Origin of the sequence: Mesoflavibacter sp. CH_XMU1422-2 (assembly GCF_037029245.1) — a bacterium.
GTDB lineage: Bacteria > Bacteroidota > Bacteroidia > Flavobacteriales > Flavobacteriaceae > Mesoflavibacter > Mesoflavibacter zeaxanthinifaciens.
On the sequence record NZ_JAYMEE010000062.1, the window covers coordinates 467,522 to 525,192 of the forward strand.

Annotated in this window: 58 protein-coding genes and 1 other RNA gene (1 of these 59 cut by a window edge); 27 read left to right on the plus strand and 32 right to left on the minus strand. The window is 30.6% G+C overall.

The features are described from left to right. The 3 genes from WA340_RS11480 to WA340_RS11490 all read left to right on the plus strand — a co-directional run. A partial coding sequence (locus WA340_RS11480) for a gliding motility-associated C-terminal domain-containing protein (protein ID WP_336129162.1) occupies window positions 1-1,498 on the plus strand: 1,498 nt, incomplete at its 5' end. Window positions 1,499-1,509: 11 nt separating this feature from the next. Beyond that, entirely contained in the window at window positions 1,510-2,457 is a 948-nt protein-coding gene (locus WA340_RS11485) for a PorP/SprF family type IX secretion system membrane protein (protein WP_336129163.1), read from the plus strand. A 2-nt stretch (window positions 2,458-2,459) separates the two neighbouring features. After that, window positions 2,460-4,388, plus strand: coding sequence for an OmpA family protein (locus WA340_RS11490; RefSeq protein WP_336129164.1), 1,929 nt, complete (start codon window positions 2,460-2,462; stop codon window positions 4,386-4,388). Between the two features lie 46 nt (window positions 4,389-4,434). On the opposite strand, the gene WA340_RS11495 is transcribed toward WA340_RS11490, so the two are convergent. From WA340_RS11495 to rpsA, 7 genes are all read right to left on the minus strand, one after another. Continuing rightward, complete coding sequence (locus tag WA340_RS11495; RefSeq protein ID WP_336129165.1) at window positions 4,435-4,932, minus strand: CAP domain-containing protein; 498 nt, start codon at window positions 4,930-4,932, stop codon at window positions 4,435-4,437. Window positions 4,933-5,090: 158 nt separating this feature from the next. Then, entirely contained in the window at window positions 5,091-5,738 is a 648-nt protein-coding gene (pdxH, locus tag WA340_RS11500; RefSeq protein WP_336129166.1) for a pyridoxamine 5'-phosphate oxidase, read from the minus strand. 67 nt (window positions 5,739-5,805) lie between these two features. Beyond that, the gene (locus tag WA340_RS11505; RefSeq protein WP_336129167.1) at window positions 5,806-6,711 is read right to left on the minus strand and encodes a ribonuclease Z; all 906 of its coding nucleotides are present in this window, start codon (window positions 6,709-6,711) and stop codon (window positions 5,806-5,808) included. Between the two features lie 9 nt (window positions 6,712-6,720). Continuing rightward, on the minus strand, window positions 6,721-7,053 hold the full coding sequence (locus tag WA340_RS11510) for a ribonuclease Z (RefSeq protein ID WP_106678333.1): 333 nt from the start codon (window positions 7,051-7,053) through the stop codon (window positions 6,721-6,723). A gap of 3 nt (window positions 7,054-7,056) precedes the next feature. Continuing rightward, complete coding sequence (locus WA340_RS11515) at window positions 7,057-7,986, minus strand: aspartate carbamoyltransferase catalytic subunit (RefSeq protein WP_106678334.1); 930 nt, start codon at window positions 7,984-7,986, stop codon at window positions 7,057-7,059. A gap of 3 nt (window positions 7,987-7,989) precedes the next feature. After that, window positions 7,990-8,529, minus strand: coding sequence for a bifunctional pyr operon transcriptional regulator/uracil phosphoribosyltransferase PyrR (gene pyrR, locus WA340_RS11520; RefSeq protein WP_027879961.1), 540 nt, complete (start codon window positions 8,527-8,529; stop codon window positions 7,990-7,992). 126 nt (window positions 8,530-8,655) lie between these two features. After that, window positions 8,656-10,485 carry a 30S ribosomal protein S1 gene (gene rpsA, locus WA340_RS11525; RefSeq protein WP_027879960.1) on the minus strand — a complete coding sequence of 610 codons (1,830 nt, stop codon included), beginning with the start codon at window positions 10,483-10,485 and terminating at the stop codon, window positions 8,656-8,658. Window positions 10,486-10,864: 379 nt separating this feature from the next. Between rpsA and WA340_RS11530 the strand changes: the two genes are divergently transcribed. After that, window positions 10,865-11,248 carry a LysM peptidoglycan-binding domain-containing protein gene (locus WA340_RS11530; RefSeq protein ID WP_336129168.1) on the plus strand — a complete coding sequence of 128 codons (384 nt, stop codon included), beginning with the start codon at window positions 10,865-10,867 and terminating at the stop codon, window positions 11,246-11,248. A 62-nt stretch (window positions 11,249-11,310) separates the two neighbouring features. Here WA340_RS11530 and cmk read toward each other — a convergent pair whose 3' ends face one another. Continuing rightward, a complete protein-coding gene (gene cmk / locus WA340_RS11535) occupies window positions 11,311-12,000 on the minus strand; it encodes a (d)CMP kinase (RefSeq protein WP_336129169.1) in 690 nt (229 codons plus the stop codon). Between the two features lie 151 nt (window positions 12,001-12,151). On the opposite strand from cmk, the gene WA340_RS11540 reads away from it, so the two are divergent. Next, window positions 12,152-12,754, plus strand: a complete 603-nt coding sequence (locus tag WA340_RS11540; RefSeq protein ID WP_336129170.1) for an MCP four helix bundle domain-containing protein — start codon at window positions 12,152-12,154, stop codon at window positions 12,752-12,754. A 3-nt stretch (window positions 12,755-12,757) separates the two neighbouring features. On the opposite strand, the gene porQ is transcribed toward WA340_RS11540, so the two are convergent. After that, window positions 12,758-13,777, minus strand: coding sequence for a type IX secretion system protein PorQ (porQ, locus tag WA340_RS11545; protein WP_106678342.1), 1,020 nt, complete (start codon window positions 13,775-13,777; stop codon window positions 12,758-12,760). 159 nt (window positions 13,778-13,936) lie between these two features. After that, window positions 13,937-16,384, minus strand: a complete 2,448-nt coding sequence (lon, locus tag WA340_RS11550; protein ID WP_336129171.1) for an endopeptidase La — start codon at window positions 16,382-16,384, stop codon at window positions 13,937-13,939. A gap of 272 nt (window positions 16,385-16,656) precedes the next feature. Between lon and WA340_RS11555 the strand changes: the two genes are divergently transcribed. From WA340_RS11555 to WA340_RS11570, 4 genes are read left to right on the plus strand one after another with little or no spacing between them, the layout of a single operon-like run. Beyond that, a complete protein-coding gene (locus tag WA340_RS11555; RefSeq protein WP_223076637.1) occupies window positions 16,657-17,211 on the plus strand; it encodes an RNA polymerase sigma factor in 555 nt (184 codons plus the stop codon). A gap of 5 nt (window positions 17,212-17,216) precedes the next feature. Then, entirely contained in the window at window positions 17,217-17,774 is a 558-nt protein-coding gene (locus WA340_RS11560; RefSeq protein ID WP_336129172.1) for a hypothetical protein, read from the plus strand. Next, on the plus strand, window positions 17,758-18,846 hold the full coding sequence (locus WA340_RS11565; RefSeq protein ID WP_336129173.1) for a hypothetical protein: 1,089 nt from the start codon (window positions 17,758-17,760) through the stop codon (window positions 18,844-18,846). Before WA340_RS11560 ends, WA340_RS11565 begins: the two co-directional genes overlap by 17 nt. A gap of 26 nt (window positions 18,847-18,872) precedes the next feature. Continuing rightward, window positions 18,873-19,604, plus strand: a complete 732-nt coding sequence (locus tag WA340_RS11570; protein ID WP_336129174.1) for a head GIN domain-containing protein — start codon at window positions 18,873-18,875, stop codon at window positions 19,602-19,604. A 69-nt stretch (window positions 19,605-19,673) separates the two neighbouring features. Here the strand turns inward: WA340_RS11570 and WA340_RS11575 are convergent, their stop codons facing one another. From WA340_RS11575 to WA340_RS11585, 3 genes are all read right to left on the minus strand, one after another. Beyond that, on the minus strand, window positions 19,674-20,279 hold the full coding sequence (locus WA340_RS11575; RefSeq protein WP_106678355.1) for a hypothetical protein: 606 nt from the start codon (window positions 20,277-20,279) through the stop codon (window positions 19,674-19,676). A gap of 37 nt (window positions 20,280-20,316) precedes the next feature. Then, window positions 20,317-21,618, minus strand: a complete 1,302-nt coding sequence (locus WA340_RS11580) for an MFS transporter (protein WP_336129175.1) — start codon at window positions 21,616-21,618, stop codon at window positions 20,317-20,319. An 86-nt stretch (window positions 21,619-21,704) separates the two neighbouring features. Beyond that, complete coding sequence (locus WA340_RS11585; RefSeq protein WP_336129176.1) at window positions 21,705-22,538, minus strand: M48 family metallopeptidase; 834 nt, start codon at window positions 22,536-22,538, stop codon at window positions 21,705-21,707. A gap of 170 nt (window positions 22,539-22,708) precedes the next feature. On the opposite strand from WA340_RS11585, the gene msrB reads away from it, so the two are divergent. After that, window positions 22,709-23,185, plus strand: coding sequence for a peptide-methionine (R)-S-oxide reductase MsrB (gene msrB, locus WA340_RS11590; RefSeq protein WP_336129177.1), 477 nt, complete (start codon window positions 22,709-22,711; stop codon window positions 23,183-23,185). Between the two features lie 8 nt (window positions 23,186-23,193). Here the strand turns inward: msrB and WA340_RS11595 are convergent, their stop codons facing one another. Continuing rightward, window positions 23,194-24,477: an NAD(P)/FAD-dependent oxidoreductase gene (locus WA340_RS11595; RefSeq protein ID WP_223076629.1), complete on the minus strand. Its 1,284-nt coding sequence runs from the start codon at window positions 24,475-24,477 to the stop codon at window positions 23,194-23,196. Window positions 24,478-24,593: 116 nt separating this feature from the next. On the opposite strand from WA340_RS11595, the gene lpdA reads away from it, so the two are divergent. Further along, window positions 24,594-25,970, plus strand: a complete 1,377-nt coding sequence (gene lpdA / locus WA340_RS11600; protein WP_304142966.1) for a dihydrolipoyl dehydrogenase — start codon at window positions 24,594-24,596, stop codon at window positions 25,968-25,970. Window positions 25,971-26,045: 75 nt separating this feature from the next. On the opposite strand, the gene WA340_RS11605 is transcribed toward lpdA, so the two are convergent. From WA340_RS11605 to WA340_RS11620, 4 genes are all read right to left on the minus strand, one after another. Next, entirely contained in the window at window positions 26,046-26,678 is a 633-nt protein-coding gene (locus WA340_RS11605) for a porin family protein (RefSeq protein WP_336129178.1), read from the minus strand. 179 nt (window positions 26,679-26,857) lie between these two features. Next, window positions 26,858-27,274, minus strand: a complete 417-nt coding sequence (gene aroQ / locus WA340_RS11610) for a type II 3-dehydroquinate dehydratase (RefSeq protein ID WP_027879943.1) — start codon at window positions 27,272-27,274, stop codon at window positions 26,858-26,860. A gap of 90 nt (window positions 27,275-27,364) precedes the next feature. After that, the gene (locus tag WA340_RS11615) at window positions 27,365-27,946 is read right to left on the minus strand and encodes an outer membrane beta-barrel protein (protein WP_336070945.1); all 582 of its coding nucleotides are present in this window, start codon (window positions 27,944-27,946) and stop codon (window positions 27,365-27,367) included. A 215-nt stretch (window positions 27,947-28,161) separates the two neighbouring features. Beyond that, complete coding sequence (locus tag WA340_RS11620) at window positions 28,162-28,680, minus strand: hypothetical protein (RefSeq protein ID WP_336129179.1); 519 nt, start codon at window positions 28,678-28,680, stop codon at window positions 28,162-28,164. Between the two features lie 155 nt (window positions 28,681-28,835). Here WA340_RS11620 and xerD point away from each other — a divergent pair, with 155 nt between their 5' ends. Together xerD and WA340_RS11630 are read left to right on the plus strand one after the other, a co-directional pair. Beyond that, on the plus strand, window positions 28,836-29,732 hold the full coding sequence (gene xerD / locus WA340_RS11625; protein WP_336129180.1) for a site-specific tyrosine recombinase XerD: 897 nt from the start codon (window positions 28,836-28,838) through the stop codon (window positions 29,730-29,732). A 108-nt stretch (window positions 29,733-29,840) separates the two neighbouring features. Beyond that, entirely contained in the window at window positions 29,841-30,992 is a 1,152-nt protein-coding gene (locus WA340_RS11630) for a sensor histidine kinase (RefSeq protein ID WP_336129181.1), read from the plus strand. Between the two features lie 40 nt (window positions 30,993-31,032). On the opposite strand, the gene rny is transcribed toward WA340_RS11630, so the two are convergent. The 4 genes from rny to WA340_RS11650 all read right to left on the minus strand — a co-directional run bounded on the left by rny (window position 31,033) and on the right by WA340_RS11650 (window position 33,434). After that, on the minus strand, window positions 31,033-32,604 hold the full coding sequence (gene rny, locus WA340_RS11635) for a ribonuclease Y (RefSeq protein WP_336129182.1): 1,572 nt from the start codon (window positions 32,602-32,604) through the stop codon (window positions 31,033-31,035). Between the two features lie 50 nt (window positions 32,605-32,654). Beyond that, window positions 32,655-32,773, minus strand: a non-coding RNA gene (gene ssrS, locus WA340_RS11640) — 6S RNA. A gap of 63 nt (window positions 32,774-32,836) precedes the next feature. Then, window positions 32,837-33,130, minus strand: a complete 294-nt coding sequence (locus WA340_RS11645) for a cell division protein ZapA (RefSeq protein WP_304142948.1) — start codon at window positions 33,128-33,130, stop codon at window positions 32,837-32,839. A gap of 13 nt (window positions 33,131-33,143) precedes the next feature. Continuing rightward, window positions 33,144-33,434, minus strand: a complete 291-nt coding sequence (locus WA340_RS11650; RefSeq protein ID WP_027879936.1) for a hypothetical protein — start codon at window positions 33,432-33,434, stop codon at window positions 33,144-33,146. Window positions 33,435-33,667: 233 nt separating this feature from the next. Between WA340_RS11650 and WA340_RS11655 the strand changes: the two genes are divergently transcribed. Together WA340_RS11655 and WA340_RS11660 are read left to right on the plus strand one after the other, a co-directional pair. Beyond that, window positions 33,668-35,299: a M23 family metallopeptidase gene (locus WA340_RS11655; protein WP_336129183.1), complete on the plus strand. Its 1,632-nt coding sequence runs from the start codon at window positions 33,668-33,670 to the stop codon at window positions 35,297-35,299. 12 nt (window positions 35,300-35,311) lie between these two features. Further along, on the plus strand, window positions 35,312-37,777 hold the full coding sequence (locus WA340_RS11660; RefSeq protein ID WP_336129184.1) for a TonB-dependent receptor: 2,466 nt from the start codon (window positions 35,312-35,314) through the stop codon (window positions 37,775-37,777). On the opposite strand, the gene WA340_RS11665 is transcribed toward WA340_RS11660, so the two are convergent. The 3 genes from WA340_RS11665 to WA340_RS11675 all read right to left on the minus strand — a co-directional run bounded on the left by WA340_RS11665 (window position 37,774) and on the right by WA340_RS11675 (window position 41,400). Beyond that, a complete protein-coding gene (locus WA340_RS11665) occupies window positions 37,774-39,210 on the minus strand; it encodes a hypothetical protein (RefSeq protein ID WP_336129185.1) in 1,437 nt (478 codons plus the stop codon). The two genes, WA340_RS11660 and WA340_RS11665, sit on opposite strands and share 4 nt — an antisense overlap. A gap of 252 nt (window positions 39,211-39,462) precedes the next feature. Beyond that, complete coding sequence (locus WA340_RS11670) at window positions 39,463-40,245, minus strand: alpha/beta fold hydrolase (protein ID WP_336129186.1); 783 nt, start codon at window positions 40,243-40,245, stop codon at window positions 39,463-39,465. A 15-nt stretch (window positions 40,246-40,260) separates the two neighbouring features. Then, window positions 40,261-41,400, minus strand: a complete 1,140-nt coding sequence (locus WA340_RS11675) for a cysteine desulfurase family protein (RefSeq protein WP_336129187.1) — start codon at window positions 41,398-41,400, stop codon at window positions 40,261-40,263. A gap of 109 nt (window positions 41,401-41,509) precedes the next feature. Here WA340_RS11675 and WA340_RS11680 point away from each other — a divergent pair, with 109 nt between their 5' ends. Beyond that, complete coding sequence (locus tag WA340_RS11680) at window positions 41,510-42,457, plus strand: hypothetical protein (protein ID WP_336129188.1); 948 nt, start codon at window positions 41,510-41,512, stop codon at window positions 42,455-42,457. Here the strand turns inward: WA340_RS11680 and WA340_RS11685 are convergent, their stop codons facing one another. Next, entirely contained in the window at window positions 42,458-43,009 is a 552-nt protein-coding gene (locus tag WA340_RS11685; RefSeq protein WP_336129189.1) for a Smr/MutS family protein, read from the minus strand. A gap of 2 nt (window positions 43,010-43,011) precedes the next feature. Continuing rightward, the gene (locus WA340_RS11690; protein WP_336129190.1) at window positions 43,012-43,212 is read right to left on the minus strand and encodes a hypothetical protein; all 201 of its coding nucleotides are present in this window, start codon (window positions 43,210-43,212) and stop codon (window positions 43,012-43,014) included. 194 nt (window positions 43,213-43,406) lie between these two features. Here WA340_RS11690 and WA340_RS11695 point away from each other — a divergent pair, with 194 nt between their 5' ends. The 3 genes from WA340_RS11695 (at window position 43,407) to WA340_RS11705 (ending at window position 45,902) form a co-directional block, all read left to right on the plus strand. Then, a complete protein-coding gene (locus tag WA340_RS11695) occupies window positions 43,407-45,182 on the plus strand; it encodes a T9SS type A sorting domain-containing protein (protein ID WP_336129191.1) in 1,776 nt (591 codons plus the stop codon). A gap of 86 nt (window positions 45,183-45,268) precedes the next feature. Beyond that, window positions 45,269-45,559, plus strand: a complete 291-nt coding sequence (locus WA340_RS11700; RefSeq protein WP_336129192.1) for a DUF2752 domain-containing protein — start codon at window positions 45,269-45,271, stop codon at window positions 45,557-45,559. 1 nt (window position 45,560) lies between these two features. Continuing rightward, window positions 45,561-45,902, plus strand: a complete 342-nt coding sequence (locus tag WA340_RS11705) for a CCC motif membrane protein (protein ID WP_336129193.1) — start codon at window positions 45,561-45,563, stop codon at window positions 45,900-45,902. 63 nt (window positions 45,903-45,965) lie between these two features. Here the strand turns inward: WA340_RS11705 and rocD are convergent, their stop codons facing one another. Then, complete coding sequence (gene rocD, locus WA340_RS11710; RefSeq protein WP_336129194.1) at window positions 45,966-47,246, minus strand: ornithine--oxo-acid transaminase; 1,281 nt, start codon at window positions 47,244-47,246, stop codon at window positions 45,966-45,968. Window positions 47,247-47,487: 241 nt separating this feature from the next. Between rocD and rlmD the strand changes: the two genes are divergently transcribed. Genes rlmD through WA340_RS11725 form a run of 3 tightly spaced genes read left to right on the plus strand, consistent with a single transcriptional unit; the run spans window position 47,488 to window position 50,242 of the window. Continuing rightward, window positions 47,488-48,939 carry a 23S rRNA (uracil(1939)-C(5))-methyltransferase RlmD gene (gene rlmD / locus WA340_RS11715; RefSeq protein ID WP_336129195.1) on the plus strand — a complete coding sequence of 484 codons (1,452 nt, stop codon included), beginning with the start codon at window positions 47,488-47,490 and terminating at the stop codon, window positions 48,937-48,939. 3 nt (window positions 48,940-48,942) lie between these two features. Beyond that, a complete protein-coding gene (locus WA340_RS11720; protein WP_336129196.1) occupies window positions 48,943-49,512 on the plus strand; it encodes a DUF6452 family protein in 570 nt (189 codons plus the stop codon). Next, a complete protein-coding gene (locus WA340_RS11725) occupies window positions 49,478-50,242 on the plus strand; it encodes a DUF6048 family protein (RefSeq protein ID WP_336129197.1) in 765 nt (254 codons plus the stop codon). Before WA340_RS11720 ends, WA340_RS11725 begins: the two co-directional genes overlap by 35 nt. Before the next feature lie 2 nt (window positions 50,243-50,244). Here WA340_RS11725 and WA340_RS11730 read toward each other — a convergent pair whose 3' ends face one another. Genes WA340_RS11730 through WA340_RS11740 form a run of 3 tightly spaced genes read right to left on the minus strand, consistent with a single transcriptional unit; the run spans window position 50,245 to window position 53,734 of the window. Beyond that, on the minus strand, window positions 50,245-50,982 hold the full coding sequence (locus WA340_RS11730) for a hypothetical protein (protein WP_336129198.1): 738 nt from the start codon (window positions 50,980-50,982) through the stop codon (window positions 50,245-50,247). Beyond that, window positions 50,972-52,573 (minus strand): sulfatase-like hydrolase/transferase, encoded by a 1,602-nt coding sequence (locus WA340_RS11735; protein ID WP_336129199.1) that lies wholly within the window; start codon window positions 52,571-52,573, stop codon window positions 50,972-50,974. The genes WA340_RS11730 and WA340_RS11735 overlap by 11 nt, the downstream gene beginning before the upstream one ends. 3 nt (window positions 52,574-52,576) lie before the next feature. Continuing rightward, complete coding sequence (locus tag WA340_RS11740) at window positions 52,577-53,734, minus strand: THUMP domain-containing class I SAM-dependent RNA methyltransferase (protein ID WP_336129200.1); 1,158 nt, start codon at window positions 53,732-53,734, stop codon at window positions 52,577-52,579. Between the two features lie 170 nt (window positions 53,735-53,904). Here WA340_RS11740 and WA340_RS11745 point away from each other — a divergent pair, with 170 nt between their 5' ends. From WA340_RS11745 to WA340_RS11765, 5 genes are all read left to right on the plus strand, one after another. Continuing rightward, a complete protein-coding gene (locus WA340_RS11745) occupies window positions 53,905-54,636 on the plus strand; it encodes a class I SAM-dependent methyltransferase (RefSeq protein ID WP_336129201.1) in 732 nt (243 codons plus the stop codon). A gap of 27 nt (window positions 54,637-54,663) precedes the next feature. Next, the gene (locus WA340_RS11750; RefSeq protein WP_336129202.1) at window positions 54,664-55,338 is read left to right on the plus strand and encodes a ZIP family metal transporter; all 675 of its coding nucleotides are present in this window, start codon (window positions 54,664-54,666) and stop codon (window positions 55,336-55,338) included. Window positions 55,339-55,353: 15 nt separating this feature from the next. Further along, window positions 55,354-55,782 (plus strand): DUF4268 domain-containing protein, encoded by a 429-nt coding sequence (locus WA340_RS11755; RefSeq protein ID WP_336129203.1) that lies wholly within the window; start codon window positions 55,354-55,356, stop codon window positions 55,780-55,782. Between the two features lie 70 nt (window positions 55,783-55,852). Continuing rightward, window positions 55,853-56,227: a hypothetical protein gene (locus WA340_RS11760; protein ID WP_336129204.1), complete on the plus strand. Its 375-nt coding sequence runs from the start codon at window positions 55,853-55,855 to the stop codon at window positions 56,225-56,227. Between the two features lie 62 nt (window positions 56,228-56,289). Next, window positions 56,290-57,309, plus strand: a complete 1,020-nt coding sequence (locus WA340_RS11765) for a TQO small subunit DoxD (RefSeq protein ID WP_336129205.1) — start codon at window positions 56,290-56,292, stop codon at window positions 57,307-57,309. A gap of 47 nt (window positions 57,310-57,356) precedes the next feature. On the opposite strand, the gene trhA is transcribed toward WA340_RS11765, so the two are convergent. Continuing rightward, window positions 57,357-57,671: the 3' portion of a PAQR family membrane homeostasis protein TrhA gene (trhA, locus tag WA340_RS11770; protein WP_336129206.1), read on the minus strand. The gene runs 312 nt beyond the window's last position; the window shows 315 of its 627 coding nt (coding positions 313-627); the start codon falls outside the window, past its right edge; its stop codon occupies window positions 57,357-57,359.

Genomic DNA, 57,671 nt, shown 5'->3' on the forward strand with positions numbered 1-57,671 from the left:
TAATACTTGTGGTCTTGGTGGTACTATCACTGTAAACTATACAGTAGCTGATGATTGTGGAAACATAGCTTCTACTTCAGCAACGTTAACTATTGAAGATACAACTGCGCCTGACTTAGCGTTATGTTCAGATGTTTCAGATGAAACTATTGAATGTGATGGCGCTAACAACACTACTTTAGCATCTGATTGGAATGTTGCTAACATCGCGGCTTTACAAACGTGTCCTACGGATAGTTGTGATACGGATGCTAACTACACCGTAACGTCTGATTTCGACTTTAATAACTTTGTGAGTGCTTGTGGTCTTGGTGGTACTATCACTGTAAACTATACAGTAGCGGATGACTGTGGAAATATGGCCTCTACTTCAGCAACCTTAACTATAGAAGATACAACTGCGCCAGACTTAGCGTTATGCTCGGATGTGGCTGATGAAACTATTGAATGTGATGGTAACAATAATAGTACTTTAGCATCTGATTGGAATGCGGCTAATATTGCGGCTTTACAAACGTGTCCTACGGATAGTTGTGATGCAGATGCGAGTTATACCGTAACGTCTGACTTCAACTTTAATAACTTTGTTAGTGCTTGTGGTCTTGGTGGTACAATCACTGTAAACTATACAGTAGCGGATGACTGTGGAAACATAGCCTCTACTTCGGCAACCTTAACTATTGAAGATACGGTTGGTCCAACATTAGTAAGTCAATTAGATTTACCTTCAGATGTTGTTTGTTCTAACATTCCAGAAGTTCCTGAGTTAACTTTTGAAGACAACTGTTCGAACCAAGAAATTGAATTTACTTTTGAAGAAACTTCAACATACACTGGTGAAGAAGAAATGTACACTATTACTTGGATTTGGACTGCAACAGATGAATGTAACAACAGTACAGTAATTACACATAATATTAACGTAATCACTGAAAACTTTATAGAAGAATCATTTATTTCAAGATGTTATGAAGATGGTGAAATTGATCTATACAATGAGCTACCTCTTGGATATGACACTGATATGGAATGGACTGTTGAAACAGACGGAATTTCTATTGCAAATGGAATATTTGATCCTTTAGATGTAGATTTAGGAGACTATGTCTTTACTTATACAACAATTGATAATGGATGCTTAAAAACATTTAGATTAACTGTTAATATTAATGAAGACTGTGTTGTATTACCTTGTGGAAGCTTAGACAGAATCAAAATATCTAAAGCTGTAACACCAAATGGAGATGGTTATAACGAAACATTTAATGTTACAGGAGCTTCTGATTGCGGTTTTGTTGTAGAAGTAAAACTATTTAACAGATTTGGTGATGTGGTTTATGAATCTGATAATTACCAAAATGACTGGAGCGGAGTTTCACCTTCATCTTCAATTGGATCTGCAGGAAGATTACCAAATGGTACTTATTACTATGTAGTAGTACTTAAAGAAAGTGGATTAGACCCAATTGCTGGTCCTATATATTTAGGTTCTAAATAAAAATGCTATTAATGAAAAAACTATCAAAATATGGAATAATTGTATTGTTCTTTTTAGGTTGTTTAGAGATAACTGCTCAACAACTACCTCAATTTACTCAATACATGTTTAATACAATATCCATAAACCCTGCTTATGCAGGCAGTAGAGAAACACTAAGTATTGTTGGTCTACATAGAAGTCAATGGGTTGGTCTTGAAGGAGCTCCTACGACTTCTACTGTATCAATACATTCGCCTTTAAAAAATGAAAAAATTGGGCTAGGTGCTACAGCTATAAATGATGAATTAGGTTATGAAAATTTTGTGTACGTAAATGGAGCTTTTTCTTACACAATTCAAGTATCTGAAAAAACTAAATTAGCATTAGGTTTAAGCGCTGGTTTTATACACTATAGCTTAGATAGAGAAGGATTTTTGGATGATCAAAGTGTATCTCAAGATCCATTTTTTAGCAATTTTACAAACCGTTGGAATCCTAACTTTGGTGCAGGCGCATATTTACATCAAAATCGTTGGTATTTGGGTCTTTCTGCTCCTAGAATTATTAATACAAATTATAACGAGTCTGCTTTAGATCCTAACGTAGATTACATAGCATTAGAACGTGTTGGATATTATTTTACTGGTGGATACGTATTTGATTTAGGTGAAAACACAAAACTAAAGCCTTCTACAGTAGTTAAATTTACAAATGGTGCTCCAATAACTTTTGACTTAAGTGCCCACTTACTATTTAATGAAACGTTTTGGATTGGTGGAAGTTATAGATATAACCAAGATACTTCAACAATCGGAGGATTAGCAGATTTCCAAGTTTCGCCACAAATGAGAATTGGATACGCCTATGAACATTATATAACAGACTTAAGGCCTTACACTGGTGGTACACACGAAATATTATTAATGTTTGAGGTGTTTAAACCAACAAAACGTGTTAAATCTCCAAGATATTTCTAAAGATGAAATTAAATTTTACATACTTAATATTATTTTTTGTTTGTCAGTTTTCAATAGCACAAACAAAAGTTGCAGATAATTTTTTTAGAGACTTTAATTATGATAATGCTGCAGAGCTATACAAAGAAGCTTTAAAAAAAGAAGACAGTACAGAACATATTTTATCAAGACTAGGAGACTGCTACTTTAACATTAGTAAAGTAAAAGAAGCTGCTTTTTGGTATAAAAAAGCTATTGATAAATATCCAAACATTAACTCTGATTATGTATATAAATACATTCAAACTTTAAGAGCTCAAAAGAAATATGAAGAAGCTATTGAATTTGTCAAAATTTTTAACAAGAACAATAAAAAAGATAGACGAATAAAAGATATAGAAAAATTTAATCTAGATACATATTCAGAATTATCAAGCACAGAAAAGGTTTATGTAGAAATTGAAAATTTACCTCTAAATACAAAATATTCAGATTTTGGTAGCTTCGAAAAAGATAATAAATTATACTTCTACTCTACTTGGGTTAAAGATTCTATTACAAATGAAAAAGAATTATACGAACTTAATAATGAACCTTATTTAAATATTTTTGAATCTGAAATTACTATAGAAAACAATAAAAAAGTATTTAGTAATGCAGCAAAATTAAATTCTGAAATCAATACTAAAAATGATCACGAAGGTCTTGTTACCATTACAAATGATGGTAATACAATGTATTTTACCAGAAATAATGTAAATAAAAAGGAAAAAAGAAGATATAATAAAAGTGGATCCTCAAATTTAAAACTTTATAAAGCAACTAAAGTTGATAATACCTGGACAAATATTGAAGAATTACCATTTAATAATGAAAACTTTGACTTTACAGCTCCTACCCTTACTCCTGACAATAAGACTTTAATATTTTCATCAAATATGGATACTGGGTATGGTCAAACAGATTTGTATAAAGTAGCTATAAATGATGATGGTACATTTGGGGAACCAATTAATTTAGGCCCAAAAATAAACACAGAAGGAAACGAAAAATTCCCTTTTGTTGCAAAAGATTCTACTCTATACTTTTCTAGTGATGCTAATATTAACCTAGGTCTTTTAGATATTTTTGAATCTAATATTTTAAAAACAAGTACAAATATTGATGTTAAAAATTTAGGAGCTCCGTTTAATAGTTCTTTTGATGACTTTTGCTATTTCATAGATACAGAAACAAATACAGGTTATTTTTCTTCAAACAGAGAAGGAGGACAAGGCGGAGATGATATTTATGCATTTGGTAAACTTAAATGTGAGCAAATTGTAAAAGGTTTAATTAGAGATGAATTAACTAATGAACTGTTATCTAAAGCTACAGTCTCTTTAATTAATATAGATGGTAAAATCTTAGAAAGATATCAAACAAAAGAAGATGGTTACTACGAATTTAAAATAGATTGCGAGAAAACTTATACTATTTTGGCTGAGAAGCCTATTTACAGACCTGATAAAATAGAGTTTGAATCTACTGCAATTAACCAAGAAGAAACTGAAATTGATTTATCATTAAAACCACTTATCATCGATAATGAGATTGTAATTAATCCAATATTTTTTGACTTTGACAAATCTAATATTAGACCAGATGCTGCTTATGAGTTAGAAAACATAGTTGCTGTTATGAGAGAACATCCAAAAATGGTTATTAAAATCGAATCTCATACAGATAGTCGTGGTAATGATAATTATAATATGAAATTATCTGATAGAAGAGCTAAGTCTACTAGAGATTATTTATTTTCTAGAGGCATAGCAAAAGACCGAATACAAAGCGCTATTGGTTATGGGGAATCTCAAATATTAAATCGTTGCAAAAACGGCGTTAAATGTACAGATGAAGAACATGAAGAAAACAGACGATCAAAATTTATTATAACAAATAATTATAAATAAAAAAAGCCTTCCAAATTGGAAGGCTTTTTTTAACTATTATCCTTTATTATTTTTTTATAAAAATATTTGTAAAATACCATTTGTCGTTAGCATTTTTTTCTGCTGATATCTCAAAATGACTAAAGTCTCCTTCTATGGTTTGTCTATGTCCTTCACTGTTTAACCAAGCATTTACTACAGAATTTGCACTAGAATAACCATATGCAACATTCTCTGACACAGATTGGGCATCTGCATTAGCTTGTAAGTAAGCTTTTCTATTATAAAAGTAGTCATGGTTTACTTCATCAATTTCAATCATATAATCTGTATGAGAATATGCTTGACCTTTAATAACATCAATACTTTCTAAAGGATTTAGTCCTACACTAATTCTGTGCTGATTGATTAATTCTAAAATTTCAATCTCAATAGTTTTAGCTTCAGGGATAACAACATCTTTGTTGCTAACTACATTTTGTTCATCATCTAATGTATCTGTGCTACAAGAAAACAGTGAAATAGTTAAGAAAAAAACAGTAAGTAGGTTAAGTGTTAGTTTCATAGTTTTAGGGTTAAAAATTTAGGGCAACACTAAAATAGAAACTGAAAATCGTTTAATATGTTAAAAAAATGTTAAAATCGATGAAAAACACTCTTTTTAACCTTTTTTATTACACTTAATCGATAAAATTAATAATAAACATGTATTTCATCGGATATTTATGGAGATAATCTTTTCTTAACCCAATCGTAATTTTCTTCTAACGTATATAAAATTCTATCATGTAACCTATTAGGCCTACCTTGCCAAAACTCAATAGAAATTGGTTTAACAATATAACCACCCCAAAATTCTGGTCGTTCTACTTCTTTGTCTTTATATGCTAATTCTAAAGCTTTTAACTTATTTTCTAACACATCTCTACTTTCTACAACTTCACTTTGATTTGAAGCTAACGCACCAAGTTGACTTCCTTTTGGACGAGATTCGAAATAACCATCACTTAAATTTGCTGCTATCTTTTCTGCTTTACCTTTAATAATTATTTGTCTTTCGGCTCCATGCCAAAAAAAAGATAAACAAATATTAGGGTTATTCGCTATTGCTTTTCCTTTTTCGCTTTGATAATTGGTGTAAAATATAAAACCTTCGTAAGTAAATTTTTTAAGAAGTACTACCCTATTTTTTGGGTAACCGTCTAAACCAATAGTAGATACTGTCATGGCATTAGTTTCATCTTGCGGAAAATGTTGGTCTACTTCATTAAACCAAGTTCTGAAGAGTTCTAAAGGGTTTTCTGGTGTGTCTTTTAGGAGTAATTCGCCCTTTTCGTAGGACTTTCGGTAATTGCTTAAATCTTTTTCCATAAATTTAATTTGAATGTAAATTTACAAGATTTAAATTTTAAATGTTAGTAGGTAATTTGTATTTCGGCTAAAATTCGAAAACTTTTCCATCTTCAGCTAATTCTACATTGTTAAAAATAGTCTGAGCTTCTATTTTAAAATCTAGTAGATTATCATATCTAGTTGAATAGTGTCCTAATATCAACTGCTCTACGTTGGCTAATTTGGCTATTGTTGCGGCTTGTACAGCTGTACTGTGCTTTGTTGGAGCTGCTAGCTTTGCATGTTTTTCTAAAAATGTAGATTCATGATAAAGCGCTGTAGCATTTTTTATAATAGGCACTAAAGCTTCGTTATAAGCTGTATCACTACAAAATGCATAACTTTTTGGTTGTGGTGCTGGTAAAGTTACCGTTTGGTTTTTTACTATTTCTCCTTTTTTATTTGGTACATCTGCACCTTGTTTTAATTTACGATAATATGCTACGTCAATATCTTCATTAAGCACTGCATTCATATCCAACTTGCGTTCTCCCATTTTTTCTTTAAATAAAAAACCGTTGGTATATATGCGATGGTCTAATGGTATTGTATGTACTTCTACTTTTTCGTCTTCAAAAATAAGCTCTGATGATGTTGAAGTTAGCTCATGAAAGTATAAATTATAGTTAGTCCAAGACTGGGCTAACTTCATTTGTAATACAATGACTTCTTTTAATCCTTTTGGTGCGTGAATATGTAAATCTGCTTCACGACCTAATAATCTAAATGTAGATATTAAGCCTACTAAACCAAAAAAATGATCGCCGTGCAAATGAGAAATAAAGATATGCTTTATGCGGTTAAATTTTATTTTATGTTTACGCAATTGTACTTGTGTTCCTTCTCCACAATCAATTAAAAATAAATGATTTTTAATTTCTAAAACTTGAGATGTAGGATTTGTAAAAGTACGTGGTGTTGCGCTGTAACAGCCTAAAATATTTAACTTCATAAGTTGAATTTAAAATCCTAGATCGCGCTCCATTTCTTCCATTTCAATAATATCGTGTGCTTCTTGAAGTGTTGGCACTATTACTATTTCTTCTGGAGTTTTATCTACATCTATACCTTCATTTACAATCACAAAAGAATGTTTTGCTGCACGATGTTGATTAGAAACTCTTAAAAACTCTATAATTTGTTCTAAAGGAATAGGTTTTATTGTATTTAAATTAACAATGATGTTATTGTTTTTAAATTTTGGATAAAGAGCCTCTATTTTTTTTACTAATTCTATAACCGAAGCATTTTCTTGGGTTATGGTTGTTATGTTTTCGTTTTGATCTATAATCATAACTTAATTTTTAATTTTTGAAGCTAAAAGATAGATTACAGCCATTCTTACAGCTACACCATTTTGGACTTGGTCTAAAATTATAGCTTGCTTTGAGTCTGCAACATCACTAGTAATCTCTACACCACGATTTATTGGTCCTGGATGCATGATTGTTATTTCTTTATCTAAGCTGTCTAATAACTCTTTATTAACTCCAAACTGTTGGGTATATTCTCTTGTAGAAGGGAAATAACTAATATCCATACGCTCGTTTTGTACACGCAACATATTTGCTACATCACACCAATTTAAAGCTTTACGAAGGTTGGTTTCTACCTTTACTCCTAACTTATCAATATGTTTTGGCAATAATGTTTTAGGTCCACAAACCATTACGTTTGCGCCTTGAAGTTTTAAAGCAAAAATATTTGATAAAGCCACACGACTATGCAAAATATCTCCTACAATAACTACATTTTTTCCTTTTACACTACCTAATCTTTCTCTAATAGAATACGAATCTAAAAGCGCTTGTGTTGGATGCTCATGCGCACCATCTCCTGCATTTACAATTGCTGCGTCTACATGTTTTGACAAAAAAACACCTGCACCAGGATTAGGGTGACGCATTACTACCATATCTACTTTCATAGATAGGATATTATTTACTGTATCTATTAAGGTTTCTCCTTTTTTTACTGAAGATTGTCCTGCTGAAAAGTTAATGACATCTGCTGATAGTCTTTTTTCTGCTAACTCAAAAGACAGTTTTGTACGTGTTGAATTTTCAAAAAAAAGATTAGCTATAGTTATATCTCTTAGCGAAGGTACTTTTTTTATAGGCCTATTAATAACCTCTTTAAAATGATCTGCTGTTTTAAAAATAAGCTCTATATCTTCTTCTTTAAGATATTTAATACCTAGTAAGTGATTAACACTTAATTCGCTCATAGTTTAATTATTTATAAGATATACTGTGTCTTCTTCTTCGTTTTCTTTCCAATGCACTTTAACTTTTTCATTGTTAATGGCATCTACTTGTCTTCCTCTGTAATCTGGTTGTATTGGTAAATGTCTACTAAAACGTCTGTCTATGAGTGTTAACAACTCTATTTCTGTAGGTCTACCAAAACTTTGTATTGCTGTTAATGCAGCACGAATACTGCGTCCTGTATATAATACATCGTCAATAAAGACTACTTTTTTGTCTTCTACTACAAAGTTGATTTCTGTCTTATTTGCTTCTAAAGGTTTATCACTTCTTCTAAAATCATCTCTATAAAACGTAATATCTAAATGCCCTAATTGAAGATTTTTGACTTTATATTCTTTGGTTAAAATTTCAGCTAACCTATTTGCTAAAAATTTTCCTCTGGGCTGAATTCCTATTAAAACAGTATCTAAAAAGTCGTTATGATTTTCGATAAGTTGACAAGCCAATCTGTGAAGAATGATGTTTATTTCGGTTGCATTAAGTAGCACTCTTTGACTCATAGTGTTTTCCAAACGGGTTTGGTTAACAAAGGTAAAGTAAAATATGATAAGTTAAAAGGTGTTTTTTATATAAAAAAAGCCTCTCAAAAATTGAGAGGCTTTTAAATTATATAAAATTAAGTAAGATTACTTACCGTCCATTTTATCTTTTAATGCTTGTAAAGCTTCGTTTGCATCACCTAAAGTTGGTTTTGCTTCTGCAGCTTGAGCTTCTGCTTTTTTAGCAGCAGCTTTTACGTTAGCAATCTCTTCTTCTTTAAATACAGCAGTATGAGATGCTACAACACGCTTAAATTCTTTATTAAATTCAATAATTTTAAATTCAGCAGTGTCACCTTTCTTAAGCATTTTTCCGTCTTCTTTTTCCATGTGACGAGATGGTACAAATGCAACGATGTCTTCGTTAAACTCAATTGTAGCTCCTTTATCTACTACGTCTGCAATTTCTGCAGTATGAGTAGTACCTAAAGCAAATTCAGATTCGTATTTGTCCCAAGGGTTTTCTGTAGTTTGTTTGTGACCTAAAGATAATTTACGTCCTTCAACATCTAATTCTAATACAACTACATCTAACTTATCGCCAACGTTACAGAACTCTGATGGATGTTTTATTTTCTTAGTCCAAGATAAATCTGAGATATAAATTAATCCGTCAATACCTTCTTCTAATTCTACAAATACTCCAAAGTTAGTAAAGTTACGTACAGTACCAGTATGTCTAGAACCTACAGGATACTTTGTAGTAATATCTGTCCATGGATCTGGTGTTAATTGCTTAATACCAAGAGACATTTTACGGTCTTCTCTATCTAATGTTAAGATTACTGCTTCTACTTCGTCACCAACGTTAACAAAGTCGTTAGCAGAACGTAAGTGGGTAGACCAAGACATTTCAGATACGTGTACTAAACCTTCTACACCTTCTGCAACTTCGATAAATGCACCGTAATCTGCGATTACAACTACTTTACCTTTTACTTTGTCACCTACAGCAACTTCTTCTCCTAATGCATCCCAAGGATGTTTAGATAATTGCTTAAGACCTAATTGGATTCTTGACTTATCTTCATCAAAGTCTAAGATTACAACGTTTAATTTTTGGTCTAACTCAACGATTTCGTTTGGATGGTTGATACGAGACCATGATAAGTCTGTAATATGGATTAATCCATCTACACCACCAAGGTCAATAAATACACCGTAAGATGTGATGTTTTTAACAACACCTTCTAATACTTGGCCTTTTTCTAATTGACCAATAATTTCTTTCTTTTGCTCTTCAATATCTGCTTCGATAAGCGCTTTATGAGAAACAACAACGTTTTTAAATTCGTGGTTAATTTTTACCACTTTAAATTCCATTGTTTTATTTACGTACTGATCGTAATCTCTAATTGGCTTAACATCAATTTGAGAACCTGGTAAGAATGCTTCGATACCAAAAACATCTACAATCATACCTCCTTTAGTACGACACTTAACAAAACCGTTTACGATTTCGCCAGTTTCGTGAGCTTTGTTTACTCTATCCCAAGCTTTAATCACACGAGCTTTACGGTGAGATAATACTAATTGTCCTGTTGCGTCTTCACGAACATCAATTAATACTTCTACCTTGTCTCCTACTGCTAAATTTGGGTTGTATCTAAACTCGTTTAAAGAAATAACACCTTCTGACTTAGCGTTAATGTCAATAATAGCATCACGATCTGTAATGTGTACTACTTCACCTTCTACTACTTCGTCATCTAATGTGTCAACAAAGTTTTCTGATACTAATTTTTCAAATTCTTTTAATTGAGAATCTTCAACTTCATCAATACCTTCTTGGTAATTGTGCCAGTTAAACTCTTTTAAGAATTTTTCAGGGTTTTTTTGTGCTTCAGATACTTCTGGAGCGTTGTTTTGTTTTGCTTCAGTTGCTTCAACCTTTGCGTCTTGTGCTTTTTCAGCCATTTAATTAAAATTGCAATGTTTTTTCTCGCTTTCGCGGAAAGAAAACACTGTGTTTGTATTCTGTGATATTTTGGATTAATTAAGCGATATACCAACAGAAGCGTTAAATTTATTTTTCTTAATTTCCTTTTAAAAATCCAATTCTCGCTAAAAGGAGTGCAAAAATACTACATTTTAGCCATTTTGCCTAATTTTTTTAAAAATTAATTAACTGATTATCAATACACTTTAAATTTGTGTAAACAATAATAAAACAATGTTTTTAATCGGTAATTTTAAACACTTAGTCGATACAGTAAATTTACTTAACCTTTTGTTTAAAAGAACTATTGTTATATTTCATATCTTTATTTAAGAATTAACAATTAAAACTATTTATATGGCAGTTAAAGAAAAATATCAAAGCGTATTAGATTTAGGAGAAAAGTTAAATATCCAAAACGGAGATGTCTGGGTTGAAGACGGAATTTTAAAAGTAAAAGGTACTGCTAATACGCAATACGAAAAAAACTTAATTTGGGACGAAATTAAAGCTGTTTCTGGTGAAGAAGCTCCAACAGATATTAAGGCTAATATTACTGTTGCAGATGAAAGTATTTATGCAAAACATACTGTAAAAAGTGGTGATACATTAGGTAAAATAGCAAAGCATTATTACGGAAATGCTGGAAAATACACAGCAATTTTTGAGGCTAATAAGGACATTTTAAATAATCCTGATGTGATACATCCTGATCAAGAACTTAAAATTCCTAATTTATAAAATTATAAATTGAGAATAAAAAAGCGAACCTTTTGGTTCGCTTTTTTATTTAAAAGGATATCTTATTTATTTAAAGTTTCTTCCACTAGGTTTAGAATCTTTTTAAATTGTTCATCTAAAGTTAAGTTAGAATTATCTATTTCTATAGCATCTTCTGCTTTTACTAAAGGAGAATTTTCACGGTTAGAGTCTATATAATCACGCTCTCTAACATTTTTAAGCACATCTTCATACGTTATATCATCTCCTCTTTCTATTAATTCGTCATAACGTCTTTGTGCTCTAGTTTCGGCAGATGCAGTCATAAACAATTTTAGCTCTGCATTAGGAAAAACTACGGTTCCAATATCACGACCATCCATAACAACACCTTTATCTTTACCCATTTGATGTTGTTGTTTTACTAATTGGTAACGTACTTCTGGTATTGCTGCTACTTTACTTACATAGCTTGATACTTCAAGTGTGCGTATTTGCTTTTCAACATTTTTTCCATTTAAATATACTTCTGCAAAACCTAGATTTGGATTAAACTTAAAACTAATTTCTACGTTACTTAAGTTTGATACTAAAGCGACAACATCAAAATGATCTTTGTCAATCCATCCATTTTGCATAGTATACAACGTTACAGCTCTGTACATAGCGCCAGAGTCTACATATATATAACCTAAGTGTTTTGCTAATTGTTTTGCTACTGTACTTTTTCCTGTTGAAGAAAATCCGTCTATAGCGATTGTTATTTTTTGCACGTTTTAACTTTTAGGCTTCAAAAATAGGGATTAAAATTGATTAAAAAAGATTATGTTTTATTTAAACATCTTTGCATAATTGTTAAACTGAATAAGAAATAACACGCACTTCCTTAATTTGAATTATATTTATCCTTAAATATTAAAACTTATGACTTTTTTCAATAAAATAAAATGGACTCTTGGTATTTTAATGGTTTTTGTTTTAATCGTAACCACAAATCTTATTGACAGAAACAACTTTGTGCGCGTAAAAGACTCTGTAGTGTCTATTTACGAAGATAGACTTGTTGCTAAAAACTTAATTTTAGAGTTTTCAAATTCTATACATAAAAAAGAAGTTGCAGTTGCATTATCAGATTCTACTTTTTTTAAAGTTTCTAATAAAGAAGAAAATAAAAATATAGAAAACCTTATTTCTAAATTTGAAGCTACCAAACTTACTAAAGAAGAAAGTAAAACTTTTAGTAATCTAAAAGAAAACTTACAACAATTAAATAATACAGAATCTAAATATGTTACTTCTAACTTTTCTAGCAAAGAAGACATGTTTAAACAAATAGCTAAGATTAAGAAGAATTTAGATGATCTATCTAAAATTCAACTTTTAGAAGGAAGTAAACAATTGTCAATTAGTAAAAAAGCTATAGATTCGGTTGAATTATTTACACAAATAGAAATTTACTTATTAATATTTCTTGCTATAGTAATACAAATAATTGTGATGTATAATCCAAAAAAAGAAGACAATTAAACACTACTGTAAGTCTATATGCAAACCAAAAAAGTTTGCATCTGTAGCTGCTGTATATTTAGCATGTGTATAACTAAAACGAAGCTTGTTAATTTTTACTGCAAAACCAGCAGATAAACCAGAAAAGTTACGCTGATCAACAACACGAAGCTCTTCTGCTCTTCTAAAATTATATCCTAAACGAATATTAAAACCTTTATCAGGAAATAACTCTGCACCAATAATTGTGTGTCTTAGCACATTATTAAAAAAGCCTACATTTTCTTGCGTTTGATTACCTTCTAAATCTGTGGTTGCTCTTGCTGGATTAGAAACACCGATTGGCCACTCTTGAAGATTTTCAAAAGTAAGATGCCAACGTAACGGGATGTTTTCTAACGTTTGACTTAAGCCAATATTTACTTCTAATGGTAAAGACTCTTGTAAACCTGCGTAGGTTGTGATTTGTGTTCCTAAATTTCTTACTACAAGTGTTGCTTGAAATTCTAAATCTTCATCTATATAAAGTAAGCCTAAATCTGTAGCTATACCAAATGAATTATATTGTTCTAAACGAGACGTTATAAATTTTAAATTTCCTCCAAAATAAAAATCACTATACCCTATTTGTAAAGCATAACCTAAAGATAATGCGGCTTCGCTACCTGTAAAGGTTCCTGTAGGATTACCTTGCTCATCATAACCATCAAAATCTCCATAATTAATATATGTTACACCTGCATGAAAAGTTTGCGTACGCCTATCCCATGTGTAAGCGTATGCTGCTGTACCATAATTAATACCACCTAAATAACTGCTGTAATTAAGTGCAAATTGATTATCCATATTTACATTAATAGTAGACGGATTATAAAGTGCTTGTGTTACATCGTAATCTACATTAGTTAACACTTTACCTCCAAGAGCAGCTTGACGTGGTGATGCAATTAAATTTAAAAATTGGTAAGTAGATTGTCCACCTAATTGCGAAAAGCAATACGTGCTAAAAAGGCAAGCAGTAAACAGGACAACTTTTTTAAACATAAGGTTGCAAAGTAAATAAATCTCTTTTAAAACGTAGTTATAGTTGATTTATTTTTTAGCATAATTTTATTTAAAAATATCTATTATTAATTTCAATGTTTAAGCAATAAAAAAAGCTACCTAAAAAAGGTAGCCTTTACATTATTTTTCAATTTGAAATTATAGCGTTTTTGCGTTTTTGACTTTTTGATTTGTTATTGCTATATCTATAACGTCTCTCATATCTGTAACATAGTGAAATGTTAAACCTTTTAAGTATTCTGGTTTAATTTCTTCTATATCTCTTCTGTTGTCTTCGCATAATAAAATCTCTTTAATTCTAGCGCGTTTTGCTGCAAGAATTTTCTCTTTAATTCCACCAACAGGTAACACTTTGCCTCTAAGTGTAATTTCTCCTGTCATAGCTAAACTTTTCTTTACTTTTTTTTGCGTAAACAAAGACACTAAGGATGTAAGCATTGTTACACCTGCACTTGGTCCATCTTTTGGCGTTGCACCTTCTGGGACATGAATGTGAACGTTATATTTATCAAAAACATCTGAGTTGATGTTTAAATCTTCGGCATGAGATTTTATGTATTCCATTGCGATTGTTGCCGATTCTTTCATGACTTTACCTAAGTTACCAGTAATATTTAAAGCGCCTTTTCCTTTAGACAAGATAGATTCTATAAACAAAATATCACCACCAACTCTTGTCCAAGCTAATCCAGTAACAACACCTGCAACGTTGTTGTTTTCGTATTTATCACGTTCTAATTTTGGTCCACCAAGTACATCTATAACATCTTCGTTTGTAACTTTAATATTGTACTCTTCTTCCATAGCAATATTTTTTGCTGCGTGACGCACCATTTTTGCTATTTGTTTTTCTAGACCACGTACACCAGATTCGCGTGTGTAACCTTCAACAATTTTTTCTAATTGCGGCTTACCAATTTTTAAATCTTTATCAGTTAAACCGTGTTCTTTTAACTGTTTAGGTAGTAAGTGACGTTTTGCTATTTCAACTTTTTCTTCGATAGTATAACCTGTAACGTTAATAATTTCCATACGATCTCTTAACGCTGGCTGAATGGTATTTAAACTATTTGAAGTAGCTATAAACATTACTTTTGATAGATCGTAACCCATTTCTAAGAAGTTATCATGAAACTCGCTATTTTGTTCTGGATCCAAAACTTCTAACAATGCAGAAGATGGATCGCCTTGATGCGAATTTGATAGTTTATCAATTTCATCTAAAACAAACACAGGATTTGAAGTTCCTGCTTTTTTAAGACTTTGAATAATACGACCTGGCATTGCACCAATATACGTTTTACGATGACCTCTGATTTCTGCCTCGTCACGTAATCCTCCTAAACTCATACGCACGTATTCTCTACCTAAAGCTTCTGCAATAGATTTTCCTAAGGATGTTTTACCAACTCCTGGAGGACCGTAAAGACAGATGATTGGCGACTTCATATCATTACGTAGTTTTAAAACTGCTAGATGCTCTATGATACGTTTTTTAACATCGTCTAAGCCATAATGGTCACGATCTAATATTTTTTGTGCACGTTTTAAGTCAAATTTATCTTTGCTAAACTCATTCCAAGGTAAATCTAAAAACAGGTCTAAATAGTTACGTTGAATAGAATACTCGGCAACCTGCGGATTCATGCGTTGCATTTTTGATAATTCTTTTTCAAAATGCTTTGCTACTTTCTCGTCCCAGTTTTTAGATTTGGCACGAGTTTTCATTTCTTCTATTTCTTCAGCATTTCCGCCACCAAGTTCTTCTTGAATGGTTTTTAATTGCTGATTTAAGAAGTATTCACGCTGTTGCTGATTTAAATCGCTTTGTACTTTTGATTGAATATCGTTTTTTAACTCTAGTTTTTGAAGCTCGATATTCATATAACGTAACGTCTCTAAAGCTCGATCTTTTAAATCGTTTATCTCTAATAGTTTTTGCTTTTCTTCAACAGATAAATTCATATTTGAAGACACAAAATTGATTAAAAACGATTCGCTTTCTATATTTTTTATAGCAAAAGTCGCTTCAGTAGGAATATTTGGACTATCCTTTATAATTTGAACTGCTAAATCCTTAATGCTTTCAATAATTGCATTAAATTCTTCGTTTTTAACAGCTGGTGTAGCTTGTGCTACTTCTTTTACTGTTGCTTTAATATAAGGATCTTCGGTTAGAACTTGGTCTATCGCAAAACGCTTTTTACCTTGAATAATCACGGTTGTGTTTCCGTCAGGCATTTTAAGCACTTTTAAAATACGAGCTACAGTACCTGTTTGATGAATATCGGTAGTTTTTGGGTCTTCTACATCTTCGTCTTTTTGTGCCACAACACCTATTACTTTTCCGCCTTTATTAGCGTCGTTTATAAGTTTGATAGACTTGTCTCTTCCTGCTGTAATAGGAATAACGACACCTGGAAAAAGTACTGTATTACGCAAAGAAAGTATTGGTAAACTTTCTGGTAATTCTTCTTTATTAATTTTTTCTTCGTCTTCAGGAGTCATCAATGGAATTAATTCTGAGTTTTCATCAAAATCCTGCAATGACAAACTGTCAAGTGATATAAAATTAGATTTTTTCATAAGTATATTTTGAGTCAAAATGTCATTAAAAAGTAATGGTTTCGACTTTTATAGTTTTAAATTGAATTATTCAAATCCTATAAAACATTGATATACTAGCTATTAATGTTAAATTAGAATGCAATAACATTATATAAATTTCAATTAACGTGCCACTTCTTTATTCCTTTTAAAAAGTTGAAACTTTAAAATTGAAAAGAATTTTGAAAATTTTTTAAAGAAAGTGTAACAATGATTATTAAATTAACTCTTTATAATAAACCATCACATTTTTGACACTAACTAATCATAATACTGAACAACTTGTTATGCTTTGTGTATCTGGTAACCAAAAAGCCCAAATGGAGCTTTACAACAGGTATTACAAAGGATTGTATAACACGTCGTACAGAATTGTAAATGACAGTTTTGAAGCTGAAGATATTATGCAAGAATCATTTATCACGGCATTTTCAAAATTAGATAGTTTAAAAGATAAAAAGACCTTTGGTGGCTGGTTAAAGCGTATTGTAATTAATAACAGCATACAAGCTTATAATAAAAATAATAAGCAACACGATGTCGCTTTAGATGATGTGCTTTATAAAGTTGAAGACCATCAAGGTATTGATACAACTGTTGAAATAACAAACATAAAAGTGCAACAAGTATTAGAAGCTTTAAATCTTTTAAAATCTAATTACAAAGTGGTCTTAACCCTAAATTTAATTGAAGGTTACGATTATGAAGAAATTGGAGACGTAATGAATATTAGTTACGCTAATTGCAGAACTATGATATCTAGAGCCAAAGACAGTTTAAGAAAAAAATTAGAACAATTAAATTAATTGTTATGAGTAAAGATAATTTAGAACATTTATTTAAAAACTTAGAAGGACAATTTGATGTAGAAACACCAAAAAACGGTCATGAAGCACGTTTTTTAGAAAAATTAAATGCATTAGAAAACACCAAAACTATTGCACAAAAAGATTCTAAAACGTACTGGAAACCTTTATTAGCTGTAGCAGCTTCTATTGTTCTAATTATTTCTATAAGTTTTGGTGTGCAAGCTAAAGAACAACCTAAAGATTTAGCTAGTGTATCACCAGAAATGGCAGAAACACAACAGTTTTTTACCAATGCTATTGCTTTTGAAGTTAACAAATTAAAAGCAGAACAAACCCAAGAAACTAAAACAATTATTAACGACGCCTTAAAACGTCTAAACGAACTAGAAAAAGAATACGACAACCTTAAAATTAGCTTACAAGAAAGTGGCGAAGATCAACTAGTTATTTATGCTATGATCACCAACTTTCAAAACAGAATAGACATTTTAAAAACAACATTACAATATATTGAAGACCAAAAAGAACTTAAACAAAATAACTATGAAACTACTATATAAACTAACATTACTGCTACTCTTACCTGCAGCTATTTTTGCTAATAATGATAATGATTGGAAAGGTAAACACACCAAGAAAAAAACTATAAAAAAAGAATATAACGTCTCTAAAGACGCTACGTTAAAAATAGATAATCGTTATGGCAACCTTGATGTTGTTACTTGGAACGAAAACCGAATTGTTTTTGAAATCACTATTACTACTAACGGTAATGACGAGGACAAAGTACAAGATAAATTAGATGATATTGATGTAAATTTTTCTGCGACTTCAAACTATGTCTCTGCAGAAACACAAATTGGTAAATCTAAAAGCAAATCTTGGTGGAATTGGGGCAACAGCAACAATGTTAACATTCAAATTAACTACCTAGTAAAAATACCAATTACTAATAATGTAGATTTAAATAATGACTACGGAAGCATACTTCTTGGAACATTACAAGGTCACGCAACCATTAATTGTGACTACGGAAAAATTACCACAAAAGAGCTTTTAGCAGACAATAATAATATCTCTTTTGACTATACAAACAATTGCTATTTTGAATATATAAAAAGCGGAAAAATAAACGCAGATTATAGCGGGTTTACCGTTGCTAAAGCTAAAAAAATAGACATTGTTGCAGATTACACCAATTCGTTAGTAGAAATTGCTGAAGATGTCTCGTACAACTGTGATTACGGAAGTTTACGCGTTAATAACGTCAATAATTTTTCAGGAAATGGTGACTATTTAACCGTAGTTTTAGGTGATGTCTATAAAAACGTCAATATAGAAGCCGATTACGGTTCAATAAAAATTGGAAAAATGACTAAAAATGCTGGTAATGTATCTATAGACTCAGATTACGTAGGCATTAAAATAGGTATTGACAACGATTACAGTTTTGATTTTGAAATTGACTTAGATTATGGTGGATTAAACGGTGATGATGATAGTTTTGAATTCAATATGAAAAGTGAACGCTCTACAAGTAAATACTATAAAGGGTATAAAAACACTAAAAATTCTGGTAATTTAATTACTATAAAATCAGACTACGGAAGCGTATCTTTCGATAATAAATAATAACATTAATCATAAAACCATATACAATGAAATCTTTAAAAATCACATTATTATTAGCAATTGCGCTAGTTAGTATTAACACTGCATGTGCCCAATGGGGAAACAAAAAAGTAAGAGGTAACGGAGATGTTACTACCATTACCAGAACAACATCTAGCTATGACAACGTAAAATTAGCAGGTTGGATGGATTTTGAATTAGTTAAAGGTAAAGAAGGTAAAATAACCCTAGAAGGAGAAAGCAACTTATTAGATTATATCATTACAGAATCTGAAGGAAACAGCTTAATAATAAAAATAAAAAACAATATTAACCTTAAGCCTACTAGCAATAAAGGAATAAAAATTACTATACCTTTTACAGATATTAACAAAGTAACACTATCTGGTTCTGGAGATGTTACTTGTAATACTACAATAAAATCAAGTAATTTTGAAACACGTCTTTCTGGTTCTGGAGATATTACATTAGATATCAATGCAAATGACACCGAAGTAGTTGTAACTGGTTCTGGAGATATTAACCTATCCGGAAAAACAGAAAAATTAGAAGTGTCTGTAACAGGATCTGGAGATTTTGATGGAGGAAATTTAAGCGCAAATTACACAGAAGCTAAAGTAACAGGATCTGGAGATATCGTTGTTGTTGCCAATAAAGAGATTGAAGCAAGAGTCACAGGATCTGGAGATATAGAATATAAAGGCAATCCAGAAAAAGTATCAAAAAAAGTAACTGGTTCTGGTGATATTAGTAATTAAAAACTATAGTTAGTATAAATAAAAAAGCCACTATTTAAATAGTGGCTTTTTTATGTTTCTTATATATTACTAATTTACTTTTTGCCATATAGATTCTGCTACAATATCTATTTCTGTTTCAAATCCGTTATTAGACTGCAATGTTGTTTGATTTTGAGAAAATGTTAGCGTTTGCCCATCTGCACTAATGCTATAATTGCTAGTTTGATTATCCTCAAAAGCAGATTGATCTACACCTTCAAATGAAAAATCAAAAAAAGCACCTTCTGTAGTAATCTCATTACCGTCTGTTGTGTAAGATCCTGATCCTGTAACATCTGTTAATGTTAGATTATCTTGTTGAGAAATTCCTCCAGCCTCAATAAATGTATCATAACTATAACTACCTGTTGTAGTAAATTCAGTTTCAGTAAAAGTAACCTGATAATCTGTTGAAGTAGAACTTACTAATATTTCTGTTATCATATCTCCGGAAGGAAGAGTAGCAGAATTTAGCATATCTACATCAAAACTAACAAGATCCCAAGTTCCTACTAAATCTGTATTATTAGAACTGTTATTGCTATTATTTATACTATTAATAGACTCTTGGTCATAATCCAAAGGTTCATTTTCACAAGTAAAAGCAGACAATAAAATAAATAGTGACAGGAAAGGTAAAAGTGATTTTTTCATTATAAAAATTAGTTGATTGTTATACAAACATAAAAAATTATTCTAGTTTTTGTTGTTTTAACACCCTAAAAAGTAATATAATACCTATTAAAAAGAATATAAATAAGAATAAAATTGAATTACGCATACTTCCTGTAATCTGATCTATTGTTCCATAAATAATCATTCCTATAACGATACCTATTTTTTCTGCAACGTCAAAAAAGCTAAAATAGGATGTTGTATCTTTTGTTTCTGGTAAAAACTTAGAGTATGTAGATCTTGCTAAACTTTGTATACCACCCATAACAAATCCTACACAACTCGCTGCAATGTAAAATTGTATTGGTGTTTCCATAAAATAGGCATAAAAGCATAAACCCATCCAAATAAAATTAATTACTATAAGTGTTTTTATATTTCCAAATTTTGAGGATGCTCTTGAGGTTAAAACAGCTCCAACAATAGCTATGACTTGAATAATTAATATACTACTTATTAATCCCATTGTCTTAGCATCATCGCTTCCCCAATTAATTTCTTCTTCTCCAAAATATACAGCAACTAACATAATAGTTTGTACAGCCATACTAAACACAAAAAATGCTTGTAAATATTTTTTAAGCAATCTATTTTGTTTTAAAGCTTTCCAAACCACTTTTAGTTCTTTAAAACCATCTAAGACAACTTCTTTGGTTACTTTATGACCTTTAGATGTTCCTTTTGGTAACCAATAAAAGCTATACTGACTAAAACCAATCCACCAGATTCCAACCATGACAAAAGAATAGCGCATCATATCCATTTTTTGACCATCTTCTGCAGTCATAACCATTATTAAATTGATTATTAACAATATAACACTGCCTATATAACCTAAACTAAATCCTTTAGCACTTATACTATCTTGTTGTTCAGGAAAAGCAATGTCTGGTAAATAAGAATTATAAAACACCAAACTTCCCCAATAACCAATTAATCCCATAAAATAGAACAGAAGACTAATGTAAATATGATCTAAACTAAAAAAATATAATCCTATACAGCCTAATCCACCTACATAGCAGAAAAACTTAAGAAAGTTTTTTTTATTACCAACATAATCTGCTATTCCAGATAAAATTGGAGATGTAAAAGCAACAACCAAAAAAGTAAAAGCTGTAATAAAAGTAATTAACGCAGTGCTCTTAAACTCAAATCCAAAAGCATTTACAACTTTGTGGGTTTGATTTATAAATAATGCCGAATAAAATATTGGAAATATAGATGAAGCTATTGTTAAAGTATAAACCGAATTTGCCCAATCATAAAATGCCCAAGCATTAAGTAGTTTTTTACTTCCTTTTTGAAGGTTTTCCATTTGATTTTTAGTTAGGTTATGCTTAAAAAAAAAGCTGTTCTTAATAAGAACAGCTCCGAAAGTAATTAAAATATTTTTATTCTCAATTAGTATTTTCCTAAAGGTCTAAAACTAGACACACCAAATTTTTTAGCTTCAGCTTTTGCTTGAGGCGCTAATGCTGTTAAATTATCTATTCTTGATTCATTAGCTGGATGTGTACTTAATATTTCTGGTGGTGCTTGTCCTCCACTCGCTTGTGCCATACGCTTCCATAACTCTGCTCCTTCCTCTGGATTATAGCCAGCTATTGCTGTTAAATATAATCCTATACGGTCTGCTTCAGTTTCATGACTTCTACTAAAAGGTAGCATTAATCCTACTTGAGATCCTACTCCATAATATTGGTTAAAAGCATTTCTTGTTTGTTCATCTTTTATAGCAACATTACCTGCAACAGCTCCTACTTGTTGTAACATACCAGCACTCATACGTTGTTGACCATGATTTGCTAATGCATGCGCTACTTCGTGCCCCATGATTACTGCTATAGCTGTTTCATTTTCTGCAACTGGTAAAATTCCTGTATAAAATGCAATTTTACCTCCTGGCATAGCCCAAGCATTAACCACATCTTCTTGTATTAAATTATATTCCCATTTATAGTCATTTAAATATCCTGGTTTTCCGTTAGCATTTAACCAACGTTCTGCAGCAACAGCAATACGTTGTCCTACACGTTTAATCATTTCAGACTGTTGTGTTCCAGTAACAACTTTACCTTCAGAAAGTACTTGATTATACTGAGCAAAAGAAGTAGGAAACAATTGAGAGTTTGGTATTAATGCTAATGTCTTTTTTCCTGTAAAAGGATTTGTAGCACAAGAAACTGCCATTAATACTAAAAATGTAAGTGAAGCAATTATTTTATTAATTTTCATAGTTGAAATTTTAAATTCAATCTAATGTACAAAATCTTTCACAAAAATCACTTTAAGCTATGTTAGTATCGTCTTAATGTTTTCGATTAAAAGTCATAAAAATCTGCTAAAATGAAGCTTTGTAATGTCTTAATAATTTAAACGACTTATCTTTAATAAAAACTATGATTATGAAAAAAATAGCTCTACTACTTGTTGTTACCTTAATGTTTAGTTGTAAATCTAAAGGTCAAGACAAAGACGAAAAAAAATCTTTTTCGGTAAGTAAAACTGACTCGCAATGGAAAGCAGAACTTACAGATATGGAATACTATGTTTTAAGAGAAGCCGGAACAGAACGTGCGTTTTCAAGTCCTTTAAATAATGAATACAGATCAGGTACTTTTCATTGTGCTGCTTGTAACACACCTTTATTTAAAAGTGAAAATAAATTTGATTCTGGTACAGGTTGGCCAAGTTTTGATCAAGAAATTAAAGGTAATGTTGCCTTTAGCACTGATTATGACTTAGGATATGCAAGAACCGAAGAACATTGCGCGACTTGTGGTGGTCACTTAGGTCATGTTTTTAATGATGGGCCTAAAGATACTACAGGAAAAAGACATTGTATTAATGGTGTAGCGTTAGACTTTGTTCCAGAAAAATAATCTTTATTTTACGGTTTAAATTTATTCTTATAAGGTCTTATAATTAAACGTGCTTCACGGTCAAACCTAACATAATTATAAACCCAATTTATAAAAACAACAAGTCGGTTTCTAAAACCTATTAAGAAAAATAGGTGAACAAACATCCAAACAAACCAAGCAAAAACACCTTGGAATTTAAATTTTGGTAAATCAACAACTGCTTTGTTTCGACCAACAGTTGCCATACTTCCTTTGTCTATATACTTAAAAGGTTTTAGAGGCTTGTTTTCTATTAAACGTAATAAATTATCACCTAAGTGTTTACCTTGTTGTATGGCTGGTTGCGCCATCATTGGATGCCCATAAGGTGTTTGATCTGTTGTCATTTGGGCTACATCTCCAATAGCAAAAATATTATTAAAACCTTTTACTTGATTAAACTCGTTAACCTGTATTCTATTACTTTTAGACAATAATTCTTCTCCATCAATACCATTAATTGCAGCACCTTTAACTCCTGCAGCCCAAATAACCGTTTCTGCTTCAAAAGTTAAATCACTGTTTGTAGTAACCACATTACCATCATAACCAGTAACTCTAACGTTTTTCCAAACATGCACACCTAAATCTTCAAGAAAATCTTCTGCTTTTTTAGAAGCTTTTTCGCTCATTTCTTTTAATATTCTATCTCCTGATTGTACTAAATTAATCTGTACAGTTCTGGTGTCTAAATCTGGATAATCTTTAGGTAAAATCCCTTTTTTAATTTCTGCTAAAGCGCCTGCAAGCTCTACTCCTGTTGGTCCTGCTCCTACAATTACAAAATTCATTAAAGCATTTCTTTCATGTAAATTTGAAGTTAATAGTGCGTCTTCAAAATTTTCAAGAATTAAGCTTCTTAAGTTTAAAGATTGAGGTATGGTTTTCATTTCCATACTATTATCTTCAATAGATTTATTTCCGAAGAAGTTAGTTTTAGAGCCTGAGGCAACTACTAGATAATCAAATTTTAAACTTCCAATATTGCTAATTACTTTACATTTTTCAGTATCAATTTCTGAAACATCTGCTAACCTAAAATAAAAGTTTGGAAAATCTTTTAATATTTTTCTTATTGGGTACGCAATAGAATCAGGTTCTAATCCTCCTGTAGACACCTGATAAAGAAGTGGTTGAAAATTGTGATAGTTATGTTTGTCTAACAACACAACTTGTAATTCTTTTTTAGATAATTTCTTTGCTAATGCTACACCAGCAAATCCGCCTCCAATAATTACAACTCGCGGAAAACTAGATTTTGGAATATTCATAGATATAAACTTATTACAAAGGTAGTAAAAGTTATAATTTTTGAGGTTGTAAAATTCTTTATTCAAATACGATTTCGTAAATTCGTAGCTTCTAAAAAACGACAAAACTTTTTATAATGAGTAAATACGATATTATAGTTCTTGGAAGTGGACCAGGTGGATACGTTACAGCAATTAGAGCCTCTCAATTAGGTTTTAAAACTGCAGTAGTAGAAAAAGAAAGCTTAGGTGGTGTATGTTTAAATTGGGGATGTATCCCAACTAAAGCATTAATAAAAAGCGCGCAAGTATTTGAATACTTAAAGCATGCAGAAGATTATGGATTAAAGGTAAAAGAAGCTGAAGCTGATTTTGATGCAGTTGTTAAACGTAGTCGTGGTGTTGCTGAAGGCATGAGTAACGGTGTAAAATTTTTAATGAAAAAAAATAAAATTGACGTTATTAATGGCTTTGGAAAACTTAAACCTGGCAAAAAAGTTGAAGTTGATGGTAAAGAATATAGTGCAGAGCATATAGTAATAGCAACTGGCGCACGTAGTCGTGAGTTACCAAACTTACCACAAGATGGTGAAAAAGTAATTGGTTACAGAGAAGCTATGACACTAAAAAAGCAACCTAAAAAAATGATAGTTGTAGGTTCTGGAGCTATTGGTGTTGAGTTTGCTTACGTATACAACTCAATGGGTACAGAAGTAACCATTGTAGAGTATATGGACAGAATTGTACCGGTTGAAGATGAAGAAGTATCTAAACAATTAGAACGTTCTTTTAAGAAAAACGGTATTAAAATTAAAACTTCTTCTGAAGTTGTAAGCGTAGACACATCTGGTGATGGTGTTAAAGCTACAGTTAAAACTAAAAAAGGAGAAGAAGTTATTGAAGCAGATGTAGTATTAAGTGCTGTTGGTATTAAAACTAACATTGAAAATATTGGTTTAGAAGATGTTGGTATTGCTGTAGATAGAGACAAAATATTAGTTAATGATTATTACCAAACTAACATACCTGGTTACTATGCTATTGGAGATGTAACTCCTGGTCAAGCATTAGCACACGTTGCTTCTGCCGAAGGTATTTTATGTGTAGAAAAAATTGCTGGACAACATGTAGAAAAATTAGACTATGGTAATATACCAGGTTGTACTTATTGTTCTCCAGAAATAGCTAGTGTTGGTTTGACAGAACAACAAGCTAAAGATAAAGGTATTGACATTAAAGTAGGAAAATTTCCTTTTTCTGCATCTGGTAAAGCAAGTGCTGGAGGAAACAAAGAAGGTTTTGTAAAAGTTATCTTTGACGCTAAATATGGAGAATGGTTAGGTTGCCACATGATTGGTGCTGGCGTAACGGATATGATTGCAGAAGCTGTTTTAGGTAGAAAGTTAGAAACTACAGGACATGAAGTATTAAAAGCAGTACATCCTCACCCAACTATGAGTGAAGCGGTTATGGAAGCTGTTGCAGATGCTTATGATGAAGTAATTCACTTATAAAATTGAAAACTATTTTTAATAAAAAAGGTTCCAGAAATTCTGGAACCTTTTTTATTTAGTAAGATTGACAATGTATTAAAACATAAATCCAACACCAAATTGCCATACCTCGTTTTTTGCATCTACGTTTTCAAAGACAGTACCATCTTCAAAAATATCTGTGACACCAAAGTTATAACGACCGCTTATAAAAAAGCCATTATTAAACTTATATGCAGCACCTAAAGCTACACTTGTATCAAAGTCTTTTACATTACTATCTTCAATATCTATATCTCCTGCGTTATCGTTTGGTTGATAGTCAATTTCTTCGTTTACCTTAAATCCAAATTGCGGTCCAGCTTCTACAGATAACCCTTCAACTAAATAAACTTTTAATAGTAAAGGTACTTGAACATAATCTAATTGATATTCTATGTTTTCATCGGTGTCAAACACATTATCTTGATCTACTTCTTGGATATCAAATCCTTGACCTGAATAAAAAACCTCTGGTTGAAAAGAAACACGTTCAGAAATAGGAATTTCGGCTACTAAACCAGCATTAAAACTTGTTCTTGACGATAAATCACCAACATCATCTCCGCTAATTGTAGAAGAGTTAACGCCTCCTTTTATACCTAATTGTACAGCTTTTGAATCTGACTGCGCATTCATAAAAGTTAAGCTAGATAATAATACGGCAGTACTTAAAAATAATTTTTTCATTGTATTCATTTTTTTTGGTTTATACAATGAAATTACGAAGACCTTAATTATTAAGATGTTTTATTAACATGGTTTAACAGTAAAAGGATCGCTTTTAACTGTTTTTAATATAGAGAGTAGATTTGCTTTAAATATTTAATATTTGTTTAGAAATTATACTAAAAAAGCGTTAAAACAAACTAAAGAAAACTTTGTATTGCTAGTTCATAACTTTGCAAACCAAATCCTAAAATAACACCTTTTGCATTAGGCGAAATAAAAGAGTGATGTCTAAACTCTTCTCTTCCAAATGTGTTAGAAATATGCACTTCTACAACAGGAGTTTGTATGGCTTTTACTGCATCACCAATACCAACAGAAGTATGTGTATAAGCTGCTGCATTTAAAATAATACCATCATAGTCAAAACCTACGTCTTGTATTTTATTTATAATCTCTCCTTCTACATTAGACTGAAAATGTTCTAAAGAGACATTAGAATACTTATTTTTAATTGTATCTAAAAACTCTGTAAAAGATAAGTTACCATAAACATTAGGTTCTCTTTTACCTAATAAGTTTAAATTAGGTCCATTAATGATAATTAGTTTTTTCATAAAGTAAAAATACAAAAATAAGCGCATAAAAAAACCGAAGCGTTTGCTTCGGTTTTTAATTATTTTAATAGTAAATATTGTATTTACTAATTAGAACTTGTAGTTAACACCAAAAGTTACATTAGTCCAGTCTCCACCAACAGAAAATGTGTTTGTAGCATCATCAGCACCATCAGCTTTTGTAGAATTGAAACCTAAAACACCTACACCAGCTTCGATAGAAAAGTTAGATGATACAAAGTAGTTTAATCCTGCTCCTAAATTAGCACCAAAACCATCACCTTCAACTACTGTAGGGTACTCGTTATCATAAGACATGTAATCTGCAGCTAATTCACCAAATAAAGAAAACTTGCTAGCAGGAGTAAAATAATAACGTCCAAAAACACCAACAGCAAAAGCATTATTGTTAGCATCAGCAGTACCGTTATCAATTTTTGAAGTTGTGTATCCTACTTTAGCACCTAAAGCAATATTTTCTGATAAAAAGTAACCAACTTTTGGAGCTACTTCAAAAGCGTTATCTTTAACATCTCCAGTTGATTCATTACTAAAAGTAACAGATCCTGAAATAAATAAATCACCTTTAGCAAAACCAAAAGTTTGTTCTTCCTGAGCGTTAGCTGTAAATCCTAAAACTGCAAAAGCAGCTGCGAATAATAATTTTTTCATAATTTAAATTTTCATTTATTGATTTAAGGTGGCAAAATTAAACTAGGTTAACCTATCAAACAAGAAAAAAACAGTTAAAAATTTACAAATTTTCCTAAAAACCTAATAGTTAAATAGTTATGATTTTAATTTAAAAATATGTCAAAATATACTTGATTATATAAATAAAAAAACCGAAGCGATTGCTCCGGTTTTTATAACATTATTTAAGTTGATTAAAAGTGAAAAGCAAATCCTATTAAACCTTGAAATGCACTATCAGCTTTTTGGTCATCTAAAGTTACATTGTAACGTACGGTAGGTTCAATACTAACATTTGGAGCTACAAACCAAGCATACCCACCTTGTAAACCAACCCAGTTTGCACTTTCTCCATCTTGAGAAATACCAGTAAAATCAACACCTAAAGGAAATTGACCATCTACATAATATTTTGCGCCTACTTTGTAAGCAAATATTCCGTCATTAAAACCGTCATCAGCATATCCTAATCCTGCTTTTATAGCTAAGTTATCTATTACAAAATAACCCGCTTCTGCTCCAGCAGACCAAGCAGTGTTACCGTCAATAGAAGTTAATGAAAATGCTGTACTTCCTGTTGCCCAAGAACCTGTGTTAGCTTCTATTAACCATGACCCTTTTGATAAAGCAGATGATCCATTGTCAGAATCTTGAGCATTCATCGTTGATAATCCGAATACTGCAAAAGCAGCTAAAAAAAATAATTTTTTCATAATTAATGATTTAATAATTTGATTAATAATACTAATCTATTAATTTTTTTGTATTGATTTTTACATATTAAACAATTAATTAACAAAGTTTTTAACATTTATGTAATATAATAAACACATAAAGTAGATATTATTATTATACTTATTTTTACATAATGAATTGGACACAAGCTAAAACAGATTTTTCTACATATCTTAAAATAGAACGTGGTTTATCAGATAACACTATAAATAGTTATCTCTTAGATGTTGAAAAACTAATAGTATTTTTAAAAGAAAATAATAGTGGTGATAGTCCTTTAAATATTTCAAAAGAAACTATTAAAGAGTTTGTATATCAAACTGCAAAACAGCTTAATGCTAGATCACAGTCTAGATTAATTTCTGGTTTAAAAGGTTTTTTTAATTATTTAGTTTTTGAAAATTACAGAGACGACAATCCTGTAGACCACATAGAAGCGCCTAAAATAGGAAGAAAAATACCCGACACCTTATCCTTAAATGATATTAACAAACTAATTGCCGCTATAGATTTAAGTCATCCACAAGGCACACGCAATAAAGCAATTTTAGAAACACTTTACGGTTGTGGATTAAGAGTTAGCGAGCTAATAAACCTAAAAATATCTGATTTATTTTTTAATGAAGGTTTTATAAAAGTTACAGGTAAAGGAGACAAACAACGTTTTGTACCTATAATGGAACATACACAAAAATATATTGACATTTATAAAAACGAAATTAGAAACCACTTAAACATCAATCCAGAACATTCTGACATATTATTTTTAAACCGAAGAGGTAAACAGCTTACAAGAGCTATGATTTTTACAATTATTAAAAACCTGGCTAAAACAATCAATCTTCAAAAAACAATTTCACCTCATACATTTAGACATAGTTTTGCTACACATTTATTAGAAAACGGAGCAGATTTAAGAGCTATACAATTAATGCTAGGTCACGAAAGTATTACAACAACAGAAATATACACACACATAGACAGAAGTCAATTAACAGAAGTAATTAACAATTTTCATCCAAGAAAGTAAAGTTGTACTTTATCGATTATTTTTTGAATTTCAACATATGTTGAATATATTTGTTCAGAATCCCTTACACTAACTTATTCTTAAATTTAACACAACAGTACAACCTGTATGTCACAGTTATTAAAAGAACTTAAGTTAAAACAATCTAATAACCAATATATTGAAGATGTAAAATGGCAATTAGCCTTAGAGATTTCAAAAGTTGGTATTTGGGATTTTGATGCAAAAGAAAACAAAGTTTTCTTTTCTAAACCTTCAAAAGCTATAATAGGATTTGAAGATGATGATTCCTTTGGCTTTAATGTAAACGATTGGAATGATCGTGTTCATCCAGAAGACAGAGAGCAATATTTTAAAGACTTTCAAGATCATCTTAACGGTTTACTTCCTGATTACGAAAACAAACATCGTGTACTTCATAAAGATGGTACTTACAGATGGGTTTTAGATCGCGGTCAATATATAGAAAAAAATAGTTTAGGAGAAGCTACTAGAGTTATTGGTACCCATGTAGATATAACAGATTATGCTGATAATGAACAGAAAATTAAAGAAACACTAGATTTAATAGCTAAAAAAAATAGTAAACTTCAAAACTTTGCTCACATTGTTACCCACAACCTAAAACAACATGCTGGAAATTTTGAAAGTTTACTAGAGCTTTATGATGAAGCTAAAAATGAAGAAGAAAAAACAGAAATGTTAGATTACATGAAAACTCTTTCAAAATCATTAACAAAAACTATAAATGATTTAGGTGAAATTGTTTCCATACAGTCTAAACCAGAAGAAACAAGTGAAGACATTAAACTCAACACCAAAATAAATAACGTTTTAAAAGATTTAGAATATTTAATTTCAGAAAAGAGCGCTAATATAAAAGTTAGTGTTTCTGACGATTGTAACGTTAATTTTAACAAGTCTTATTTATATAGTATATTACAGAATCTAGTAACCAATGCAATTAAATATAAACATCCTAAACGTAATCCTGAGATTTTAATTGCTTCTGAATCTTTCGATACACACACAAACTTAGTTGTAAAAGATAATGGTATAGGAATTAACTTAGACAAGTTTGGAAAAGACCTTTTTGGTTTATACAAAACATTTCATAATAATCCAGATGCTGAAGGTGTTGGTCTATATTTAGTAAAAAATCAACTAGAAGCCTTTGGCGGCTCTGTAGATGTAGAAAGTATAATTAATGAAGGTACAACCTTTACACTTCATTTACCTAATCAAAAAATCCAGCACTAGGCTGGATTTTTTTTTTTTAATTCTCTGTTATATTTTTTGTTTACTTAGCAATATTTATTGCTCTTGTTTCTCTAATAACAGTAACTTTAACTTGACCTGGATAAGTCATATCTGTTTGTATTTTTTGAGAAATATTAAATGATAAATCAGCAGCATTTTGGTCGCTCACTTTTTCGCTTTCTACGATAACACGTAACTCTCTACCTGCTTGTATTGCATAAGCTTTTTTAACACCGTTAAAACCAAAAGCAATTTCTTCTAAGTCTTTTAATCTTTGAATATAGCTATCTAACACTTGTCGTCTTGCTCCAGGTCTAGCTCCAGATATAGCATCACAAACTTGAATAATTGGCGATAATAAAGATTTCATCTCTATTTCGTCATGGTGAGCACCAATAGCATTACATACATCTGGTTTTTCTCCAAATTTTTCTGCCCATTGCATACCTAATATAGCATGAGGTGTTTCCATATCTGCTTCTGCATCTGGCACTTTTCCTATATCATGTAATAAACCTGCTCTTTTAGCTAATTTAGGATTTAAGCCTAACTCTGCAGCCATTACACCACAAAGTTTAGCAACTTCACGAGAGTGTTGTAATAAGTTTTGACCGTAAGAAGAACGATATTTCATACGTCCAACCATTTTAATTAATTCTGGATGTAATCCATGAATACCTAAGTCTATAACAGTACGCTTACCAACTTCTATAATCTCCTGCTCTATTTGTTTTTGTGTCTTTTTAACTACTTCTTCAATACGTGCTGGATGTATACGTCCGTCTGTAACTAATTTATGTAAAGATAAACGTGCAACTTCACGTCTTACAGAGTCAAAACAAGAAAGTATAATTGCTTCTGGTGTATCATCTACTATAATTTCTACTCCGGTAGCTGCCTCTATTGCTCTAATATTTCTTCCTTCACGACCAATAATTCGTCCTTTTACATCATCGCTTTCAATATTAAATACAGATACGCAATTATCTACTGCTTCTTCTGTACCAATACGCTGTATGGTATTAATGATGATCTTTTTGGCTTCTTGTTGAGCTGTTAATTTAGCTTCTTCCATTTTATCTTGGATATAAGCCATAGCATCGCTTTTAGCTTCGCCTTTTAAAGACTCTATTAACTGTTGCTTTGCTTCGTCTGCAGATAAACTAGAGATGACTTCTAATTGTTCTACTTGACTTTTATGTAGTTTATCAAGCTCTGATTGTTTTTTTTCTAATACTTCTATTCTGTGATCAAAATCAATAGATTTTTCTTCGATTTGAGCGTTAAGTTTTTTAGTTTTTGATAACTCACTTGATACTTGAGATTCTTTATCTCTAATACGTTTTTCGGCATCAGACATTTTCTTGTCTCTGCTCATGATTACTTTTTCATGCTCTGCCTTTAGCTCTAAAAACTTTTCTTTAGCTTGTAAAATTTTATCTTTTTTAATGCTTTCTCCTTCTGCATTAGCTTCTTTTACGATAGCTGCTGCAGATTTTTTTGCACTTTTAATTAGCTTTGATGCATTACTTCGTTCTAGCATTTTTGCAATAATAAAACCTATTAAGGCTCCTATTGCGATACCAGCAATTATTAAAATTGTATTATCCATTGTTGATTAATTATATATAAAAAAAGCCTACATTAATTTTGTTTTGAAAAAAACTCCTTAAAAACAAGTTTAGGGCTAACAAACTGATCAAGGATCTGCCCAAATACATAGTATTAGCAGCATGCTTTTACAGCTTAAACTCACCCTTTTTAAAGAATTAACGTTGAGTTTCTCAAAAAGATAATCAATGTAGGCAGTAACCTATTATTTTATGTGTTATGAACGTTTTATTTTATAAACTTAAATGTGTGTCTAACATATTGTTTAAGGTTTTTAACTTTTCTTCAACATGTTCTGACACGTACTCTTTATCTAATATGCTCTGCTCTACTTGACTAGCAAATTGTAATGCGCACATTGCCAATACATCTTGCTTATCTCTAACAGAATAGCTTTGCTCAAATTGCTTTATCATAGCTTCAATTTTTTTTGCAGCTAGTCTTAAGCCTTCTTCTTGGCTTGGTGCAATTGTTAATGGATACACTCTATTTGCTATTGATAACTTTATTTTTAGTGTGTCTGCCATTAATCTTAATATTTTAACTAGACAATTGACTTATACAATGGTCAATTTCTCTAATTAATGCATTTATCTTGAGCTTTGTTTCTCGTTTATCGTTGTCACTGCCAAGTATGGTGTTAGCCATTTTAAGTGTATTATATTTTTCTTGCCAATTATCTAATTCTAGGTCTTTGGCTTTTAACACTGATTGAGATTGTTGCAATGCTTCTTTTAGCTTAGCATTTTCTGCTTTTAAAACTTGCTGTCTCTTTAAGACTTTGCTAATTTTTTGCTCTAGATTATCAACAATGTCTTCAATTTTACTCATTCTGCTAATACCTATACTTATCTTACAAAGTTAATCAAACCGTAGGATTATACAATTGTTTTTTCATAAAATTTTATTTTTAAAAAAAGTGTTTAAAAATCAAATGGTTGGTCTAGTTATTGATTTTTGTTTGCTAATTAAAACCTTATTTCTATTTTAGCAGTAACATGTATTTTATGCGATTTATAACATTTCTCTTTTTATTTTTTTCTAGTTTTATCAATGCTCAAAATATGTACCCGCAAGATTATTTTGCTTCACCTTTGGATGGCGAAACTATTTTAGCTGGTACGTTTGGAGAACTTAGAAGTAATCATTTTCATTCTGGATTAGATATTAAAACTAAACAGCGTGAAGGTTTAAAAGTCTATGCTGCAGCAAGTGGTTATGTTAGCAGAATTAAAATTGCTCATTTTGGATATGGTAAGGCACTTTATATTACTCATCCCAACGGTTATACAACTGTGTATGCACACTTACAACGCTTTTCTGATAAAATTGAAAGTTTTATAAAAAAGAAACAATATGATCAAGAATCCTTTGAGGTTGAAGTTTTTCCTTCTAACAACGAACTCATTTTAACCAAAGGAGAAGTTATTGCTTATTCAGGAAACACAGGTAGTTCTGGCGGACCACATCTTCATTATGAAATTAGAGATAACCTAGAGCGACCTATAAATCCTTTATTGTTTGGCATTAAAGTTAAAGACACTAAAAAGCCAATTGTAAAAAGCATCTACGCCTACCCTATTAACGAATTATCACATGTTAATAATTCAAATTTAAAACAAAAACTACGACTAATTCCGCTTCAAAATGGCGATTATAAAGTTGAAGACATAAAAGCTTACGGCAAAATTGGTTTTGCAATAAATACTATAGACAGACAAGACCTAGCCGCAAATAAAAATGGGGTTTACAAAATTGAAACTGCTTTAAATGGTATGCCTAACTTTACTATTAATTTTAAGCGTTTTTCTTTTGATGAAACCAAGCATCTTAACCGTTTAATAGATTACCCTCATTATTCTGAAAAAAAAGAACGCCTTCAAAAACTATTTTTAGATACTAATAACCCGTTAAGTATGTATGACAATTTAGTAGATGATGGTTATATTATGGTTTACGATTCTATAGCGTCTTTGTACAAAATTAAAGTTGAAGATTTTGAAGGAAACACCACAATTATTGACTTAAATATTAATGGAGACACAACGCCTATTTCTGAAACCTCGACAAACTTCACCTCTCAATATTATATTAACAGAGAAGAAAATGTGATTTTAGAAAAGGATAAAATTACCGTTAACATTCCTAAAGAAACATTTTACGACAGTTTTTTTATGGACTTTCAAGTACATTCTGATACTGTAAAAGTACATGATAAAAACAGAGCTGCTAATAAGTACTTTACAATAAATTATGATATTACAGGTTATTCTCCAGAAGATTTAAAACAAGTGTATATTGCTAGATTAGTTGGTTGGAATAACTATCCAAGCTACTCTTCTACAAAACAAAAAGACAACGTTTTATACACTAGGACTAAAAACTTAGGTACATACTGTTTAGCTAGAGATACCGTTGCACCAATCATAGAACCTGTTAATTTTACTGATGGAAAATGGATGAGTAAATATCGATTTTTAAAACTTAAAATTGAGGACAAGCAAAGTGGTATTTCCAATTACAGAGCAACCGTTAACGGAAAATGGATTTTAATGGAATATGATTACAAAACCGATATGCTTGTACACGATTTTAAAGATAACGTCGTTAAAGAGACTAACAACAATTTAAAAGTTATTGTAACAGATAATGTTGGAAATAGCGCTACATTTGAAGCAACTTTCCATCGAAAATAAATTTTTAAACCTTTGAAAAAACTAAAACTAACCTTAAAGCTTCTTTTTGTCTTACTACCAATAGTTGCTTTAGCGCAAACAGCCACAATAAATGGTGTGATTTTAGATGAATTTAATCAACCCATAGATGCTGTAAATATTAAAAGTGAAAATTTAGGAACACAAACTAATAGTAACGGTTTTTTCTCTTTAAAAATTCCTGCTAACACAGATGTTACCGTCGTATTTTCTCATGTATCATTTAAAAATGTAGAAGCTAGATTTAATCTAAAAAAGGGTGAAATTTTTGAATTTAATCCTATAATGAAACAAGATGCTGTACAAATATCTACAGTTGTCTTAAATGGTAAAAAACGAAAAGATGTAGAAGGTATTATTACAATAGCTCCAGATGCATTAATTAAAATTCCTGGTGCACAAGCTGGTGTAGAAAATCTTTTAAAAGCCTTACCTGGCGTAAGTAGCAACAACGAGTTAAGCACACAATACTCTGTACGTGGTGGAAACTATGACGAAAACCTTATCTATGTTAATGGTATTGAAGTATATCGTCCATTTTTAATTAGATCTGGACAACAAGAAGGTTTAAGTTTTGTTAATTCTGATTTAGTTAGTAATATCGAGTTTTCTGCTGGTGGATTTCAAGCTAAATATGGTGATAAATTATCTTCTGTATTAGATATTACCTACAAAAAACCTACAGACTTTGGTGTAGCAGCAAATTTAAGTCTTCTAGGTGGTAGTTTAGCGGTTGAAACTGCAAGTAAAGACTCTAAATTTACTGGTATTGTTGGTTTAAGATACCGCGATAATAGTTTATTGGTAGATGCTCAAGAAACAGAAACTAACTTCAACCCTACTTTTGCAGACCTTCAAAGTTATTTTACTTATAGATTTACTGATAAATTTGAACTTAGTTTTTTAGGTAATGCATCATTAAATAAATACAACTACATACCACTTACGCGTCAAACCAACTTTGGGACATTAGATAATCCATTAGCATTAGTAGTAAGGTACGAAGGACAAGAAAAAGATCAATACCAAACACTATTTGGCGCTTTAAGTGCTAATTATAAAGTAAATGACGATTTAGACTTAAGTCTTGTCACTTCTACTTACCATACCACAGAAGAAGAGTATTTTGATATTTTAGCACAATATGCGTTAGGTGAAGTAAATAGCAATATTGGTGATGATAATTTTGGTGAAGTCGAATTTACTGAAGGTATTGGAAGCCAACTTAACCATGGTCGTAACGATTTAGATGCATTAATTTCAACAATTGAAGCAAAAGGAACTTACACTAAAAATGAAAACGAATTTAAGTTTTCAATTAAATATACAAATGAAGATATTAGAGACCGTTTAGTAGAATGGGAAGTTATAGATTCTGCAGGCTTTTCTATTAATCCACCAAGTTCTGATGCGTTTAATGAGCAACCATATGAGCCTTACCAAGGTCCTTTAGAAGCTTATCAAAATGTAAGAGCTACTAATAGTACAGTTATAAATCGTCTGCAAGCATACGTACAATGGAGCTTACGTAGTAAAATTGGCGAACATGATGTTTGGTACAATGCTGGTGTAAGAAGTCATAGTTGGACAGTAGATGATGCATTAACCAACCAATCTGTTAGTCAATCTGTATTTTCTCCGCGTGCGCAATTTGCCATAAAACCTAACTGGGATAAAGATATGCTGTTTAGAATAAGTGGCGGATTGTATTATCAACCACCTTTTTACAGAGAATTACGTGATCGATTTGGTGTAGTTAACACTGATGTTAAAGCGCAAAAATCTATACATTTAGTTGTTGGGAATGATTATAGCTTTAAATTATGGGACAGACCTTTTAAATTAACTAGTGAAGCTTATTACAAAAAACTAACCGATGTTAATCCATACACATTAGAAAATGTTAGAATAAGATACAGAGCAAATAATAATGCAGAAGCTTATGCATATGGTTTGGATTTACGTTTAAATGGTGAATTTGTTCCTGGTACCGAAAGTTGGTTTAGTTTTGGATATTTAAAAACCGAAGAAAACATTAATGATAGAGGCTACATACCTAGACCAACAGATCAACGACTAAAGTTTGCTGCGTTATTTCAAGATTATGTACCAAACATACCTAGCATGAAAATGTACTTAAATTTGGTTTATAATACAGGTTTACCTGGCGGATCACCAAGTTACGCAGATCCTTACGTATACCAAAACCGCTTACCAGACTACAAACGTGCAGATGTCGGATTACAATTTGTATTAGTTGATAAAGACAAACAATTTGATAGTGGTTGGAAAAAACCGTTTAAAGAATTGTCTTTTGGTTTTGAAATATTTAACGTTTTTAACGTGCAAAACTCTATAACCAACACATGGGTTAGAGATGTGTACAGTAAACGTCAATATGCTATCCCCAACTATTTAACACCAAGAGTGTTTAATGTAAGAACAACTATGAGGTTTTAGTTTATACTTAAATTTTCAGCAAATACAACTAAATTATCATTTCCTGAACCAGTTAATCTTTGTACGAATAACTCTATATAATCATTAGTACTTAAATCAATATTCTCATTTAAAGCTATATTTTGTATTGTACTACTATTATCAACATATACAATAGCTCTAGACTCAGTTAATATACCTCCATTTTTTGCGATATAAAAAGCATAAAAATCACCTGATGTTCCTGTCACTCTAATGGATAAACTTGCATTTATTTGAAATTGACGATTTTTTAATCCCTCATAAGTCAATCTATTGTTACCTCCTGATGCAGCAAACCTAAATAAGTTAGTCGTTAAAAAAAGACCTGTACCTTGTATTTCTACTGCTGTGTTATTATTAATTGTTTGTGTAAAACCAGTTGGAGAAGGATTTACATCATTATAATAAAAATTACCAGCTGCAACTGCATCTTTTTCTACTGGTATTCCTGCACAATCAACATCCCAATCGGTATTAAAATTGTAATTAGTATAAGTTCCTGGTCCATTTATATAATTACCGCCTCCAAAAAAGTCTACAGTTCTTAATGTGCCTCCTCCTGTTAAAGATGTTATACCTAGCACATCTATTGCTGCTGTAGCACCTACAACTTCACTAAACCCACCTTGCTTAGCTATAACTTCAAAATTACCAACAAAGGTTTGATAAGTGCCTGAATTACTCCCATCCCAACCTTCAGAATTAAGAAGTAATTGATTTATATTTGTAAAAATTATACCTGTAGTATTACCAACATATTGTACAATACTAAAAAAGACTAAATTAAATCCTGAAATACTACCAACAGAAGCAGAATTAACAATAAAAGCATCTCTTAAAATTAAATTTTGGGTATTAGTTATTTCAGATAAATTAAAAACTGAACCTGCAGTAGCTTGTAAAGTTAAGTTTCTAACAGATCCACCTGTATCTCCTTCAAATATATTTCCTGTAGTCCTTAATAAAATATCATTATTAGTATCTTCTCCTGCTACATAGGCGTTATTTAGCTCTATTGGATAAGACAGCGTTATAAGTCCATTAATTTCGTAATATGTGTTTGAGTCTAGAAGATAAGTTGTGCCACTACCAGCAACTAACTCGGCAGCTAAATCGGCTTCACTTTTAATTAATTTGTAATTATTACGTTGTGAGGAAGACAAAGGTTTCCAAGAAGAATTATCATAAAAATAGAATAATCCTAAATCTGTATCATAAACTAATAATCCATTAGCAGGACTAGCTATAGAGTTACGCTGTACTGTAGTCATTCTTGGTGCTAACATTCCTGATGTTGTAGATACAATATCTAACACAGATGATGGATCTGGAGATGATGTATTTATTCCAACCTGAGCATAATTAAAGAAAGAAGTTAATAGAAAAATAAAAAAAAGTAATTTTTTTCTCATAGCTGTAGATTTATTAAAATTTAGGGGATACAAAAATACAAAACACTACTTTTTTTAAAGAAAAAAAATTGTCATATTATCCTTACAAACACCTATAAATACTAGTTTTTATTAATATTTTAACAAAACCACAAGAATATTAAATGGTATATGTAAGAAAAATCTTTAATTGTTGATTTGTAGATTTTCTAATAATCAAACATTGAATAATCTGCTAATTAACGTTTGTTAACTTAGTAAAAATTTTATACGCTATATTTTATTTTTGATATATTGAATTGTAATAGCGTTAAAGACTTCTGGTTGTTCTACATTAACAACATGTCCACAATTTTCAACTATAAATAAAGATGAATGTGATTGATTTAAGACTAGGTTTCTAATCGAAGGTAAAAACAAATGATCTTCTTCACCCATTACATAAAGTGTTGGTGTTTTTGTGTCTTTGGCTCTAAAGAAACGCAACAATGGATTAATTTCTGAAGTTAACTTAAACCATCTAATAAATTCTTTTTGGCATAGCTTTTTAGCTTCATTAACAAACAATAGCCTTGAAGATTTATGGTTTTTTCTTGGCATTATAATAAATGCAAAAAACTTGTATAAATATAGGTAAGGTACAACACTTTTAAAAAAATTACCTAGACGAATTAAAAACTGAGATCTCGTATTTAATTTCATTATAGCGCCACCCATAATCATGCTTTTTACTCTATGTGGATGCTTTTCGGCTAAATTTCTTATTAAAATGGTACCTAAAGAAATACCCACAAAATGAGATGTTTTAATTTGCGCATGGTTTAAAACTTCAACAATATCATTTGTAATATTATCAAACGTATACTTAGAATTAAACGTATCTTTTAACTTCGGTTTACTATTTCCATGACCTCTTAAATCTAAGATTAATACATTAAACTCCTTGCTAAAAGACCGTATTTGTTTAAACCAAATAGAGCTGCTTCCTCCTGCTCCGTGAACAAAAGTGACCCATTCCTTAGAGGATCCATGTATAAATGTAGAATAATGAAGCAATCTTTTTTAAATATATTAAAATAATTCTTTTAAGACATTAACTAGATAATCAACATCTTCTTTGGTGTTAAATTTACTAAAAGAGACACGTAATGATGCTTTTTTTAACGCTTCTTTAGCTAATATTGCTTCTAAAACGTGACTATTTTTTGTGCTTCCGCTTTGACAGGCGCTACCACGAGAACAAGCTATTCCTTTTAAATCTAAATGAAACTGAATCATAGTTGCATCTTTAGAAATTTCTGGTAAGCGCATATTTATTATAGTGTAAGCGCTATTTTCTAAAGTATCGCTAAGCCCATTAAACTTTACCGAAGGAATTTCTTTTTTTAATTGTTTTAAACAATAGCTTTTAAGATTTGTTATATATGTTTTATCTGTTTCAAGATTTTGATAAGCTATTCTAAAAGCTGTTTCTAATCCTGCTATATTATGCAAGGCTTCTGTACCAGCTCGTTGTCCTCGCTCCTGTTCGCCTCCAAAAATAATCGGATGTAATCCTGAGTTTTTTCTAATAAAAACAAAACCAACACCTTTTGGTCCATGAAATTTATGCGCACTTACTGCCGCAAAATCTACTTTTATGTCTTGTAAATCTAAATTGTAATGCCCTATAGATTGTACCGTATCACTATGGAATAATGCTTTATTTTCTTGACATAAATTGGCAACCTTTTTAATATCTAAAATGTTACCAATTTCGTTATTAACATGCATTAGACTAACTAAAACATTGTCTTTACTTTTTAAAAACTCACCTAACTGATTGTAATTAATTTGCCCGTTTTCATCTAAATCTAAATAGACTATTTCTACATCATAATGTTTACTTAAATAAATAATTGTATTTAAAACAGCATGATGTTCGATTTTTGTAGTAATTATAGTTTTTACACCTAAATCTTTAACCGCACTTTGAAGTATTAAATTATCAGCTTCGGTACCACCAGAAGTAAAAATAATTTCAGAAGAAGACACATTTAATTGCTTTGCTATTGTTTTTCTTGCTTGTTCTACAATTGCTTTAGCATTACGACCATAATTATGTGTAGAAGATGGGTTACCAAAGGTGTTTGTTAAAACTTCTGTCATTGTATTGACAACTTCTGGTAAAATTGCAGTCGTAGCGGCATTATCTAGGTAAACAGATTTCATCTAAAATTCACTTTAATTATACGCAAAAATACTTTAAATAAAATTAATTGTTAATGGTTACGTTATAAGTTTGGTAATTCTGTTATTTTTGTTTTTTAAAATTGAAATTATGCGCAAAATAGTTGCTTTATCTATACTTTGTTTATCTTTATTTAACTGTGATGATGGAGATATAATTACTAGCGAATTAGAGTTTGATGAAACTTTTGAAGCTTGTGGTGATTTAGTTATTTTTAAAACTAATACTAGCCAAAGCCTATCACTACAAATTACTGGTAGTAATTTTGTTATGAACGACTTAATTGAAGTTATTGAACATCCTGACAATCCAAACAGACTACAATTAGCTAATACAGAGTATACTCAAGCTGATGTTGGAGGAAACCGTACGTTTAGATATAGAAGTTACGCATCTTCTACAGACGGAATTTTTTGTAACGACGTACCACCTGATAACATACAAATAACCGAAGATTACTCTTCTAGTGGCGATTTTACATTTTTTGTTGCATTAGCCGAAGGTGATAACGATGGTATCCCTGCGTATTTAGAAGATTTAAATGGAAATGGAGATTTAAATGACGACGATACAGATGGTGATGGTATACCAAACTATATGGATGTTGACGATGATGGAGATAATGTTTTAACTGTTAGTGAAGGTGTTACTTTTGAAGACGGTATGACCTTAGCAGATCTTGATGCAAATGCGTTAGACACAGACGAAGATGGTATACCTAATTACAGAGATAATGATGATGATGATGACGGTGTGTTAACCATTGATGAAGAAAATGCTACGACACAAGATAATAACCCTACAAACGATATAACAGATCCAAACGCTGGTCCTGATTATTTAAATGACGAAGTCTCTGATACTTTATTAGCAACATCATACAGAGAACATACGGTTTACGATACGTTTACAATTACTATGACAGCCTACAATATTGACTTTGGCTCTTTTCAATATCAAACCTATGATTTTGGGACTTTAACCCAAGCTACAGATGTAGACTTAAGTACTAGTAGAACATTACAACCAGAATTGTAATTAGCTGTTTTGATAAATATAAATTTCTGTTGCTCCTAGACCATATTTCTTATAGTCAGCATCATAGTATTTAATATTATCATATCGACTGAAAAGAGTTTCTAACTCCATTTTTAAAACGCCTTCACCAACTCCGTGAATAAACACGACTTTTTGAATGCGTTTTTTTATAGCAAATTCTAATTGTTGCCTTGCAGTATCTAGTTGAAGGTTTAACTTATCATAGCTACTCATTCCTCGTTCGTTATCAATTAATTTGTGTAAGTGCAAGTCAACTTCAAGTTTTGGTTGATAACGTTGCTTAGGCTTTATTTTTTGTGTGTTGTTGTGTCGTTTCTTTTCAGTTTTTTCTTTTAAAATCTCATTAACACTAGCTAATTTAAAAGCATCTTGATTTATAGATTTTGATCCTATTTTAACTAATTCGTTAGCTTTAAAATCAAGATCAAAGCCTTCATCTGTTTCAATAGTAACTGTATTACCATTAATAGCAACTATAGTACCAGAAAGTACATCATCTAAAACATCTACTTTATCACCAATTTTTAGCATTACTATTCTTCTTCGTCTATTTTTTCAGATTTTATAAAAGTTTCATTTTTCTTTCTACTAGGTATTGTTGCTTGTAATTTATAGATACCAAACATTAAAATTACAATACCAGCAACTAACAAAAATACGTTTTGTTTTTCTGTAGCATTTGCATAAAAAGAAATAGCGCCTCCGATAATTATAAAAAGGTAATTTTTATTCATTTAAATATAACTTAAAACAAAAATAAAAGATTTAAGTAAAGAAACTACTATTAAAAGATGTTAATAAGAATAGTCAATTAATACATTAAACCTAAAAAACTCGTATTTCGTCTAAAAATAGCTTTAATTGACCGACTAAAATGCTCAACCAGAGTTGTTTTTAGTAATTTTGTGTGTGCCAAATTTATATTACTATGAAATCATTTTATTTAACTTTTTTATCATTTACATTCTGTCAATTGTCTTTAGCACAATTAACAGTAAGAAATGATGCTTTCATTTTTGCTTCAGATATCGAAGTTTATGTAGAAGATGATGTTAATCTTACAGAAGCAAACTCCACGTTCTATTTAAGAAACGATGCACAATTATTACAAGGGTCTGGTAACACTGGTAACTCTGGTGTTGGTAAACTTAGTGTCTATCAAGAAGGTACTGTAAATCAATATGCCTACAATTATTGGGCTTCTCCTGTAGGAAATGTTGATGCAAACAGTACTGGTAACAGAGCGTTCACACCTAACAAAAACATTTACGAAGTTGCAGATCTAACTAACAGTAATCTTGCTGGTTACAGTACCACAGGATATAACGGAACAAGTTCTCCTTTAAATATAGAAGATTATTGGATTTGGAAATATAATCCAGGTACTGATTATGCTGATTGGATTTTTGTTGGAGAATCTGGTACAGTAGATGCTGGTTATGGTTTTACTATGAAAGGAACAGATGCAGGTAACCAACAATACGATTTTAGAGGAAAACCTAACGAAGGTGAAATAAGTGTTGCTGTTCTTACTGGTCAAGAAACTTTAATTGGTAACCCTTACCCTTCTGCTTTAGATGCATTAGCTTTTATACATGATCCTGCAAATACTGGGTTTTTAGATACAGCAACTTTATATTTTTGGGAGCAAGACCAATCTATTGCATCTCACAATCTAACATCCTATTCTGGAGGTTATGCTTCGTTTACTATAACACCTACTGGAGTTAGATCTTTTACACCTGCTACATTTAAAACTTATAATGCAGATGGTACTATAAATACAACCGGAACACCTTCTACATCAAGTAAAGAAGTATTCAGATATATACCTATTGGACAAGGATTTATGGTTAAAGGTAATGCTAATGGTAATTTATTAATTTCTGATAGTCATCGTACTTATTACAGAGAATCTGGTGCTGACAGCGAATTTTTTAGAACAGCACAACAGAATGAGTCAGCTTCTAATCAAAATGGTCAATCTATAACTAACGGATCTGATGTTTTACCAGCAGATTACAAACGTTTTAGATTAAATATAGATTTTAATGAAACCTATACACGTCAATTATTACAAAACTTCCATGATACTGCAACACCAAACGAGGATTATGGATTAGAGAGTAATATGTACAGTGCATTAAATTCTGATGCGTATTGGTCTCAAAACAGTAAAAAATTAGTAACTCAAGCTAATGCTTACGATTTAGATTTGGCTATCCCTATCGTTTTAAACCTTAATACACAACAGTTAATAAGATTTAGAATATTTGATGTACAAAACTTTGATACTAATCAGCCTATTTACATACATGATAAAGTAAATGATACTTATGTAAACTTACAGTCTCAAAATTTTGAAATTAACTTACCTGCTGGTAATTATACTGATAGATTTGAAGTTGTTTTTGTAGAAGCTAATACGCTATCTACAGATGAGTTTGCAGAGAACAACTTTAACGTGATTCAAAACAACAATACATCTGAATTAGTCGTTTTAAACCCTAAAAAACTTGACATAGAAAACATTAAACTATACGATGTTTCTGGTAAAATTATCTTTAACAAAATTGTAAAAAACAACAACGAGCGTTTAAGCTATTCTACTAAAAACTTAAGTGACGGAGTATATCTAGTACAAACGACGCTTTCTAACAGTAATACAACAACTAAAAAGGTTATTGTAGCTAATAAAAAGTAGATAGACATAAAATTTTTATTTAAAAAGGCTTTTACAAATTGTAAAAGCCTTTTTTATTTTACTAAATTTAAATTTTAAATAGTAAAATGGAAGATTTAAATAACTACATGCTGCCTTGTATGAATAAGCAAGTCTTAGGATTTGAATGTCCTGGTTGTGGTATACAAAGATCTGTCACTTTAGTAGCTCAAGGTAAATTGGTGGATGGATTTTTGATGTATCCTGCAATCTACACGCTATCTCTTCTTGGTATAGTTATATTAGTATCTGTTTTCTATAAATTTAAATATTCAACTAAAATCATTTCTATATTAGCTATTATTAGTATTATTTTAATTTTAACTAACTTTATATATAATTTAATTAACCACACTTAAAATGAAAAAAAGACTCAACCCAACCTTAGTTTATGTACTTTCAATTGTCGGTTTATTATGCTGCTGTTTTGGCGGATTAGGTTTTATCCTATCTGGTTCAGGATTTTTAGTAGCTAATAACTCCTTAAAAAATGCACAGTTAAATCCTGAAAATTACGAAGCAGGTCCTAAAGAATATAACCAAATGAAAACTGCTAAAACGGTAGCTTTAATAATTACTATTATTAACGTTATCTATTTATTTTTTACAATTTACAGAATTTACACTGTAGGATGGGACGAGATACAAGAACAATTTAGACAAACAATGGAGCAGTATGAAGCACAACAAGCTGCTCAATAACCATAACCTTATAAAACAAAAAAGGCGACCAAATTGGTCGCCTTTTTTATGGAAATAAAGCTTTTATTTTTCAAAAGCTTTTAAAGTTTTTGTAATGATAGATACACAATCTAATAATTGTTCTTTAGTCATTACTAATGGCGGTGCAAACCTAATTATGTTTCCATGTGTTGGTTTTGCTAGTAAGCCATTATCGCGTAATGCTAAACAAATATTCCAAGCGGTATCACTGTCTTCATCATCATTAATAACTATGGCGTTTAGCAAACCTTTTCCTCTTACTAAATTAACAATGTTACTAGTTTCTATGTATTTATTGATTTCTGCTCTAAATAATTCACCTAAATCAAAAGCTTTCTGTGCTAAGTCTTCTTCCTTTACAACTTCTAAAGCTGCTATAGCTACAGCTGCTGCAACTGGATTACCTCCAAAAGTACTTCCGTGGTTACCAGGTCTAATCACGTTCATCACATTATCATTTGCTAAAACAGCACTTACTGGATATGCGCCACCACTTAATGCTTTACCTAAGATTAAAACATCTGGTTTTACTTCTGGTGTACCAGAACAATTTTTATCATCACAAGTACAATTACCGCAGGTTGCTAATAATCTTCCTGTACGGGCAATACCTGTTTGTACTTCGTCTGCAATAAATAATACATTGTATCTTTCGCAAAGTGCTTTTGCTTTTGATAAATAATCGTCGCTTGGTACATACACACCAGCTTCACCTTGTATTGGTTCTACTAAAAACCCTGCTACGTTTTTGTTATTTTTTAAAGCGTCTTCTAATTGCTCTAAATTATCGTAATCAATTTTAATAAATCCATTAGTATACGGACCAAAATTTTTACGTGCTACAGGATCGTTTGAAAATGAGATGATCGTTGTTGTACGTCCATGAAAGTTGTTTTTACAAACAATTATTTCAGCTTCATTCTCATCGATGTTTTTAACTTCGTAAGCCCATTTTCTACAGATTTTTAAAGCAGTTTCTACAGCTTCAGCTCCTGTATTCATTGGTAATAGCTTATCAAAACCAAAATACTCAGTCGCGTATTTTTCATAACGACCTAACATGTCATTATAAAATGCTCTTGAGGTTAAGGTTAAGTTTTTTGCTTGCTCGGTCATTGCGCCAACAATTTTTGGGTGACAATGTCCTTGGTTTACTGCAGAGTAAGCCGATAAAAAATCGTAATATTTCTTACCTTCTACATCCCAAACGTAAACACCTTCGCCTTTACTTAATACTACTGGTAATGGATGATAATTATGTGCTCCATACTTGTTTTCTAAATCCATCGCTTCTTGCGACGTTAATTGGTCTAAAACAGCCATTTTTATAAATTTTTAAAGTGAAAAAAATAACCATTCCTTATCTACCTTTATCCTTCCGAAAAGTCTCGAAAATTCAGCGTGGGAAAGAAATCATCCCTAAAAGCTGCAAAATAATAAATATTACTAGCCTTTAAAAACATTTTTTAAGTGGATTTAATGATAATATGTTTTAAGCTTAAAAAAGTTAAAAAATCACAATTCTAATTTCCAAAATCGAAATTGCTTTGCTTACTTTTGCAGCATGTCTAGAAGAGATCGAAATAAATTTGTAAAACGTGGTCAGCTTATCGATTTAGATATCGTAGACTACGCGTTTGGAGGTAAAGGAATTGCCCGTATAAATAACGAATTAGGAAACTTTGTACTTTTTGTACCTAACACTTTACCTGGTCAAAAGGTTAAAGCGCGTGTGGTAAAATCTAAAAAGAAATATGCCGAATGTAAGTTGATTGATGTGCTACAAAAATCTCCAGATGAAGTTCAATCAAACTATCACGAAATTTCTGGTGCGCCATACATTAATTTACCAATCGAAAAACAACATCAATACAAGTACACAAGTACTATGGATTTGTTTAAAAAAATTGGAAAAGTCCCTGAAATTGAAGATTATTTTGATGAGTTTGTGGCGTCTCCTAACCTATTCCATTACCGCAATAAAATGGAATATAGCTTTTCTGCAATTGGATACGATCATGATAAAAACACAGACGTAGATGAGTTTACTCTTGGTTTTAAACGTCGTGGTACATGGTGGATAGGTGATAATCTTGATAAAGATAGTGGTCTTTTTGATAAAGAATTAGAAGACAACTTAATAAAAATTAAAGATTATTGCGAAGCTACACATTTAGCTCCTTGGCATGCTCCAAAGCGTGAAGGTTTTTTTAGATACTTAGTGGTTAGAAAATCTTATAAAACTAATCAACTATTATTTAATTTGGTTACCACTTCTAATGGATTAGATCAATTTGATTTAGATGCATTTGCTAAGTTTTTAGTATCACTTTTTAATGATAGAGTTGCCGGACTTTTACATACCATAAATGACGAACAAGGCGATCGTACAATAGCAACATCAGGTAGTATTACACTTATCTATGGTGAAGACAAAATAGTTGAAGAATTACTTGGCTTAAACTTTGAAATTAGCATGAAAAGCTTCTTTCAAACCAATCCAAAATCTGCCGAAAAATTATATCAAAAAGTAGTCGATTATGCTTTAGAAGATAAAGAAGCTGTAGATAACTCTGTAGTTTTAGATCTATTTTGTGGTACTGGTACTATTGGTCAAATTATTGCTTCAAAAAGTAATAATACTAAAATAATTGGTGTAGATATTGTAGCTTCGGCAATAGAAGATGCTAAACTAAATGCTAAAAGAAATAATATTGACGGTCTTGAATTTTATGCTGAAGATGTTGGTAAATTTTTAAGCAAATATCCACAATACCAAAACAAAATTCAGACAATAATATTAGATCCTGCTCGTTCTGGCATTGCACCAAAAACCTTAAATAAAATCATAAATTTAAATGCAAAACGCATGGTTTATGTATCTTGTAATCCTGCAACACAAGCAAGAGATACAGAAACCTTGATTAATGCAGGTTTTAAACTAAAAAAGATAAGTCTAGTCGACCAGTTTCCGCATACATCACACATAGAAACGGTTGTACTTTTTGAAAAATAAATTATGAAAAAACTATTAACGCTATTTTTGGTGTTACCGCTTTTAACCACTTGCGAACGTGACGATTTATGTCCAGAAAGTTCTCCTACAACACCAAATATGATTATTGATTTTGTAGATAATAACATTTTAGAAAATTCTAAAAATGTATTTGGTTTAGTTGTTTTAGGCATTGATGATCCAAGTGTGTTTCCTTTAAACACTAGCGTTCCTGAAGATTCTAACTTAAGAGGCGTTTCTGGAGAAGATACTAATCAAATATTTTTACCATTAAAAACTACCGAAGATCAAACACATTTTATTTTAATCAGTGAATTTGAAATTGATGACAACGGTACCTCTGATAATTTAGCAGACGACTTTTTTACAGGAAACCAAGAATTAGTCACGATTAACTATACAAGAAATGATGTTTATGTATCAAGAGCTTGTGGTTATAAAACCATTTTTGTTAATACAAATGTAACAATAGATCAAGGTACTGATGGTCCTTGGATTTTTCAAACAATACCTCAAAACGATAACTTAATAATTGAAGATGAAACTATTACACACTACACTTTTTCTCATTAGTCTTGTTTGTAGCGTTTGGTCTTCTAACGCTCAAGACACCATACAAATACCAACAGAAAACGCTAATAAATTACAATACGGTTTACGTATTGGTGCAGATGCAGGAAAATTAATTAGATCGGCTTTAGATGATGAGTATAAAGGTTTTGAAATTGTTGGTGATTACCGATTAACAAAAAGCTGGTATTTAGCTGGTGAGTTAGGTACTGAAGAAAAAACAACCACTAATGATTACTTAAGCGTTACTGCTTCGGGTAGCTATTTTAAAGCTGGTGCTGATTATAATATGTACGACAACTGGTACGGCATGAATAATATGATTTATGCTGGTTTTAGAGTTGGCGCTAGTACATTTAGCCAAACCAGAAATAATTACACAGTGTATAACACCAATCAATATTGGGGCGAACAAAACTCTTCTAACGAAAGCGTGAAATTTAGTGGTTTATCTGCCATTTGGGTAGAACTTCAATTAGGTATTAAAGCCGAAGTTTTAAACAATTTATATGTTGGTATTAACGGACAGCTAAAAAGCATGATTAGTCAAGATGAACCTGAAAACATGCAAAACTTATATGTACCAGGTTTTTACAAAACCTTTGACTCTAACAGTATTGGTGTTGGATATGGTTATACTGTTTCTTATATGATTCCTTTGTTTAAAAAAGCTAAAACAAAGAAAAAGAAAGAAGAATTACCAGAAAACACTGAAGAAGATACTACTAATTAGTGTTACCTATTTCCTTTTATGCTCCTAAAACGAATTATCAGAATTGATACAGTAGAATCTTTAAGTATAGATCTGACTTTTAATTGATCTAAATGAACTCTAGGAGTTAAAGCCCAAATATACTTTGTTGTAATAGGAAAATTATCTTTTAATAAGTTATAATCTTTATAATTGGTAGAGATACCTAAATTATTATCTCTATTTAATTTACCTAGTATTAATTGTATTATAGAATCTTTTTCCTTTTTAGATTTTAAGTAAATATTTGGAGGAAGATAATAGCTTGTTTTAAAACCTGCTTTAGAAAATATTGATAATGATTCTGGTCTTGTAGATTCTACTAATACATTTGAATAATTGTAGTCTAATTTATTTAAAATGACTTGTAATTTATTTAAAATCAATAAAGCATTATCAATATTTAAATTTTTTATATCTAGCCATAATCTCGGCTTTTCACCTTTTAAAGAAGATAAATAATCATTAAAATTTAATTGCATAGACTTTGTTGGTGGATGATTTACATCTAAAATATCTTTTTTACTATCATATACTAAATCTAACTCTATCCCCTTAAAATATAGTAATGAAGCCTCTAGTTTTTCTTTACTATTTACCCTATGTGCATAAATCTTATTTGTATAACCAATATGTTCTAAACTAAAAGGAAAGAAATAATAAAAAACAGCTAGTAAACTTAAAAGAACAAATATTATTACTAATCGCTTTTTACTTATCATAGTCTATATTTTTTTTAATTAATCTTTTTTTTAATTTAAAATTTGGACTAAAAATACTTTTTGTACTATCAAATTTATTGTTTTTTATCTTTGTTAAATCAGAAAAACTCTGAATAAAATCTTCTAAAATGTATTTTCTTTTTAGATAAGTTTTAAACTCAAAACTATCTTTGTATTCTTTTTTATATTTATCTGATATCCAAACTATAAAAGGTATTTCATACATTGGTTTTGTAGCTAAATATTCGTTGTGCCCTACAAAATCTATAGTATCATAAAGTTCATCGCCATGATCCGAGAAATAAACTACAAAACTTTTATCTTCTAACGCTTTTATTTGATCTATAATACTTCTTACTATATAATCATTGTAGGATACAGCATTATCATATTCATTAATTAGTTTTATAGCTTTATCAGTTGTGTTTATTTTTATATGCTTAGGCCTATTTGTAAATTGATTAAAACTATTTGGATACCTGTACTCGTACAAACCATGTGTTCCCATTAGGTGTATAAAAATAAGTTTTTTCTCTTCTTTATTATTTAAAACCTTTTTTAGTTCAGGTAATATCTTTTCATCTAAACTTACTTCATTGCTATTACCTAAAGATAAAGGAATAAATTTATTTGCTGCTTGACCTATAATTGTAGATACGCTTTCATGTAAACCAACTGGTCTTTGATTTGTTATCCAATAAGTGCTATACCCTGCTGCATTAGCTAATTGTACGATAGATGTATTGTTTTTTTTATTTGGGAATTGATAATCTGAAAAAGTTAAAATTTTATCTAATGCTATAATTGTATGTGTATTACTTGTAATTACATTTTTAAAGATTAACAGTTCTTCTTTTATTTCTGATAACAATGGGTTGGTTTCTCTTTTATAACCATATAATTGCATGTGCCAATTAGAGGTAGATTCTCCAATTATCACAACATAAGTTTCTTTATCTTTATTATTAATCTCTTGTACAGAAACAAATGGACTTAATGGTTTTGCTAATTCTGATTTTAAATTCTTTTTAAACTCTTTATACTCTGTATAGCTTAATATTGAATTATATATTAAATTTTCCCTTTTAAACTTTAAAAAAATAATAGAGGCAGATATACAAATACCTAAAAAAGACAATAACTTTAATGGCTTTGTAATTTTAATTGTTTCCTTTTTACTAAAATCAAAATATACAAATAATGGTAAGCTTAAAAATAACACTGAAATGACAAATACATAATTGTCAAAATAAAATTTTAAAAACTCAATAGATTCGGTTTTATTAGATTCAAAAATCACATAATAAGCAGAAGCATCTATTCTAACTTTATAATGGTGATAAAAACTTATTTTAATAAATACTAAAAGTGACAAAAACAAAGTAATAATTGCTAATACATATTTTTTTACTTTTGAAGAAAATAATGTTACAAGACTATAAATTAATGATGTAAAAATACCAAAAGCAACAAATTCTTTTAATAAAATCTTAGTTTTTGGTATTTCAAAATAACCTAAAATACCAAATATTAATAATGGTAAATTTATATAAAGTAATAGCTTAAAATATTTATTATTAAAAAATTGCATTATCTAATTAAACTTAGCTTTTTTGCTTCCTGAATAAATTTCATATTTAACTAATCTAGACTCTAGTTTTGCGTTAAATAATTTAATTTTTCTTGAAGGTCTTAAACCTACATGTTTTAAAGCCTCTAAATTAGAAGTTATAAACCAAGCATCTGTATTTGGATAATTTTGTTTTAAGGTATCTCCTATTTGCTTGTAAAACTGCTCCATTTGTATATCTAAACGCTCGCCATAAGGAGGATTAAATACCATGTGTAATTTTTGTGCTTCTCCTGGTCGTTGCGTTTTAAAGAAATCTTCATGCTTAATCGTTATAAACTCATCTAAATGTGCATTTTTAATATTTTCTTTGGCTTTATGCACTGCACTTGGTGACTTATCGTAACCAATAATTTTATAATGAAAATCTCTAGTCTTTTTTAATAAAGACTCTTCTATTTTTTCAAATAACTCTACATCCCAATCTTCCCAACGCTCAAAAGCAAACTCTTTTCGCATTAAATTTGGTGGAATATTACAAGCTATCATAGCTGCTTCGGCTAACATCGTACCACTACCACACATTGGATCCATAAAATCACTTTGTCCATCCCAACCAGATAACAGAATTAAACCTGCTGCTAGTACTTCGTTTATAGGTGCAATATTGGTAGCTAATTTATAACCACGTCTGTGTAACGACTCACCAGAGCTATCTAAAGAAATTGTGCAAACAGAGCGATCTATATGTACGTTAATTTTTAAATCAGGAAAACGCAAATCTACATTTGGTCTTACACCACCATTATCTCTAAATCGGTCAACAATAGCATCTTTTGTTTTTAAAGCAATAAACTTTGAGTGTGTAAAATGTTTAGAATGTACTGTAGCATCTATTGCTAAACTACCTGTAGCTTTTAAGTATTTTTCCCATTTAATATTATACACTTGTTTGTATAAATCGTCTTCATTAGATACTCTAAACGTTTTTATTGGTTTTAAGATTTTTATAGCTGTACGTAAACCCAAGTTGGCTTTATACATAAATCCTTTATCACCAACAAAAGATACGTTACGTACACCTGCTTTAACATCTTGTGCGCCAAGTTGTTTTAACTCTTTTACTAATAAATTTTCAAAACCAAATAAGGTTTTGGCTACCATGTTGAAATTTTCTTCCATTATAAACGTCTAATACTTTGCAAAAATAGAGTATTTTTGCCGGAAACATAACCATTGTTGATAAATGGGTTAAGGATTGAGCAATTTGTTTGAGCTCCTTGAAAAGAGCGAGTTGCGAAAGCCTGATAAACTGTAGCTTAAGCGAAAGTTTAAACCCCAAAATTAATTTTATGACAAATAGTACTAAAAAATGGTATGCCTCTTGGTTTGACACTCCATTTTATCATATACTTTACAAGGACCGCGATTATGCCGAAGCGGAAACTTTTATGACCAATTTAACCAACTATCTAAATTTACCAGAGCAAGCAAAGGTGTTAGATTTAGCTTGTGGTAAAGGCAGACATAGTATCTTTTTAAATACACTTGGCTACAATGTTGTTGGTGCAGATTTATCTGAAAATAGTATTGCATTTGCCAAACAGTTTGAAAATGAAACTTTACATTTTGATGTACATAATATGTGTAAGCCTTACGGCGAAACTTTTGACGCTGTGTTTAATCTATTTACTAGTTTTGGTTATTTTGAAAATGAAAGCGATAACTTATCTACTATAAAAGCCATTAAAGCTAATTTAAATGAATCTGGTTTTGGTGTTATTGATTTTATGAACACCAACTACGTAATTAATAATTTGGTTAAAAAAAATACTAAAACTGTTGATGGTATTGATTTTTTACAAGAACGTCGTGTTGAAAACGGTTACATTATTAAAGATATTTCTTTTACTTTTGAAGATGAAGATTACCACTTTCAAGAACGTGTAAAAGCCTTTACTCTTAATGATTTTGAAAAATTATTTGAAAAAGCTGGTGTGTATTTATTAGACGTATTTGGAGATTATAAGCTAAATAAATTTGATGCTAAAAACTCTGAAAGATTAATCATGATTTTTAAATAATCTAAACACGACCGCTAAGTCTTCTTTATGTTAAATATTATATTACCCATATTAAGTGTTGTTTTAGGGTTTTTAATTGTATTAATTTTTAAACCTAAAAAATCAACTAACCTCAAGTTATTATTAGCTTTTAGTGGTGCTTTTTTATTATCTATTACCGTTTTCAACTTTTTACCAGAAGTATACCATCATAACCATGATAAGCCTATTGGTTTATTTATTATGGCTGGTATTTTGCTACAAATTGTTTTAGAATTTTTCTCTAAAGGTGCAGAACACGGACATGTACACATCCATAAAGATAGAGTTAATTTTCCTTGGTTGTTATTTGTTAGCTTAAGTATGCATAGCGTTTTAGAAGGTATACCTATCCATGCGCACGAGCAATTATTATATGGTGTTATTATTCATAAATTACCCGTTGCTATCATTTTAAGTTCGTTTTTTATTAGCTCTAAAATTAGTAATCCAAAAATCTTTTTGTTTTTAGTTTTGTTTGCTATTATGACGCCATTAGGTACATTTTTATCAGAAAATTTTGAGTTTTTCACCACTTACTTTTATGAAATTTCAGCTTTAGTTATTGGTATCTTTTTACACATTAGTACCACAATTTTATTTGAAAGTAATGAAGGACATAAATTTAATATCGTTAAATTAAGCACCATTGTTTTAGCAATTATTATTGCTTATTTTGTCTAAAAATCAACTATAATTATGTTTTCTAAAGAAGAATCAAGGCAATTAAAACAAGAATTTTGGACCAGTTTTGGTAAATCTTTTCCTAGAAAGTGGATTTTATACAACACCAAACTTAAAGGTGTTAGCTTTAAATTTCATTTTGACAATAAAAAAGCTTTAGTTGCATTAGATCTTGAAGACAGCTTAGAACATCGTATTAAATATTGGGAAAAACTGGTAGCACTTCAATCTATTTTAAAAGACGAATTTTTACCAGAAGCCATTTACGAAGAAGAATTTTTTTTAGAAAATGGTAAAGAAATCTCTCGTATCTATGTGCTTTTAGAGCAGAAAGTATCTATTCACAACAAAAATACTTGGCAAGAAGTTATGGTATTTTTTAATGAAACTATGTCGCTATTTGAAGCCTTCTTTTTAGAGTATAAGGATATTATTGATGGGTAATTTTAATCAATAACCTAATATTAAGAAAAGTTTAATAAGCCACACAAAACCTTATTAGTACTTTTATAACATGAAAATAAGCGCAACTAATAAAATAATATCATGGTTATCTGTAGTTAGCCTTGCTTTTTTATTATTAGTATCGCCGTGTAAGGTTCGTAATTTTTTTCAAGTAGAACTTGGTTTACCTCAAACTGAAGTATCTAACAAAAACAAATCTACTTTTAGCAACTACAGTTGTAACAATTTAGAGGTTAACGTTATAAAACTTTCAACATCAAAAAGTAATTCGCAACAGATTGCAATACTTCCTGATGCATTCAATTATAACTTCGTATTAGTTGAAAATAAAAGCGTAAACACACAACTTCAAGCAGCACAAACTACTTCTACTGCTCCTCTTCCACTTTATATTTTATACCAAAATTTTAAAGATTATCTGTAATTATTTATAACATAAAACACGTTAAATCGTGAAACATAGATAATAACTCACAGATAATAAAAATGAATAAAATAAATTTTAAAAATGATGCTGGGCTAATGGCTTTAGCATTACGACTTGTTGTAGGTTGGACCTACTTCTCTGCTTTATGGAGGCGAACTGTTTTAGCCGAAAAATTGGATCCAGAATTAGCTGGATATATTGGTGTAAAATTCAATCACTTTTTACCACATGCCTTAGGCATAAAACCTATTATTAAATATCTAGTTGAAAATCCAGATGCACTATGGATAAATATGGTTGTATTTACCATAATTGAAGGTATTGTTGGATTATTTATCATGTTTGGTCTATTTACAAGATTGATGAGTATTGGTGTCTTTAGTTTAGCTTTAGGTATTCTTTTAGCATCAGGTTGGATAGGTACAACTTGTCTAGACGAATGGCAAATAGGTATTTTAGGTATAGCCACAGGTTTTGTACTATTTTTAACTGGTAGTGGCAAATATGCGCTAGACAATTACTTGTTAAACAAGAATATATCTTTTACCAAAAAGAAGTGGTTTAATTGGCTAGGGTCTGGTAACATTCCTATTAAAAATAATAACTTCTCTAAAGTTGTTTTAATTGGATCTATATTTATTTTTGGTTTAACATTAGCTACCAATCAAATCTTTCATGGTGGATTATGGGGAACACTTCATAATAAATCTATAAAACCTAAAGTTGAAATTACAGAAGGATTATTTAACCATAATACAATTAGTTTTGATGTATTTAGAACTGAAGGTGTTGATGTTTATGGCGCTTGGATTATTAAGTTAGAACTATTAGATAATCAAAACCAAAAAATATTTCAACTAGACCAAAATGCCTTATCACAACTAAATGATAAAAACATTTCTAATTACTACATAGCCAAAGTCAAACCTGGCAAACATAGCCTTATCCTACCGTTAGGCGCCAAAGCTAAATTGACTTTTGAAGATGATATTTTTACTAAACTTCCTAAAGGAAACTACACTATCAAACTAACAGATATTAGCGGTGCTTTCTGGGAATATTCTATAAAAAACAAATAGTATCATTATAATGAAAACAACGGTTTACATATTGTAAATCGTTGTTTTTAAACCACAAAAAACAATACCATAAAGAAGTGACAAATAGCACCAGCCAATACAAAAAGGTGCCATATTACATGATTATAAGGTATTTTTTCTATCGCATAAAAAACAATACCAACGGTATAAGCTAATCCGCCAGCCATTAATAATACTATTCCGTTTGCAGGCATCAGACTATTTAAAGTTGAAAAATCAAATACAATAAGCCAACCCATAACTAAATATAAGATGGTTGAAAACGCTTCAAAACGACCTGTATAAAATAGTTTAAGAATAACGCCAAAAGCTGCAATAACCCAAACAATATAAAACAGTAA

Coding starts and splice junctions, on each gene's coding strand:
- rlmD (WP_336129195.1), top strand. CDS start 47,488: ATGTCTAGAAGAGATCGAAATAAATTTGTAAAACGTGGTCAGCTTATC.
- WA340_RS11515 (WP_106678334.1), bottom strand. CDS start 7,986: ATGAGCGAATTAAGTGTTAATCACTTACTAGGTATTAAATATCTTAAA.
- porQ (WP_106678342.1), bottom strand. CDS start 13,777: ATGTTTAAAAAAGTTGTCCTGTTTACTGCTTGCCTTTTTAGCACGTAT.
- lon (WP_336129171.1), bottom strand. CDS start 16,384: ATGAAAAAATCTAATTTTATATCACTTGACAGTTTGTCATTGCAGGAT.
- WA340_RS11765 (WP_336129205.1), top strand. CDS start 56,290: ATGAATAAAATAAATTTTAAAAATGATGCTGGGCTAATGGCTTTAGCA.
- WA340_RS11695 (WP_336129191.1), top strand. CDS start 43,407: ATGAAATCATTTTATTTAACTTTTTTATCATTTACATTCTGTCAATTG.
- WA340_RS11720 (WP_336129196.1), top strand. CDS start 48,943: ATGAAAAAACTATTAACGCTATTTTTGGTGTTACCGCTTTTAACCACT.
- WA340_RS11665 (WP_336129185.1), bottom strand. CDS start 39,210: ATGAGAAAAAAATTACTTTTTTTTATTTTTCTATTAACTTCTTTCTTT.
- WA340_RS11575 (WP_106678355.1), bottom strand. CDS start 20,279: ATGAAAAAATCACTTTTACCTTTCCTGTCACTATTTATTTTATTGTCT.
- WA340_RS11505 (WP_336129167.1), bottom strand. CDS start 6,711: ATGAAGTTAAATATTTTAGGCTGTTACAGCGCAACACCACGTACTTTT.
- lpdA (WP_304142966.1), top strand. CDS start 24,594: ATGAGTAAATACGATATTATAGTTCTTGGAAGTGGACCAGGTGGATAC.
- WA340_RS11495 (WP_336129165.1), bottom strand. CDS start 4,932: ATGAAACTAACACTTAACCTACTTACTGTTTTTTTCTTAACTATTTCA.
- WA340_RS11700 (WP_336129192.1), top strand. CDS start 45,269: ATGGAAGATTTAAATAACTACATGCTGCCTTGTATGAATAAGCAAGTC.
- rocD (WP_336129194.1), bottom strand. CDS start 47,246: ATGGCTGTTTTAGACCAATTAACGTCGCAAGAAGCGATGGATTTAGAA.
- WA340_RS11730 (WP_336129198.1), bottom strand. CDS start 50,982: ATGATAAGTAAAAAGCGATTAGTAATAATATTTGTTCTTTTAAGTTTA.
- WA340_RS11490 (WP_336129164.1), top strand. CDS start 2,460: ATGAAATTAAATTTTACATACTTAATATTATTTTTTGTTTGTCAGTTT.
- WA340_RS11585 (WP_336129176.1), bottom strand. CDS start 22,538: ATGAAAATTAATAAAATAATTGCTTCACTTACATTTTTAGTATTAATG.
- WA340_RS11565 (WP_336129173.1), top strand. CDS start 17,758: ATGAAACTACTATATAAACTAACATTACTGCTACTCTTACCTGCAGCT.
- WA340_RS11705 (WP_336129193.1), top strand. CDS start 45,561: ATGAAAAAAAGACTCAACCCAACCTTAGTTTATGTACTTTCAATTGTC.
- WA340_RS11760 (WP_336129204.1), top strand. CDS start 55,853: ATGAAAATAAGCGCAACTAATAAAATAATATCATGGTTATCTGTAGTT.
- rpsA (WP_027879960.1), bottom strand. CDS start 10,485: ATGGCTGAAAAAGCACAAGACGCAAAGGTTGAAGCAACTGAAGCAAAA.
- msrB (WP_336129177.1), top strand. CDS start 22,709: ATGAAAAAAATAGCTCTACTACTTGTTGTTACCTTAATGTTTAGTTGT.
- WA340_RS11725 (WP_336129197.1), top strand. CDS start 49,478: ATGAAACTATTACACACTACACTTTTTCTCATTAGTCTTGTTTGTAGC.
- aroQ (WP_027879943.1), bottom strand. CDS start 27,274: ATGAAAAAACTAATTATCATTAATGGACCTAATTTAAACTTATTAGGT.
- WA340_RS11560 (WP_336129172.1), top strand. CDS start 17,217: ATGAGTAAAGATAATTTAGAACATTTATTTAAAAACTTAGAAGGACAA.
- WA340_RS11740 (WP_336129200.1), bottom strand. CDS start 53,734: ATGGAAGAAAATTTCAACATGGTAGCCAAAACCTTATTTGGTTTTGAA.
- pdxH (WP_336129166.1), bottom strand. CDS start 5,738: ATGGAAAAAGATTTAAGCAATTACCGAAAGTCCTACGAAAAGGGCGAA.
- WA340_RS11530 (WP_336129168.1), top strand. CDS start 10,865: ATGGCAGTTAAAGAAAAATATCAAAGCGTATTAGATTTAGGAGAAAAG.
- WA340_RS11510 (WP_106678333.1), bottom strand. CDS start 7,053: ATGATTATAGATCAAAACGAAAACATAACAACCATAACCCAAGAAAAT.
- WA340_RS11735 (WP_336129199.1), bottom strand. CDS start 52,573: ATGCAATTTTTTAATAATAAATATTTTAAGCTATTACTTTATATAAAT.
- xerD (WP_336129180.1), top strand. CDS start 28,836: ATGAATTGGACACAAGCTAAAACAGATTTTTCTACATATCTTAAAATA.
- WA340_RS11650 (WP_027879936.1), bottom strand. CDS start 33,434: ATGAGTAAAATTGAAGACATTGTTGATAATCTAGAGCAAAAAATTAGC.
- WA340_RS11675 (WP_336129187.1), bottom strand. CDS start 41,400: ATGAAATCTGTTTACCTAGATAATGCCGCTACGACTGCAATTTTACCA.
- WA340_RS11580 (WP_336129175.1), bottom strand. CDS start 21,618: ATGGAAAACCTTCAAAAAGGAAGTAAAAAACTACTTAATGCTTGGGCA.
- pyrR (WP_027879961.1), bottom strand. CDS start 8,529: ATGAGTCAAAGAGTGCTACTTAATGCAACCGAAATAAACATCATTCTT.
- WA340_RS11630 (WP_336129181.1), top strand. CDS start 29,841: ATGTCACAGTTATTAAAAGAACTTAAGTTAAAACAATCTAATAACCAA.
- rny (WP_336129182.1), bottom strand. CDS start 32,604: ATGGATAATACAATTTTAATAATTGCTGGTATCGCAATAGGAGCCTTA.
- WA340_RS11620 (WP_336129179.1), bottom strand. CDS start 28,680: ATGAAAAAATTATTTTTTTTAGCTGCTTTTGCAGTATTCGGATTATCA.
- WA340_RS11750 (WP_336129202.1), top strand. CDS start 54,664: ATGTTAAATATTATATTACCCATATTAAGTGTTGTTTTAGGGTTTTTA.
- WA340_RS11655 (WP_336129183.1), top strand. CDS start 33,668: ATGTACCCGCAAGATTATTTTGCTTCACCTTTGGATGGCGAAACTATT.
- WA340_RS11685 (WP_336129189.1), bottom strand. CDS start 43,009: ATGCTAAAAATTGGTGATAAAGTAGATGTTTTAGATGATGTACTTTCT.
- WA340_RS11570 (WP_336129174.1), top strand. CDS start 18,873: ATGAAATCTTTAAAAATCACATTATTATTAGCAATTGCGCTAGTTAGT.
- WA340_RS11645 (WP_304142948.1), bottom strand. CDS start 33,130: ATGGCAGACACACTAAAAATAAAGTTATCAATAGCAAATAGAGTGTAT.
- WA340_RS11615 (WP_336070945.1), bottom strand. CDS start 27,946: ATGAAAAAATTATTATTCGCAGCTGCTTTTGCAGTTTTAGGATTTACA.
- WA340_RS11595 (WP_223076629.1), bottom strand. CDS start 24,477: ATGAATATTCCAAAATCTAGTTTTCCGCGAGTTGTAATTATTGGAGGC.
- WA340_RS11745 (WP_336129201.1), top strand. CDS start 53,905: ATGACAAATAGTACTAAAAAATGGTATGCCTCTTGGTTTGACACTCCA.
- WA340_RS11690 (WP_336129190.1), bottom strand. CDS start 43,212: ATGAATAAAAATTACCTTTTTATAATTATCGGAGGCGCTATTTCTTTT.
- WA340_RS11755 (WP_336129203.1), top strand. CDS start 55,354: ATGTTTTCTAAAGAAGAATCAAGGCAATTAAAACAAGAATTTTGGACC.
- WA340_RS11605 (WP_336129178.1), bottom strand. CDS start 26,678: ATGAAAAAATTATTTTTAAGTACTGCCGTATTATTATCTAGCTTAACT.
- WA340_RS11540 (WP_336129170.1), top strand. CDS start 12,152: ATGACTTTTTTCAATAAAATAAAATGGACTCTTGGTATTTTAATGGTT.
- WA340_RS11485 (WP_336129163.1), top strand. CDS start 1,510: ATGAAAAAACTATCAAAATATGGAATAATTGTATTGTTCTTTTTAGGT.
- WA340_RS11680 (WP_336129188.1), top strand. CDS start 41,510: ATGCGCAAAATAGTTGCTTTATCTATACTTTGTTTATCTTTATTTAAC.